Annotated in this window: 55 protein-coding genes and 1 tRNA gene (1 of these 56 cut by a window edge); 39 read left to right on the top strand and 17 right to left on the bottom strand. The window is 64.5% G+C overall.

Translation table 11 applies throughout. The annotated features are described in order from the left end of the window. Positions 1-1,034 carry the 3' portion of a propionate catabolism operon regulatory protein PrpR gene (gene prpR, locus VOM14_RS30070; protein WP_327632368.1) on the top strand. The gene continues 961 nt to the left of window position 1, outside the view, so the window shows 1,034 of its 1,995 coding nt (coding positions 962-1,995); the start codon falls outside the window, past its left edge; its stop codon occupies positions 1,032-1,034. Here prpR and VOM14_RS30065 read toward each other — a convergent pair. The 11 genes from VOM14_RS30065 to VOM14_RS30015 all read right to left on the bottom strand — a co-directional run bounded on the left by VOM14_RS30065 (position 979) and on the right by VOM14_RS30015 (position 13,492). Then, positions 979-1,383: a helix-turn-helix domain-containing protein gene (locus tag VOM14_RS30065; RefSeq protein ID WP_327632367.1), complete on the bottom strand. Its 405-nt coding sequence runs from the start codon at positions 1,381-1,383 to the stop codon at positions 979-981. The genes prpR and VOM14_RS30065 overlap by 56 nt on opposite strands. Further along, positions 1,380-2,549, bottom strand: coding sequence for an NAD(P)/FAD-dependent oxidoreductase (locus tag VOM14_RS30060; protein WP_327632366.1), 1,170 nt, complete (start codon positions 2,547-2,549; stop codon positions 1,380-1,382). Before VOM14_RS30060 ends, VOM14_RS30065 begins: the two co-directional genes overlap by 4 nt. Continuing rightward, the gene (locus VOM14_RS30055; RefSeq protein ID WP_327632365.1) at positions 2,546-3,925 is read right to left on the bottom strand and encodes an FAD/NAD(P)-dependent oxidoreductase; all 1,380 of its coding nucleotides are present in this window, start codon (positions 3,923-3,925) and stop codon (positions 2,546-2,548) included. The genes VOM14_RS30060 and VOM14_RS30055 overlap by 4 nt, the downstream gene beginning before the upstream one ends. Further along, the gene (locus VOM14_RS30050) at positions 3,910-4,224 is read right to left on the bottom strand and encodes a (2Fe-2S)-binding protein (protein WP_327632364.1); all 315 of its coding nucleotides are present in this window, start codon (positions 4,222-4,224) and stop codon (positions 3,910-3,912) included. The genes VOM14_RS30055 and VOM14_RS30050 overlap by 16 nt, the downstream gene beginning before the upstream one ends. After that, positions 4,221-6,059 (bottom strand): ABC transporter ATP-binding protein, encoded by a 1,839-nt coding sequence (locus VOM14_RS30045; protein WP_327632371.1) that lies wholly within the window; start codon positions 6,057-6,059, stop codon positions 4,221-4,223. Before VOM14_RS30045 ends, VOM14_RS30050 begins: the two co-directional genes overlap by 4 nt. After that, positions 6,059-7,006 (bottom strand): ABC transporter permease, encoded by a 948-nt coding sequence (locus tag VOM14_RS30040; RefSeq protein WP_327632363.1) that lies wholly within the window; start codon positions 7,004-7,006, stop codon positions 6,059-6,061. The genes VOM14_RS30045 and VOM14_RS30040 overlap by 1 nt, the downstream gene beginning before the upstream one ends. Beyond that, positions 7,003-7,956 carry an ABC transporter permease gene (locus VOM14_RS30035; protein WP_327632362.1) on the bottom strand — a complete coding sequence of 318 codons (954 nt, stop codon included), beginning with the start codon at positions 7,954-7,956 and terminating at the stop codon, positions 7,003-7,005. The genes VOM14_RS30040 and VOM14_RS30035 overlap by 4 nt, the downstream gene beginning before the upstream one ends. 94 nt (positions 7,957-8,050) lie before the next feature. After that, the gene (locus VOM14_RS30030; protein WP_327632361.1) at positions 8,051-9,667 is read right to left on the bottom strand and encodes an ABC transporter substrate-binding protein; all 1,617 of its coding nucleotides are present in this window, start codon (positions 9,665-9,667) and stop codon (positions 8,051-8,053) included. A gap of 97 nt (positions 9,668-9,764) precedes the next feature. Beyond that, complete coding sequence (locus VOM14_RS30025; RefSeq protein WP_327632360.1) at positions 9,765-11,039, bottom strand: NAD(P)/FAD-dependent oxidoreductase; 1,275 nt, start codon at positions 11,037-11,039, stop codon at positions 9,765-9,767. A gap of 27 nt (positions 11,040-11,066) precedes the next feature. Further along, positions 11,067-11,735, bottom strand: a complete 669-nt coding sequence (locus VOM14_RS30020) for a haloacid dehalogenase type II (protein WP_327632359.1) — start codon at positions 11,733-11,735, stop codon at positions 11,067-11,069. Between the two features lie 230 nt (positions 11,736-11,965). Next, positions 11,966-13,492 carry an aldehyde dehydrogenase family protein gene (locus tag VOM14_RS30015; RefSeq protein WP_327632358.1) on the bottom strand — a complete coding sequence of 509 codons (1,527 nt, stop codon included), beginning with the start codon at positions 13,490-13,492 and terminating at the stop codon, positions 11,966-11,968. A 336-nt stretch (positions 13,493-13,828) separates the two neighbouring features. Between VOM14_RS30015 and VOM14_RS30010 the strand changes: the two genes are divergently transcribed. The 4 genes from VOM14_RS30010 to VOM14_RS29995 all read left to right on the top strand — a co-directional run bounded on the left by VOM14_RS30010 (position 13,829) and on the right by VOM14_RS29995 (position 17,790). Continuing rightward, positions 13,829-14,695 (top strand): GNAT family N-acetyltransferase, encoded by an 867-nt coding sequence (locus VOM14_RS30010; protein WP_327632357.1) that lies wholly within the window; start codon positions 13,829-13,831, stop codon positions 14,693-14,695. Positions 14,696-14,701: 6 nt separating this feature from the next. Then, complete coding sequence (locus VOM14_RS30005) at positions 14,702-15,628, top strand: 2-hydroxyacid dehydrogenase (protein WP_327632356.1); 927 nt, start codon at positions 14,702-14,704, stop codon at positions 15,626-15,628. Between the two features lie 193 nt (positions 15,629-15,821). Continuing rightward, positions 15,822-17,240 carry an aspartate aminotransferase family protein gene (locus VOM14_RS30000; RefSeq protein ID WP_327632355.1) on the top strand — a complete coding sequence of 473 codons (1,419 nt, stop codon included), beginning with the start codon at positions 15,822-15,824 and terminating at the stop codon, positions 17,238-17,240. A 52-nt stretch (positions 17,241-17,292) separates the two neighbouring features. Further along, positions 17,293-17,790: an Lrp/AsnC family transcriptional regulator gene (locus tag VOM14_RS29995; RefSeq protein ID WP_327632354.1), complete on the top strand. Its 498-nt coding sequence runs from the start codon at positions 17,293-17,295 to the stop codon at positions 17,788-17,790. Here the strand turns inward: VOM14_RS29995 and VOM14_RS29990 are convergent. Next, a complete protein-coding gene (locus VOM14_RS29990; RefSeq protein ID WP_327632353.1) occupies positions 17,787-18,710 on the bottom strand; it encodes a LysR substrate-binding domain-containing protein in 924 nt (307 codons plus the stop codon). The genes VOM14_RS29995 and VOM14_RS29990 overlap by 4 nt on opposite strands. A 134-nt stretch (positions 18,711-18,844) precedes the next feature. On the opposite strand from VOM14_RS29990, the gene VOM14_RS29985 reads away from it, so the two are divergent. From VOM14_RS29985 to VOM14_RS29960, 6 genes are all read left to right on the top strand, one after another. Next, a complete protein-coding gene (locus tag VOM14_RS29985; protein WP_327632352.1) occupies positions 18,845-19,927 on the top strand; it encodes a tartrate dehydrogenase in 1,083 nt (360 codons plus the stop codon). Between the two features lie 4 nt (positions 19,928-19,931). Continuing rightward, on the top strand, positions 19,932-20,921 hold the full coding sequence (locus tag VOM14_RS29980) for a succinylglutamate desuccinylase/aspartoacylase domain-containing protein (protein ID WP_327632351.1): 990 nt from the start codon (positions 19,932-19,934) through the stop codon (positions 20,919-20,921). A 33-nt stretch (positions 20,922-20,954) separates the two neighbouring features. Further along, positions 20,955-21,299: a cupin domain-containing protein gene (locus tag VOM14_RS29975; RefSeq protein ID WP_327632350.1), complete on the top strand. Its 345-nt coding sequence runs from the start codon at positions 20,955-20,957 to the stop codon at positions 21,297-21,299. Between the two features lie 393 nt (positions 21,300-21,692). Further along, entirely contained in the window at positions 21,693-23,051 is a 1,359-nt protein-coding gene (locus VOM14_RS29970) for an MFS transporter (protein WP_327632349.1), read from the top strand. Positions 23,052-23,217: 166 nt separating this feature from the next. After that, positions 23,218-23,544 (top strand): hypothetical protein, encoded by a 327-nt coding sequence (locus VOM14_RS29965; protein WP_327632348.1) that lies wholly within the window; start codon positions 23,218-23,220, stop codon positions 23,542-23,544. Positions 23,545-23,702: 158 nt separating this feature from the next. Beyond that, positions 23,703-25,178: an NAD-dependent succinate-semialdehyde dehydrogenase gene (locus tag VOM14_RS29960; RefSeq protein ID WP_327632347.1), complete on the top strand. Its 1,476-nt coding sequence runs from the start codon at positions 23,703-23,705 to the stop codon at positions 25,176-25,178. A gap of 15 nt (positions 25,179-25,193) precedes the next feature. On the opposite strand, the gene VOM14_RS29955 is transcribed toward VOM14_RS29960, so the two are convergent. Then, positions 25,194-25,913 carry a haloacid dehalogenase type II gene (locus VOM14_RS29955; protein WP_327632346.1) on the bottom strand — a complete coding sequence of 240 codons (720 nt, stop codon included), beginning with the start codon at positions 25,911-25,913 and terminating at the stop codon, positions 25,194-25,196. A gap of 79 nt (positions 25,914-25,992) precedes the next feature. On the opposite strand from VOM14_RS29955, the gene VOM14_RS29950 reads away from it, so the two are divergent. The 24 genes from VOM14_RS29950 to VOM14_RS29835 all read left to right on the top strand — a co-directional run bounded on the left by VOM14_RS29950 (position 25,993) and on the right by VOM14_RS29835 (position 49,370). Continuing rightward, a complete protein-coding gene (locus VOM14_RS29950; RefSeq protein WP_327632345.1) occupies positions 25,993-26,892 on the top strand; it encodes a LysR family transcriptional regulator in 900 nt (299 codons plus the stop codon). Between the two features lie 125 nt (positions 26,893-27,017). Beyond that, a complete protein-coding gene (locus VOM14_RS29945; RefSeq protein WP_327632344.1) occupies positions 27,018-28,340 on the top strand; it encodes an MFS transporter in 1,323 nt (440 codons plus the stop codon). A 75-nt stretch (positions 28,341-28,415) separates the two neighbouring features. Beyond that, a complete protein-coding gene (locus VOM14_RS29940) occupies positions 28,416-29,456 on the top strand; it encodes an amidohydrolase family protein (protein ID WP_327632343.1) in 1,041 nt (346 codons plus the stop codon). Next, positions 29,453-30,127, top strand: a complete 675-nt coding sequence (locus VOM14_RS29935; protein WP_327632342.1) for an RraA family protein — start codon at positions 29,453-29,455, stop codon at positions 30,125-30,127. The genes VOM14_RS29940 and VOM14_RS29935 overlap by 4 nt, the downstream gene beginning before the upstream one ends. Positions 30,128-30,133: 6 nt before the next feature. After that, entirely contained in the window at positions 30,134-30,532 is a 399-nt protein-coding gene (locus tag VOM14_RS29930; protein ID WP_327632341.1) for a hypothetical protein, read from the top strand. 606 nt (positions 30,533-31,138) lie between these two features. Continuing rightward, a complete protein-coding gene (locus tag VOM14_RS29925; RefSeq protein WP_327632340.1) occupies positions 31,139-31,363 on the top strand; it encodes a hypothetical protein in 225 nt (74 codons plus the stop codon). 82 nt (positions 31,364-31,445) lie between these two features. Further along, complete coding sequence (locus tag VOM14_RS29920; RefSeq protein ID WP_327632339.1) at positions 31,446-31,619, top strand: Flp family type IVb pilin; 174 nt, start codon at positions 31,446-31,448, stop codon at positions 31,617-31,619. A gap of 112 nt (positions 31,620-31,731) precedes the next feature. After that, on the top strand, positions 31,732-31,905 hold the full coding sequence (locus VOM14_RS29915) for a Flp family type IVb pilin (RefSeq protein WP_327632338.1): 174 nt from the start codon (positions 31,732-31,734) through the stop codon (positions 31,903-31,905). 94 nt (positions 31,906-31,999) lie between these two features. Next, positions 32,000-32,524, top strand: a complete 525-nt coding sequence (locus VOM14_RS29910; protein WP_327632337.1) for an A24 family peptidase — start codon at positions 32,000-32,002, stop codon at positions 32,522-32,524. 103 nt (positions 32,525-32,627) lie between these two features. Continuing rightward, positions 32,628-34,037, top strand: a complete 1,410-nt coding sequence (locus VOM14_RS29905; protein ID WP_442955604.1) for an ATP-binding protein — start codon at positions 32,628-32,630, stop codon at positions 34,035-34,037. 39 nt (positions 34,038-34,076) lie between these two features. Then, positions 34,077-34,907 (top strand): Flp pilus assembly protein CpaB, encoded by an 831-nt coding sequence (gene cpaB, locus VOM14_RS29900; protein WP_327632335.1) that lies wholly within the window; start codon positions 34,077-34,079, stop codon positions 34,905-34,907. A 78-nt stretch (positions 34,908-34,985) separates the two neighbouring features. Beyond that, positions 34,986-36,857, top strand: a complete 1,872-nt coding sequence (locus tag VOM14_RS29895; protein ID WP_327632334.1) for a type II and III secretion system protein family protein — start codon at positions 34,986-34,988, stop codon at positions 36,855-36,857. Positions 36,858-36,879: 22 nt separating this feature from the next. Then, positions 36,880-37,218 (top strand): hypothetical protein, encoded by a 339-nt coding sequence (locus VOM14_RS29890; protein WP_327632333.1) that lies wholly within the window; start codon positions 36,880-36,882, stop codon positions 37,216-37,218. 70 nt (positions 37,219-37,288) lie between these two features. After that, positions 37,289-38,500, top strand: coding sequence for an AAA family ATPase (locus VOM14_RS29885; RefSeq protein WP_327632332.1), 1,212 nt, complete (start codon positions 37,289-37,291; stop codon positions 38,498-38,500). Positions 38,501-38,533: 33 nt separating this feature from the next. Next, positions 38,534-39,901 carry a CpaF family protein gene (locus VOM14_RS29880; protein ID WP_327632331.1) on the top strand — a complete coding sequence of 456 codons (1,368 nt, stop codon included), beginning with the start codon at positions 38,534-38,536 and terminating at the stop codon, positions 39,899-39,901. Positions 39,902-39,952: 51 nt separating this feature from the next. Further along, entirely contained in the window at positions 39,953-40,936 is a 984-nt protein-coding gene (locus VOM14_RS29875) for a type II secretion system F family protein (protein WP_327632330.1), read from the top strand. Positions 40,937-40,977: 41 nt separating this feature from the next. Continuing rightward, a complete protein-coding gene (locus tag VOM14_RS29870) occupies positions 40,978-41,934 on the top strand; it encodes a type II secretion system F family protein (protein ID WP_327632369.1) in 957 nt (318 codons plus the stop codon). Positions 41,935-42,029: 95 nt separating this feature from the next. After that, positions 42,030-42,581 (top strand): TadE family protein, encoded by a 552-nt coding sequence (locus tag VOM14_RS29865; RefSeq protein WP_327632329.1) that lies wholly within the window; start codon positions 42,030-42,032, stop codon positions 42,579-42,581. Positions 42,582-42,632: 51 nt separating this feature from the next. Next, positions 42,633-43,697, top strand: a complete 1,065-nt coding sequence (locus VOM14_RS29860) for a TadG family pilus assembly protein (protein WP_327632328.1) — start codon at positions 42,633-42,635, stop codon at positions 43,695-43,697. Positions 43,698-43,949: 252 nt separating this feature from the next. After that, positions 43,950-45,779 carry an ABC transporter ATP-binding protein gene (locus VOM14_RS29855; protein WP_327632327.1) on the top strand — a complete coding sequence of 610 codons (1,830 nt, stop codon included), beginning with the start codon at positions 43,950-43,952 and terminating at the stop codon, positions 45,777-45,779. A gap of 111 nt (positions 45,780-45,890) precedes the next feature. Next, on the top strand, positions 45,891-46,967 hold the full coding sequence (gene selD / locus VOM14_RS29850) for a selenide, water dikinase SelD (RefSeq protein ID WP_327632326.1): 1,077 nt from the start codon (positions 45,891-45,893) through the stop codon (positions 46,965-46,967). A 122-nt stretch (positions 46,968-47,089) separates the two neighbouring features. Beyond that, positions 47,090-48,157 (top strand): tRNA 2-selenouridine(34) synthase MnmH, encoded by a 1,068-nt coding sequence (mnmH, locus tag VOM14_RS29845; protein WP_327632325.1) that lies wholly within the window; start codon positions 47,090-47,092, stop codon positions 48,155-48,157. A 23-nt stretch (positions 48,158-48,180) separates the two neighbouring features. After that, positions 48,181-49,239, top strand: a complete 1,059-nt coding sequence (locus VOM14_RS29840; RefSeq protein WP_327632324.1) for a permease — start codon at positions 48,181-48,183, stop codon at positions 49,237-49,239. Next, on the top strand, positions 49,236-49,370 hold the full coding sequence (locus VOM14_RS29835; RefSeq protein WP_327632323.1) for a hypothetical protein: 135 nt from the start codon (positions 49,236-49,238) through the stop codon (positions 49,368-49,370). Before VOM14_RS29840 ends, VOM14_RS29835 begins: the two co-directional genes overlap by 4 nt. A gap of 43 nt (positions 49,371-49,413) precedes the next feature. On the opposite strand, the gene VOM14_RS29830 is transcribed toward VOM14_RS29835, so the two are convergent. Both VOM14_RS29830 and VOM14_RS29825 read right to left on the bottom strand, forming a co-directional pair. Continuing rightward, on the bottom strand, positions 49,414-50,724 hold the full coding sequence (locus tag VOM14_RS29830; RefSeq protein WP_327632322.1) for an MFS transporter: 1,311 nt from the start codon (positions 50,722-50,724) through the stop codon (positions 49,414-49,416). A gap of 130 nt (positions 50,725-50,854) precedes the next feature. Then, complete coding sequence (locus VOM14_RS29825; protein ID WP_327632321.1) at positions 50,855-51,598, bottom strand: GntR family transcriptional regulator; 744 nt, start codon at positions 51,596-51,598, stop codon at positions 50,855-50,857. 165 nt (positions 51,599-51,763) lie between these two features. Here VOM14_RS29825 and VOM14_RS29820 point away from each other — a divergent pair, with 165 nt between their 5' ends. Next, positions 51,764-53,068, top strand: a complete 1,305-nt coding sequence (locus VOM14_RS29820) for an MFS transporter (RefSeq protein WP_327632320.1) — start codon at positions 51,764-51,766, stop codon at positions 53,066-53,068. 2 nt (positions 53,069-53,070) lie between these two features. Next, on the top strand, positions 53,071-53,961 hold the full coding sequence (locus VOM14_RS29815; RefSeq protein WP_327632319.1) for an amidohydrolase family protein: 891 nt from the start codon (positions 53,071-53,073) through the stop codon (positions 53,959-53,961). A gap of 93 nt (positions 53,962-54,054) precedes the next feature. Here VOM14_RS29815 and VOM14_RS29810 read toward each other — a convergent pair. After that, a tRNA-Val gene (locus VOM14_RS29810) sits at positions 54,055-54,131 on the bottom strand. 78 nt (positions 54,132-54,209) lie between these two features. Then, positions 54,210-55,712, bottom strand: coding sequence for a M81 family metallopeptidase (locus VOM14_RS29805; RefSeq protein ID WP_327632318.1), 1,503 nt, complete (start codon positions 55,710-55,712; stop codon positions 54,210-54,212). Between VOM14_RS29805 and VOM14_RS29800 the strand changes: the two genes are divergently transcribed. Both VOM14_RS29800 and VOM14_RS29795 read left to right on the top strand, forming a co-directional pair. Continuing rightward, positions 55,683-56,150, top strand: a complete 468-nt coding sequence (locus VOM14_RS29800; RefSeq protein ID WP_327632317.1) for a hypothetical protein — start codon at positions 55,683-55,685, stop codon at positions 56,148-56,150. The two genes, VOM14_RS29805 and VOM14_RS29800, sit on opposite strands and share 30 nt — an antisense overlap. A gap of 226 nt (positions 56,151-56,376) precedes the next feature. Then, positions 56,377-56,841, top strand: a complete 465-nt coding sequence (locus VOM14_RS29795) for a hypothetical protein (protein ID WP_327632316.1) — start codon at positions 56,377-56,379, stop codon at positions 56,839-56,841. The last annotated feature ends 244 nt before the right edge of the window (positions 56,842-57,085 follow it).

The following is a 57,085-nucleotide window of genomic DNA, read 5'->3' as shown; positions in this document are numbered from 1 at the left end:
GGCTCGACGACATGGTCGGCGCGTCGGACGCCATGCAACGGGTGCGCGCGCTCGTGCAGCGCTACGCGCGTTCGGACGCGACCGTGCTGATTCTCGGCGAGAGCGGCACCGGCAAGGAAATGGTCGCGCAGAGCATGCATCGGTTGAGCGCGCGGCGCGACTTCGCCTTCGTCGCGATCAATTGCGGCGCCTTTCCCGAGGCGCTGCTGGAAAGCGAATTGTTCGGCTACGAGGAAGGCGCGTTCACCGGCGCGCGCAAAGGCGGCAAGGCGGGCCTGATCGAAGTGGCGCATCGCGGCACGCTGTTTCTCGACGAAATCGGCGAAATGCCGCTTTCGCTGCAAAGCCGCTTGCTGCGCGTGTTGCAGGAGCGCGAAGTCGTGCGGCTCGGTTCGACGGAGCCCACGCGCGTCGACATTCGCGTCGTGGCGGCCACGCATCGCGCGTTGACAAAGGGCATCGAAGCGGGCAGTTTTCGCGCCGATCTCTACTACCGGCTCAACATTCTGAGCATCGCGCTGCCGCCGCTGCGCGAACGTCCCGCGGACTTGCTGCCGCTCGCCGTCGAATTGCTGTTGCAAGCCGCGACGCGCGAGCCGCGGCTCGCGGCGCGCCTGCCCGACGCGGCGGCGGCCGAACGCGTTCTGGCCGCGCTCGCCGAGCCGCTGCGCCGATACGCATGGCCGGGCAATGTGCGCGAATTGCAGAACGTGATTGAACGCATTGCCGTGGAGCTTGCCGACTTGCAGGCCGACACGCAAGCCAACGCGAGCGTGAACAACATGTCAACGCCGCCGCTCGTCACGCGCGACATGTTGCGCGGCATCGCGCCGGAAATCACGGAGCCGCACCACGCGCGCTCGAAAAAAACCGCGCCCACGCTACGCGAGCGCAGCCGTCACGTGGAAGCCGACGAAATCCGCGCCGCGCTCGCCGCGCACAACGGCGACCGCAATGCCGTGTGCGAGGCGCTCGGCATCAGCAAGACGACCTTATGGCGGAAGCTGAACGCGGCGCGGCAGGCTTCGCGTTAGCGGCGCCATGTTTGCCCGCGTTGGCCGCCGCGCGTTGCTGGATGAACATGCTCGGCGTCATGCCGCAGCATCGTTTGAAATGCCGGCCAAAATGGCTTTGATCGAAGAAGCCCACCTCGGTCGCGACCACCGAACCGGGCACGCCTTCGAGCAGCAACGTCTGTGCGCGCTGAATCCGCACGCCGCACAGATAGCGATACGGCGACGATCCATACTGCTGCCGGAACACCGTCGCAAAGCGCGACACGCTCAGCGCCGACAGCTCGGCCAGTTGCGCGAGCGTCACCGGCTCGTTGAAATGAGCGTCGATAAAAGCGCGCGCGGCATTGAGACTGAAGGACTGTTTCATGACGTGACGATGGTCGAGCAAGGCGCGGACGCTTTGGCAAAACGGCGGATCGAAAACTTGTCGAGCGGAATCGGCGTGCTGCCCGTATCGACGAGTTCCGCCATCGTCTCGCCGACGCCTGGACCGATCTGAAAGCCCGCGCCGTTGAAGCCGAACGCATAGAAGAGACCGTCGGTCGTGCTGCTCGGACCGATCACCGGCTCGCCGTCCGGCAAATAGCTTTCGACGCCGCTCCACACGCGAATCACGTGTAGCGGCGCGAGCGCGGGCACGAGCCGCCGCATCTGCGCGAGCTGGCGCACGGTGTTGCGCGGCAGCACCGACGCGCGGCTCGTCACGGCATCGGCCGGACCCGCCGGGCCGCCGCCCACGATGATGTTGCCGCGCGGAATCTGCCGGAAGTAGATGCTCTCTTCCTTGATCGACGTGAATACGCCCATCGACGACTTGAACACGTACGGCACCGGCTCCGTCACGCACATTTGCGGCCCGCTCACGGTGAGCGGCGCGCCTTCGCCGAATTGGTCGGACAGACGCGTGGCCCACGCGCCCGCGCATATCACGAGTTGCGCCGCGTGATACACGTCGCCGCGCGCGCTTTCCACGCGAAAGCGGCCGCCCTCTTTTTCGACGCGCACGATCTCCGTATTCTCGATCACCTGCGCGCCGAGACGCGCCGCCGCGCGTCCAAAGGCGGGCGACGCAAGCCGCGGATTCGCATGGCCGTCGAGCGGCGAGATGGACGCCGCCAGCACTTCGCGGCCAAGAAACGGAAAGCGCCGGAACATCGCGTCGCCGTGCAGCACTTCGAGTTCGAGCCCGTGAGCGCGCGCGTCGATCGCGTATTGATCGAAATTCTCGACGTCCTTCTGGTGATAGCACACGCGCGTGTGACCGACCGGCAGAAACTCGATGTCCTCGCCCAGCAGTTCCGCCGAGCGCTGCCAGGTGCGCAGCGCTCGATTGGCCATCGCGAGTTGCGACAAGGCGCGGCCTTGCCGGCGGATGCCGCCGAAGTTCACGCCGCTCGCCTGTTGTCCCGTCAGTCCGCGTTCGAGCAGAATCACCGAGCGCTTTCTCTGACGCAGAAAAAACGCGGTGGTCGTGCCCATGATGCCGCCGCCGATCACGATCACATCGGCTTCATTGCGAGTCGCCGCGCTCATTCGGCCACCTCCTCGGTCATCGCGACGGGCAGCGGTTTGACAGGCGCCTGTCCGCGCAGCCGTCCCACCGACGACAGAGGCACACACGCCGCCGCCGCAACGATTTCGGCGCCCGCGTGCCCGCAGTAACGCCCCTGGCAACGGCCCATGCCGACCCGCGAAAACGCTTTCGCGCGATTGGCTTCCTGCGCGCCGCCCTCGCGTACGACGCGCCGCAGTTCGCCCGCCGTGATCGCTTCGCAGCGGCAAACAATGGTCTCGTCGGGCAGCGACGCGGCGAACTTCGCCGGCCACGGAAACGCCTCGCGCAAGCCCGCGGCGAAGCGCGCGAAGCGCGCGAGTTCGGCGCGCAAGCCGTCCATGCTCTTCATGGCCGCGAGCTGCATGCCGTGATCCTGCATCGCCGCGAGCGCGGCGAGGCGGCCCGAGCGTTCGGCTGCGTCGGCGCCGCGCACGCGCGCGCCGTCGCCCGCGAGATACACACCCTGGATGCTGCTGCGGCCATCGCGGTCGATTTGCGGAAGCCACTGCTGCGTGTCGTCGTCGAAGAGAAAGCGGCAGCCGGCGAGGTCCGCGAGTTGCGTCTCCGGGCGCAAGTGATAACCGAGCGCGACCGCGTCGCATGCGAACCCGATGCGCTTGCCGCCCGGCAGCGCCACTTCCACGCCGCTCACGCCGGCTTGCGGCGTGCCTTTGATTTCAAGCGGCTGCACGCCGCGATACACCGGCACGCGCGCATTCGACAACACGCGCGTCAGCGCAATGCCCTTCCTGAGCGCGGCGGGAATGGCCAGCAAGCGCGGCAACGCGGCGACGCGCTGCATGAACGTGGACGTATCGAGCACGGCGGCGACCCGCGCGCCCGCCTTCACGTATTGCGCGGACACGAGATACAGGAGCGGTCCGCTGCCCATCATCACGATGCGCGAGCCGATTGCGCAGCCTTGCGATTTCAGCGCGACCTGCGCGCCGCCCAGACTGTATGTGCCGGCCTGGTGCCAGCCTTTCACGGGCATCAGCCGGTCGGTCGCGCCGCTGCAAATGATGAGCGCGTCGAACGCGAGCGTGCCGTAGCGCGTGCCGCTCACCGTGTGCACCGCATTCGCCGAGATATTCCACACCAGCGTTTCCGGCAGGTAATCGAGCTGGCTTTTCAGCGCGTCGAAGCTGCTGTGCAGCGAAGCCGCGCGCGCGGCTTCCGTGCCATAGAGCGTCTCGTAGCTGCGCGAAAAACCTTCCGGCTGACGCCGGTAGATCTGTCCGCCGTCCCTGCGTCCTTCATCGATTACGGTTGGACGAAGCCCTGCTTCCACGAGCGCCTGCGCGGCGCGCACGCCCGCCGGTCCACCGCCGATCACGACTACGCGCGGGGCCATACGCCCTCCCCGGCCTCGGCCAGTTTCGTCACGATCGACATGCCGGGCATCGCGGGCGTGCTGCACGCGCGCACGCGCTCGCCTTGCGCGGTCCAGACCCAGCAGTCCTGGCACGCGCCCATCAGACAGAAACCGGCGCGGCGGCCATCGCCGAATTCGGAATCGCGCAAGGTGCTGCCGCTCGTGAGCAGCGCGACCATCAGCGTGTCGCCTTCGGCGGCCTCGCGCACCACGCCGTCGACGGTGATCGGAAACGTCTTGCGGCCGGTTTCCGCGAGCCGCACAAATCGCTGGTTCATGCCGGGATCGTCTCCAGAGCCTGCAGGCGGCTCAATTCGGCGGCCGAATGGTGGCAAAGAATCTCGGCGCCGGAAGGCAGCTTTCTGAGCGAAGGCGGCGTGGTGTTGCACATTCCGTCGATGCGCACCGGGCAGCGCGCGCGGAACGAACACAGCTCGGGCACGGCGGCGCTCTCGCCCATCGCGGGCAATGCGCATGCGGCGACGTGGCGGCGCGCGTCGAGCCAGCCAGGCTTTAGTTCGGGTACCGAATCAACCAGCAAACCCGTGTACGGATGGTACGGCGGCGCGGCGAGCACGTCGCGCTGTCCCGCTTCCACGCGTTGGCCGGCGTACAGCACGATGACCTCGTCGCAGATCGCGCGCACCGTCGAAATGTCGTGGCTGATGAACATATACGACACGCCCAGCTCGCGCCGCAATTCGGCGAGCAGATCGAGGATCGCGGCGCCGACCACGGTATCGAGCGCGGACGTCACTTCGTCGCAGAGAATCAGCGCGGGATCGGCGGCGAGCGCGCGCGCCAGGTTCACGCGCTGCTTCTGGCCGCCGGACAATCCGGCAGGCGCGCGCGTCGCGATCGAAGCGGGCAGCTTCACGAGATCGAGTAGCGACAGCATGCGTTTTTTCGCCGCCGAGCCGCGCAGATGGTGATAGAACGCGAGCGGCCGGCCGAGAATATCCGCAATCGAATGGCTCGGATTGAGCGCCGTGTCGGCGTTCTGGAACACGATCTGGATCTGCCGGTACTGGTCGGGCGTGCGCTGCGATAGTTGCGCGGGCAACGGCTCGCCGTTGAACAGCACTTCGCCGCGAGCACGATCGACGAGACCCGCCACCACGCGCGCGAGCGTCGTCTTGCCCGATCCCGATTCGCCGATCACGCCGAGCGCGCTGCCGCGGGCAATCGCGAGACTCACGTCGTCGAGCACGCGCACGGCGGGCACGCCGTCACGGTCGATGCGCCCATACCCCGCCGACAGTCCGCGAATTTCGAGCAGCGGGGGCACCTGCGCGCCGCCCTGCGGCATGGCCGCCGCCTCGGGCCGGCGCGTCGCGGCGAGCAGCTGGCGCGTGTACGCATCGACGGGCGCGTCGAGCACTTGCGCGACCGCGCCGTTTTCCTTCACCGCGCCGCCGTTCAGCACGACGATGCGGTCGGCCATCTGCGCGACCACGGCGAGATCGTGCGACACGTACACGGCTGTCGTGCCGAGTTCGCGCATCACCTTCTTGAAAGCCGCGAGCACTTCGATCTGCGTGGTGACGTCGAGCGCGGTGGTCGGCTCGTCGAACACGACGACAGCCGGATCGGTGATCAACGCCATGGCCGCCATCAAACGCTGCAACTGGCCGCCCGACACCTGATGCGGATAACGATCGCCGATCGTCTCCGGCGCGGGCAGCGCGAGCGCGCGAAAGAGGCCGATGGCTTTGGTGCGCGCGGCTTCCTTCGTCATCAGTTGATGCAGCAGCGCGGGCTCGGTCACCTGATCCATGATCGTGCGCGCCGGATTGAAACCGGCCGCCGCGCTCTGCGCGACATACGCGACGGTGCGCGAGCGCAGCGCGCGGCGTCCTTTCGCATCGAGCGACAAGACCTCGACGTCGCCGATCCTCACCGAGCCGCCGCTGATCGCGCAGCCGGCGCGCGCATAGCCGAGCAGCGACAATGCGATGGTCGTCTTGCCCGAGCCAGACTCGCCGATCAGCGCGAGCACCTCGCCCTTCTTCACCGAAAAATCGACGCCCTTGACGATCTCCGTCAGCGGCCCATGCGCCGGTCCGGCGACGACCCGCAGCCCCTTCACTTCAATCATGTCCCGCTCGGCCATCATGCGTCTCCGTGGCTACGGCTGCGACGCCGCAAGTTGTCGATCAGCAGGTTCATGCCGATGGTCAGCGTGGCAATCGCGACCGCCGGCATCAGCACGGCGGGCGCGCCCTCCGACAGGCCGCCGATGTTCTCGCGCACGAGCGAACCCCAGTCGGCGTTCGGCGGCTGCACGCCGAGGCCGAGGAAACTGAGGCCGCTCAGCAGCAGCACGATGAACACGAAGCGCAGGCCGAAATCGGCGAGCATCGGATGAATCATGTTCGGCAAGACCTCGACGCGCGCGATGTAAAGCAGCCCTTCGCCGCGCGCGCGCGCCACCTGCACGTATTCGAGGCCCATCAGGTTCAGCGCGAGCGAGCGCGAAATGCGGAACGCGCCAGGAATGTAGGCGAGCGCGGCGACCGTGGTAAGCATCGGAATCGACGAGCCGAATGCGGCGATCACGACGAGCGCGAGCACCTTGCTCGGAATCGAAATGAACGCGTCGAACAGGCGGCTCAACACTTCGTCGATCCATTTCGCCGAGACCGCGGCGAGCAGGCCGAAGAAGGTGCCGATCACGCTCGCGAGCGTGGCCGCCGCGAGCGCGAGGCCGACGGTATAGCGCGCGCCGTAGAGAATGCGGCTCAGCATGTCGCGGCCCAGATAGTCGGTGCCGAGCGGATACGCCGCGCTGTAGCGGCCAAAAATTTCCGTGGACGTCAACGCGCCGCCCTTGTACGGCGCGACGAGCGGCCCGACGAAGGCGACCAGCAGCCAGAACAGCACGATCAGCAAGCCGATCAGGCCGAGCACCGAAAAGCGGTGCACGAGACGTTGCAGCGCGTTGTGTTTGACGGGCGCCGCTTCGACGGCCGGCGTCTCGGCGACGGCTTCGTCGCGGCTGACGTCGTACAGTTCGGTGCCGGCGTGAGGAACGTGGGGATTGGTGGTTCGGCTCATCATCGACGCAGCCTCGGGTTGGATACGATTTGACACAGGTCGGCGATCAGCACGAGCGCGAGATATGCCGCGCAGAACACCATCACACAGCCTTGCACGAGCGGCATGTCGCGGTTCGTCACGGCGTCCACCATCAGGCTCGCGAGGCCCGGATAGTTGAAGATGGACTCCACGATCACCACGCCGCCGAACAGATACGAGAGGCTCAGCGCGACCGCATTCGCAATCGGCCCGATGGTGTTCGGCAGCACGTGCCGCAACACCACGCGCACGGGCGAAGCACCCTTGAGCAGCGCCATTTCCACATACGACGAGTTGAGCTGGTCGAGCACGGCGGCGCGCGTCATGCGCGCCATCTGCGCGACGATCACGCAGCACAGCGTCATGACCGGCATCGCGTAGATGCGCAGCAGCGCGCCGAACGAATTCACCTCGGACAGATACGACAGCGCGGGCAGCCAGCGCAGCTTCACGGCGAAGATCAGCACCGCGATGGTCGCGACGAGGAACTCGGGCACCGCCACCGCCGAGAGCGTCAGCACGTTCAGCACGCGGTCGAGCAGCGAGCCGCGGAACATGGCCGACGTGATGCCGATCAGCAGCGCGAGCGGCACCGAGACCACCGCCGTCAAGCCGGCGAGCACGAGCGAATTCGGCAGGCGCGTCGCGATCAGTTCGCTCACGGGCATATTGTTCGACAACGACGTGCCGAAGTTGCCGCTGACGATATGCAGCAGCCACTCGCCGTAGCGTTGCAGCGCGGGCTGGTCGAGCCCGAACTGATGCCGCAATGCGGCGACGGCCTCGGGTGTGGCCGCCTGGCCGAGCGCCTGCTGCGCGGCATCGCCGGGAAGCAGCCCCGTAATGCCGAACACGATCGCCGAGACGAGCAGCAGGGTGAGCAGCGCGAGGCCGAGGCGCGCGGCGATGAGTCGTTGCGCGTGTGCTTTCATCGAAAGTCGCCTCCTTGTGTGAAGCTTGCACGCCGCGCGAACGCGGTGTGCGTGTACATATAGTGCGCGTATTGCAGGGCTGACGGTGCCTTGTTTACGCCTCTAGCCAGACGTTTTCCGCGAAATCGAAACCCATCAGACCGGCCAGCGGAATCGAGCCGAGTCCCTTGAGCTTGTTCGTGAAGGCGTCGAGCGAACTCTGGAACAGCGGAATGCCGATGCCGCCGTTGTCATGGATCAGCACCTGAATATCGCCGTAAATCTGCTTGCGTTTGGCGTCGTCCGGTTCGCCGCGCGCCGCGACCAGCAACTGGTCGAACTTCGGGTTCTTCCAGTTCGCTTCGTTCCACGGCGCGTCCGACTTGAAGAACTGCGTGAGCAGCACGTCGGCGCTCGGACGCGCGTTCACCGCGCCATAGCCGAGCGGATGCTTCATCCAGTGGTTCGACCAGTAGCCGTCCGCCGGCACGCGTGTCACCTGCAGATTCAAGCCTGCCTGCGGCGCGACCTGCTGAAGCAGCATGGCCATCTCCACCGAACCCTCGGCGGCCGGCGACGCGTAAATCTGCATCGGCGCGCTGCCCACCTTGGCCTTCTGGAAGTGGTACTTCGCCTTGTCGAGATCGAACTTGCGCTGCGGCAAACCGGCCAGGTAATACTTGTTGGTCGGATCGATCGGCTGATCGTTGCCGATTGCGCCGTAGCCCTGGAAGATCGCGCGGTGAATCTGCTCGCGGTCCTGCAAGTACATCATGCCTCGCCGAAAATCGTCGGAGCCGGAAATGCCGCCTTCGTCGCGAACCACCAGGTCCGTGTACTGGCCGGTTTTCGTCTCCAGCACCGAGAAGCCGCCCGCGCTCTTGATGCGCGCCGTCGAGCGCGGCGTCACCGCGTTGATCAGCTGCACGTCGCCTGACAGCAGCGCATTCACGCGCGCGGATTCGTCGCCGATGCCGATCAGCTCGATCTCGTCGAGATACGGCATGCCCGGCTTCCAGTACTTTTCGTTCTTCACGCCGATCGTGCGAACGCCGGGCGAGAATTCCTTCACCTTGTACGGGCCGGTGCCGACGGCCGTTTTGAAATCCTTCGTGCCGTCTTTAATGATGAGAAAGTGCGACGTGGCGAGAATCACGGGCAGGTCGGCATTCGCGCCTTCGAGCGTGATCGTCACTTCGTCCGGGCCGGTGGCCTTCGCTTCCTTGATCTGATCGGCGAGCGTCTTCGCCTTCGATGCCGTGGCCGGGTCCTTGTGACGCATGATCGAATAGACCACGTCGGCGGGCGTGAGCGATTTGCCGTCGTGGAACTGCACGCCGCTGCGCAGCTTGACGACCCACACGGTCGCGTCCTTCGTGTCGAGCGAGGTGGCGAGCGCCATCTTCGCGCCGAGATGCGAGTCGAGTTCGGTCAGCCCGTTGTAGAACATGTTGCAACGAACGTAGTCCGTGGCGAACGCGCCCTTCGCGGGGTCGACCGTGTCGGCGGCGGAAGCGGACTGCGTCGCCACGCGAATCTTGCCGCCCGGCTTCGGCTTGCCTTGGGCGAGGGCCGCGCCGCTTGCGGCGAGCAGCCCGGCGCCCGTCATCGACATCATGCCGGCGGCGGCCATCGCGCGCAGCACGTCGCGTCGCGAGGCGCCTTTCGCCGTCAATTGCTCCAGCTCGTGACCGGGGTCGAACGCGCCGTGTTGTGGGTTTTCCTTATTCATCGAATGTCTCCGCGAGAGTGGCAGTGGTGTGTATGCGTGGGCTTGACTGGCAACTTCGACAGCAGGACTTCAACGGTGAGACTTCAACACCGGGACTTCAATAGAAGAGGTCTTTGATACGGTAATACGTCCCCACGAGCGGAAGGAACCAGGGCTTGCCGGTGTGTCCTGGAATCGCGGCCCATTCGGCGCCGCTCCATGGGTTGCGCTCGTCGCGCCCGTCCATCACGTCGGCCATCACCTGACCCATGTGGGTGGACATCTGCGTGCCGTGGCCGCTGTAGCCCATCGAAAAATAGATGCCGTCGTGCTGCCCCGCGTGCGGCAGGCGGTCGGCGCTCATGTCGACGAGACCGCCCCAGCAATAGTCGATGCGCGCGCCCGCGAGCATCGGAAACATCGCGGCAAGACCCTGTTGCAGGATGCGCCCGCTCTTCGCATCGGACGGACGCTCGGAAGCCGTGAAGCGCGCGCGGCCGCCGAACAGCAAACGCGAGTCGGGCGTGACGCGAAAGTAGTTGTGCATGAGGCGCGTGGTCGTGTACGCGCGCCGGTTCGGCAACACCTGCGCCACGACATCCGGCGACAGCGGCTCCGTCACGACGATGAACGAGCCGACCGGCGCGAGCCGTCGCCGGTACCAGCCGAACGGCCCATGCCGCGACGGCCCGGTTGCGATCAGCACCTGCTTCGCGCGCACTTCGCCGCGCGCCGTGACGACGCGATGCGCACCGCCGTCTTTCACGATCGACGCCACCGCCGCGTTTTCATAAAGCCTCGCGCCGCGCCGAACCGCCGCTTCGGCGAGCCCGAGCGCGAACCGGCCCATATGCATCTGGCCGCCGTGACGCTGCAACAGCCCGCCATGAAAACTGTCCGACTGCACTTCGCCGCGAATACCTTCACCGTCGATGAGTTCGATGTCGGTATCCACCGTGCGGCGAATCAGATCCGCCGTTTTCTCCAGATGCGCGAGATGATGCGGCTTCGACGCCAGCTTCAGCTTGCCGGTCGCCGTGTAATTGCAGTCGATCCGCTCTTCGCGGATCAGACGCTCGACCGTATCGACCGCGTCCGAATACGCGCGATAACACGCGCTCGCGCGCTCGATGCCAAGCTGCGCGGCGAGCGCCGCGAAGTCTTGCGCGACGCCCGTATTCACCTGGCCGCCGTTGCGGCCCGACGCGCCGCCGCCCACGCGGCCGGCATCCACCACCGTCACCGACGCGCCGCGCTTGCACAGCGCCTGAGCCGCCGACAAGCCGGTGAAACCCGCGCCGATCACCACCACATCGGCGTGGCCGTCGACCGGACCTTCGCACGCCGGGACGCACGGCGGCGCGGTGTCGAGCCAGTAGGAATCGAGCTTCATCCGGTGTGTCCTCGGCGTGGCCGGCGCTTACAGGCCGAGTTCGGCGGCCAGTTGCGGAATGCCGTTGACCTCGACGTACTCGTAATACGGCGTGGACGGTTCATGGCCGCGATTGATGAACGCCTTGTGCTTGACGCCCATGTCGTGCACGGTCATCAGGTCGTAGCGCAGGCTCGACGACACGTGCAGAACGTCTTCCGGATTGCAGTTGAGCTTGTCGAACATGTACTCGAAGCCTTGCATGCGCGGCTTGTACGATTGCGCCTGCTGTGCCGTGAACACCGCATGGAACGGCGCGCCGAGCTTGTCGACGTTGCTTTGAATCTGATCGTCCGATGCGTTCGACAGAATCACCAGCTTGTACTTCTTCGCGAGGCGGGAAAGACCTTCCGGCACGTCCGGATGCGGACCCCACGTCGGCACGGCTTCGTAGATCGCATTGGCGCCGGCTTCGTTGAACTCGACGTTCATGCGCTTGCACGCGCGGCGCAGCGCATTCACCACGACTTCGCGATACGGCTTCCATGCGCCCAGCACTTCGTCGCGGCGATAGCCCGCGTAGAACGCGACCAGCTTTTCGAGGTCGTCGCCCTTCAGCAGGTGGCCGTAAAGCTCGCGCGTCATCTCGGCCATGCGGAATCGGGTGAGCGTACCGTAGCAGTCGAAAGTGATGTATTTCGGTTCGAAGTCGATCATGGTGCAGTCCTATCGTGGTGGCGAACTCGCATCGAGCTCATTGGCGAAAACAGCAAAACCTGATTCCTGTGAAAGATTTAATCAGCGCAAAAACATAGATGTTCCTGATTCGCGCGCTGCTCGTGACACAAACCATGCGTTTTTGGGCCGCCGCGCAGCACACTGTGCCGTGACCGGCCGTGAGCGCGGGCGGCCAGACCGGCGCCTCAGAGACCCAGGGACTCAGGAACTCAGGGCCGCATGTCGATCAGCACGCTCTTGAAGCGCAGATTGGCTTCGTACGCCTGGCGCCCAAGGTCTTTGCCGATGCCCGAGCGCTTGTAGCCGCCCGTCGGAATCATGAAGTCGGACGTGCGGCCATAGCGGTTGACCCACACGGTTCCGGCTTCGAGACCGCGCACGAAGCGCAGCGCGCGGCCGAGGTCGGCGGTATGCACGCCGGCGGCGAGCCCATATTCCGGATGCTGCGCGAGCGCGAGCGCTTCCTCTTCGGTGTCGAAGGTTTGCAGCGTCAGCACCGGGCCGAACACTTCTTCGCGCACGGCTTCGGACCTGGCGGTGACGTCGGTGAGCAAGGTCGGCGTATAGAACGCCCCCGAGAACGCCCCCGAGAACGCGCCCGAAGCCTGGCCCGCGTCGGCGCGCACGCCGCCGTAGCGCAGGGTCGCGCCCGCGTCGAGCGTGCGCCCCACAATGCCGTCGATGCGCGCCGCCTGCGGCTCGGAAATGATCGGCGAGAGCGTCGTGTCGGCCGCCCAGGTCGCGCCCGGTTTCAGTTCCGCGAAGATCCTGCCGATGCGCTCGGCGAGCGGCTCCGCCAGGCTTCGCTCGACGAGCAGGCGCGAGCCCGCCACGCACACTTGTCCCGCGTTGCCGGTGATCGCCCCGGCGATACGGCGCGCTACGTCGTCGAGGCGCGGCGCGTCGGCGAATACGATCTGCGGGCTCTTGCCGCCCAGTTCGAGCGTGACCGGCTTGGTGCCGGCGCTCGCGCACGCCGCCATGATCGCGGCGCCGGTGCGCGTCGATCCGGTGAACGTGACCTTGCTGATCTTCGGATGACGCACCAGCGCGTCGCCGGTAGTGTGGCCGTCGCCCTGAATCACATTGAAGATGCCCGCGGGCACGCCCGCCTGCACGGCGAGTTCGGCGAGGCGCAGCACGGAGAACGGCGTCATCTCCGAAGGCTTCAACACCACCGCGTTGCCGGCGGCGAGCGCCGGCGCGATCTTCCACGAGGCCATGACGAGCGGGAAATTCCACGGCGCGATGGCGCCGATCACGCCATACGGCTCGGCGATCGTCATGCCGAGATGATCGTGGTCGGTAGCCGCGACGTCGCCGCCCAGCTTGTCGGCGAATTCGGCATAGAAGCGGATGCCTTCGGCGGTGAAGGGCACGTCCCACGACACGGCTTGCGCCACCGGGCGCGTCGAGCCGAGCGCTTCGAGACGGCCGAGCGCGGGCGCGTCGGCGTCCACCAGATCGGCGAAACGGCGCATGATTTTCGCGCGCTCGCGCGGCGCCATGCGCGCCCAGCCGCTCGTGCGAAAGGCGTGCCAGGCGTTTTCGACCGCGCGATCCACCATGTCCGCGTCGGCGACCGGCACGCTCGCGTAGAGCACGCCGTCCGACGGGCGCGCCACCTCGATGCGGCGCGCGCCGGGCCGGCCGTCCTGCTCGCGGCCTTCCACGTACTCGCCGCCGATGAAGTGGCCGCTGCGAATCGCGACATCGTCCGGATTGAAGCTGTGCATGAGAAAGTGTCCTGAGTAAGTGACCGGCCGACCGGCTGGCCGGCTAGCCGGCTGATGGAAACCGCCCGCGCCGCTGCAATGCCGCGCCACGACGCAGCGCAGCGCAGCGCCGCCATGACAAAATCGTAGAGCCGCGCGCCTGGCATATGTCGCCGACAAAAATCGCCACGCAGCAGAACCCGCTTGTAATGCGGGCCCAGACCGGGCGTTTTGCATCGAATTTCGATGCGGCCCTCTGAAGCGCGCCGGATAAAAAGATCGTCCTAGTCACACCGCGCCCCGGATGACACAGTGACGCGTAAGCCTCCAGTCATCTAGTCATTCAGGGAGTACGGCGTGCCCGATCCGATTACCTACCGACGCTTTACCCTCGACGACGTCGCCGCCGCCCATGCGTTGACGGTCGAACTCAAATGGCCGCATCGCGCGGACGACTGGAAATTCGTCGCGCAGCTAGGCATGGGTTTCGTCGCCGAAGACGCGAGCGGCGTGATCGGCACCGCGCTGTGCTGGAAGTTCGGCGCGGATCGCGCGTCGCTCGGCATGGTGATCGTGTCGCCCGCGCAGCAAGGACGCGGTATCGGCAAAAAGCTGATGGAACTGCTGCTCGAAGAACTCGGCGGCCGCATCACGTTCCTGCACGCGACCGCCGCCGGTCAGCCGCTTTACGAAAAGCTCGGCTTTCGCGCGACCGGCACGCTCGACCAGCATCAGGGCGCGGCGTTCCAGCCGCCGCTCGTGTCGTTGCCGCCCGGCGAGCGTTTGCGGCCGCTGGGTTCGAGCGACACGGCGCGGCTCGTCGAGCTGGCTTCGCACGCAAGCGGCCTCGACCGTGGCGAAGTGCTGCCCGCGCTGCTCGAAAACGCCGACGGCATCGCGCTCGACCGCGACGGCGAACTGGTCGGCTTCGCGCTCTTTCGCCGCTTCGGACGGGGCTTTGCGATTGGTCCGGTGGTCGCGCCCGCGTCCGGGGATTCGAGCCGCGCGAAGGCGCTCATCAGCCACTGGCTCGCGCTCAACGAAGGCGTGTTCGTGCGCGTCGATACGCCGGGCGACAGCGGCCTGACCGACTGGCTCGAACAATTGGGCCTGCCGCGCGTGGACACCGTCGTCAGGATGGTGCGCAACGCCGCGCCGGAAAGCCTGAACGCGCAGGCCACGCCGTACGCGCAATACGGCATCATCAATCAGGCGATTTTTTGACCGCTCATGGCTCTCCTCTATAAAGCCGACCCGGCGCGCGGCGCGCAATGGGCGCAACGCTTCGCCGAGAAGGCGCCCGACGTGCCGTTTCATGTCTGGCCTTATCACGGCGATCCGGCCGCGATCCGCTATCTGGTCGCGTGGCAGCCGCCCGAGAACCCGGCGCGCACGTTTCCAAATCTCGAAGTGGTGTTTTCCGTGGGCGCGGGCGTCGATCAATTCGATCTGTCGGGCGTGCCCGCGCATGTGCCGATCGTGCGGATGATCGAACCGGGCCTCGTCGAGGGCATGGTCGAATACGTGACGCAAGCCGCGCTGACGATTCACCGCGATCTCTTTGACTACGCGCTTGCGCAACAGCAGCAGGTGTGGCGCGAGTTGCCGCTCAAGCTCGCCGCGCAACGGCGCATCGGCGTGCTCGGTCTCGGCGTGCTGGGCACCGCCGTGCTGCAGCGGCTACGCCTGTTCGGCTTTGCCTGCGCGGGCTGGAGCCGTTCGCCGCGCGAGATCGAGGGCGTCGAATGTTTTGCGGGCGAAGATTCGCTCGACGCGTTTCTGGGCCGCACCGACATGCTGGTTTGCCTGTTGCCGCTGACGCCCGCCACGCGCGGCCTGCTCGACGCCAGCCTGTTCGCGAAGCTGCCGCGCGGCGCGTCGCTGATCCAGACGGGGCGCGGCGCGCATCTGAATCAGCCCGATCTGCTCGCGGCGCTCGAAAGCGGCCAGCTCCAGAGCGCCATTCTGGACGTGACCGATCCCGAGCCGCTGCCGGCCGGACATCCGTTGTGGACGCATCCGCGCGTGCGCATCACCCCGCATATCGCCAGCGCGACGCGGCCCGATACCGCAGTCGATGTCGTGCTCGACAACCTGCGCCGCCATCGCGCAGGTCTGCCGATGCTCGGTCAGATCGACCGCTCACGCGGCTATTGAGCGCCCGCATCCCACTTAATAGACGTAACCGGCTCGCGCCGCCGCTTTTCAACGTCCGCAGCAGAAAATGCTAAGGGCGTGCACCAAAACGCGTCGCGCGCGCTTTTCCGGCAATTGTTTAGGTAAGCAGGCGATCGCCGCAGATCAGTAGTATGGAACGGTCAACAGCCCCTTTCCGCGACGAGAACCCATCATGCCGATCCAATCGCTCATCGAAGCCGACCGCCAGCATCTGATTCATCCTGTCATCAACTACCGGGCGCACGAGGCGCGCGGCGTCACCGTGCTCGAATCCGCGAGCGGCGCGTTTTTGCGCGACGCGGCGGGCAACGAGTTGCTCGACGCGTTTTCCGGCCTGTGGTGCGTGAACGTGGGCTACGGCCAGGACAGCATTGTCGAAGCCGCCACCGCCCAGATGAAGAAGCTGCCCTACGCGACGGGCTATTTCCACTTCGGCTCGGAACCCGCCATCGAACTCGCGCAAAAACTCGCGCAGGTCGCGCCCGCTTCGCTGCAACACGTGTACTTCACGCTCGGCGGCTCGGACGCGATCGACTCGGCCATCCGCTTCATCACGCATTACTTCAACTCGACGGGCCGGCCGGCGAAGAAGCACATCATCGCGCTGCAACGCGGCTATCACGGTTCGTCGACTATGGGCGCGGGGCTCACCGCGTTGCCCGCGTTCCATCGCAACTTCGATCTGCCGCTGCCGAACCAGCATCACCTGCCGTCGCCGTATGCGTATCGCAGCCATTACGCCGACGACGCCGCGCTGATCGCGGCCTCGGTCGCGTCGCTCGAAGCGCAGGTCGCGGAACTCGGCGCGGACAACGTCGCCGCGTTCTTCTGCGAGCCGATCCAGGGCTCGGGCGGCGTGATTGTGCCGCCGGTCGGCTGGCTGAAGGCGATGCGCGAAGCGTGCCGCAAGCTCGGCATTCTGTTCGTCGCCGACGAAGTGATTACCGGTTTTGGCCGCACGGGTCCGCTCTTCGCGTGCCAGGGCGAAAACGTCGAACCGGATCTGATGACGGTCGCCAAGGGCTTGACCGCGGGTTATGCGCCGATGGGCGCGGTGTTGATGTCCGATGAAATTTACCGCGGCATTGCCGACGGCGATACCGAAGCCGTGGTCGGCCACGGTCACACGTATTCGGCGCATCCGGTGAGCGCGGCGATCGGTCTCGAAGTGCTGCGGCTGTATCACGAAGGCGGCCTGCTCGCGAACGGCGTGGCGCGCGCGCCGCGTTTCGCCGGCGGCCTCGACGCGCTGCTCGCGCATCCGCTCGTGGGCGACTCGCGCCATCGCGGCCTGCTCGGCGCGCTTGAACTCGTCGCGGACAAAGACACCAAGGCGCAGTTCGACCCGGCGCTGAAACTGTCGGATCGCATCGCCGCCGCGGCATACGAAAACCGCCTGGTTTTCCGGGCCTTCGGCGATAACATTCTCGGCTTTGCGCCGGCGCTTTCGTACACCGAATCCAACTTCGATCTGATGTTCGAACGGCTCGAAAAAACCCTCGACGATGTTCTCGCGCAAGCCGACGTGCGAGCCGCGCTGAAGGGTCACGCGGTGGAGAACCGGCTCAAAACTAGCGCCGCTGCATGCTAGAGTAGAGGGCGCCCTCAGCCCCTTACCTCAACCGCCGGAATCACACGTTACGATGAGCAGCGATTGCAAGCTAGACCGTATTGACCTGCGCATACTTTCGCAGTTGCAAAAGAAAGGCCGCATAACCAACGTCGAGCTTGCCGATGCGGTCGGCCTTTCGCCCAGCCCTTGCCTGATTCGCGTCAAGCGCCTGGAGAAAGCCGGCTACATCGTCGGCTATGGCGCCCAGATCCAGCTCGAAAAGCTCGGCGACGTGCAGATCGTTTTCACCGAAGTCACGCTCGCCGATCATCGGCGGGAAGACTTCATCAAGTTCGTGAATGCCATTCGCGACGTCGATGAAATCGTGGAGTGCCATCTCGCGAGCGGCGGCTACGATTACCTGCTGAAGTTCGTCACGCGTAGCGTGAGCCATTACCAGAGCATTATCGAAGGCTTACTGGAACGCGACATCGGCATTGAAAAGTATTTCAGCTACGTGATCATCAAGTCGCCGTTCGTGAAGAGCCACTATCCGCTCGAAACCCTGTTCTCGCAGAATCACAATTAGGCGCTCTGTTCCGGCGGGCTCCATTGCGCGAATTCCTCGCTGAGGAAGTCCACGCACACGCGCACTTTCGCCGACTGCGCGAGCCGCGCCGGATACACCGCCCACAAGTTCGCCGGTTGCGTCACGTCGGGCAAGATCTGCTGCAACTGGCCGCTTTCCAGAAGCGGCCGCACGTCCCACATCGAACGCAGCACGATGCCGCGCCCGGCCAATGCCCATTGCACCGCCACTTCGCCGTGATTGGTCGACAACGGTCCCGTGACCTTGATCGACGCCGCTTCGCCGCGCACGGTCAGCCGCCACAAACCGAACGGATGATCGCGCTCCTTGATCGCGAGACACGCATGCGACGACAGGTCCGCAAGCTGACGCGGCGCGCCATGCCGCGCGAGATAGTCGGGCGACGCGCACAACACGCGATGATTCGGCGCGAGCCGCCGCGCGATCAGATGCGGCGCGATTTCGTCGCCGATGCGAATGTCGAGATCGAAGCCTTCGCCGGCCACATCGACCAGCCGGTCGAACAGATCGAGCCGCACGCTCAATTGCGGATAACGCTCGGAGAAGCGCGCGAGCGCGGGCGCGACAAAGCGCCGGCCAAAACCGAAGCTGCTCGAAATGCGCAGCTTGCCGCCCGGAATGCGCCGCGTGGTGGAGACGTCTTCCACGAGTTGGTCGACGTCGTCGAGAATTTTTTCGGCCCACGTATAGACGCGTTCGCCGGCCTCCGTGATCGCCACGCGGCGCGTGGACCGGTGCAACAAACGCGTACCGAGCGTAGTCTCCAGCACATTGATCCGCTTGCTCACATAAGCCGCGGACACCGAAAGCGCCTCCGCCGCCGCGCTGAAACTGGACTTGCGCGCGACTTCGCAAAACACGCGCAAATCGCCGAGATCGGGTGACGGGACGGCGTTCATAGGTGGCTCGAAGGCGGTGAGTTTGTACACGAATCGTGCACAGTGGCTTAACTAAAGCGATTATTTTAGAGCCAAACAGCAGGAATAAAATAACTGTCATCGAATCGGGACTAGCCCTAATGGAGGAGCACAACATGTCGAAGAAATATCGGATCGCAGTCATTCCCGGCGACGGCATCGGCGTCGAAGTCATGCCCGAAGCGTTGCGCGTGCTCGACACGGTCAAGACGCGTTTCGGCATCGAGCTGGAGTATCAGCACATCGAATGGGCGAGCTGCGAGTACTACGCGAAGCACGGCAAGATGATGCCGGACGACTGGAAAGCACAACTGCAATCGGCCGACGCGATTCTGTTCGGCGCGGTCGGCTGGCCCGACACGGTGCCCGACCACATCTCGCTGTGGGGCTCGCTGCTCAAGTTCCGCCGCGAATTCGACCAGTACATCAACCTGCGTCCGGCGCGGCTTTTTGCCGGCGTGCCCTCGCCGCTCGCGGGCCGCAAGGCGGGCGACATCGACTTCTGGATCGTGCGCGAAAACACCGAGGGCGAATATTCGTCGGTGGGCGGCGTGATGTTCGAAGGCACGGAGCGCGAGTTCGTGTTGCAGGAATCGGTGTTCACGCGGCACGGCAGCGAGCGCGTGCTGAAGTTCGCATTCGATCTCGCGCAGCGCCGCGCGCGCAAGAAGATCACCGTGGCGACGAAGAGCAACGGCATCGCGATCAGCATGCCGTGGTGGGACAAATGCGCGGCGGGCATCGCCGGACAGTACCCGGACGTCACGTGGGACAAGCAGCACATCGACATTCTCTGCGCGCGCTTCGTGCTGAATCCGGATCGCTTCGACGTGGTCGTGGCCACCAATCTGTTCGGCGACATCCTGTCCGATCTCGGCCCGGCGTGCACCGGCACGATCGGTCTCGCGCCGTCGGGCAACCTGAATCCCGACCGCAAGTTTCCGTCGCTGTTCGAGCCGGTGCATGGCTCGGCGCCGGACATCGCGGGCAAGAACATCGCCAATCCGATCGCGATGATCTGGTCGGCGGCCATGATGCTCGACTTCCTCGGCAATCACGAGGGCAAGGAGCGCGAGGCGCACGACGCGATTCTCGCCGCCATCGAAGCGACGCTGGTGGAAGGCCCGCATACCGGCGACCTGGGCGGCAAGGCGAACACGACGGAAGTCGGCCAGGCCATCGCGGCGAAGCTCGGTTGACGTCATGAACACGGAAAGCTATCCCATCGAAGTCGAGTTCCCCGACATCTCGGTTCACGAACAGTCGGACTCGGGCATTGCCTACGTGCATACGTTCGACTCCGGCGTGCCGGGCCCGCACGTCATGATCAACGCGCTCACGCACGGCAATGAAGTGTGCGGCGCGATCGTCGTGGACGAACTGCTGCGCCGCGCATTGCGGCCGCGGCGCGGGCGCCTCACGCTCGCGTTCGCGAACGTCGCGGCGTACCGGAGCTTCGATCCGTCGAAGCCGGACGCTGCGCGTTTCGTCGATCAGGACTTCAACCGCGTGTGGACTGCCGCCGTGCTCGACGACCTGGCGCGCGACTCGAGCGAACTGGCGCGCGCCCGCGCGATGCGGCCGGTGGTGGACAGCGTCGACGCACTGCTCGACCTGCACTCCATGCACGAGAAGTGCAAGCCGTTGATCGTCGCGGGGCCGCTGCAAAAAGGCATCGACCTCGCGGTGCGGCTCGGCACGCCCGCCACCGTGATCTGCGACGAAGGGCACCCGGAAGGCCGCCGCATGCGCGACTACGAAGGCTTCGGCGACGCCGCCGCCGCGCAGAACGCCTTGCTGATCGAATGCGGGCAGCACTGGGAAAAGCGCGCCGTCGCGGTGGCGCGCGACACGACCGCGCGTTTTCTGCTGCTCGCGGGCGTGGTCGAGGAAAGCGATCTGCCGTCCGGCTGGCTCGCGCCCTTGCCGCCGGCGCAGCACATCGTGCGAGTCACGGAACCGGTCGTCGCAACGAGTATGGATTTCCGTTTCGCCGGGCCTTACACGGGCCTCGAAATCTTCCCCGACGCGGGCGCCGTGATCGGCTGGTCCAACGGCGAGGCAGTCACCACGCCCTACGACAACTGCATGCTCGTGATGCCTTCGTTGCGGCAACTGCGGCCGGGCGTGACGGTCGTGCGCCTCGGCAAGATCGAGCAGACCATCGCCAGCACTTCAACCCGCCGCCTGTGAGCGGGCGCGCATATTTATAAAGGCGTCGACAACATGAAGGTTCAGCAGATCAAAGACAGCGTGAAGCTGCAACATCTCGAAGACTGGGGCACGGCCGGTTTGCCCGGCGCCATGCCGATCCGCGTCTCGGGCGTGCAACGCGTGATCAAGGGCACGGAGTCGATCGACACCGGCATCTTCGAATGCGGCGTCGGCACGTATCGCCGCTCGGTCAAGCAGGCGGAGGTGATGCACATCCTCGCGGGACACGGACGCTTTACGCCCGATAACGAGGAAACCGTCCACTTCAAGAGCGGCGACACGCTGTTTTTCGAAGCGAACACCGAAGGTCTCTGGGAAGTCGACGAGACCATGCGCAAGATCTATGTGATTCTCTGATTCGACAGGTTTCGTCTTTCCCGGCGCGCGAACGAGGCGCGCCGCGGCATCCGCTTTTCTCTTCACGTGCGGCCTTCACGTTTGGCCTTCACGTTTTGCTTTCCCCTTTCGCGCCCTGCCTCATTGGCATGCCCTTCGCCGCGCTGTCGGGTAATCCCGCGTTGACCCGCCCTTATCAATTTACTTACAGTGGCGCGTGTTCGCTCAAAGAATCCACGTTCTATATGCGAACAAATCGAAATGAATGGCGACGACCTGCCTGCCCGAATACTATGCATGAGCGAGGCCGACAGAGTCGCAGAGACAGACATCGCGCGCCGCCACTCACGGCGCCGGTCGTAAAGAAAGACGAGGCTCGCTCCGACGAGCCTTTTTGCAGTCAGGAGACCCACCATGAATCGCGGCAACGCTGTGAATATTCAGACTTTCCTCAACGAACATCCGTTTTCGCCGTTCCAGTGGCTGATCTTCTTCATGTGTTTCGTCATCGTCCTGCTGGACGGTTTCGACACTGCCGCGATCGGCTTCATTGCACCGTCGCTGCTCGCCGAATGGGGCATTCCGAAACCGGCGCTCGCGCCCGTGCTGAGCGCGGCGCTGTTCGGCCTCGCGTGTGGCGCGCTCGCTTCGGGGCCGCTCTCTGACCGGCTCGGACGCCGCTCGATGCTGTTGGGCTCGGTGCTGCTGTTCGGCGTCGCGTGCCTCGGCTCGGCGTTCTCTTCGAGCATCGAACATCTGACGGTGTTGCGCTTCATCACCGGCGTCGGTCTCGGCGCGGCCATGCCGAACGCCGTCACGATGATGGGCGAGTATTGCCCGGACAGCCGCCGCGCCACGGTGATCAACCTGATGTTCTGCGGCTTTCCGCTCGGCGCGGCGTTCGGCGGCTTCCTCGCGGCGTGGATGATTCCGCATTTCGGCTGGCGCAGCGTGCTGCTGCTCGGCGGTATCGCGCCGCTCCTGCTGTTTGTCCTGCTGGTCATCAAAATGCCGGAGTCGGTGCGCTACATGGTCGCAACCAACCGGCCGGCCGAGCGGATTCGCGCGTCGCTCTCGCGCGTTTCGAGCGACGCCCGCGAGGCGGCCGCATTCACGATGACCGAAACCGCGCCGCAAACCGGCGGCAAAGGCGCGGCGGTCGTGCTGTCGCGCGCGTACATCGTCGGCTCGGTGATGCTGTGGGTCACCTACTTCATGGGCCTCGTGATCTTCTACGCGTCGATCAACTGGATGCCGATCCTGCTGAAGGACGCCGGCCTCACGCCGCAACGCGCGACGCTGATTTCCGCGCTGTTCCCGCTCGGCGGCGTGGGCGCGGTGCTGTGCGGCGTGCTGATGGACCGCTTCAACGCGAACCGGATCATCGCGGCTTGCTATGCGCTGACCGCCGTGAGCGTGTATTTCATCGGCCAGGCGGTGGGCAATGTCGGCGCGCTGGTGTTCATCGTGTTCGTCGCGGGCGTGCTGATGAACACCGCGCAATCGTCGATGCCCGCGCTCGCCGCCGCGTTCTATCCGACGCAAGGCCGCGGCACGGGCGTCGCGTGGATGCTGGGCATCGGGCGCTTCGGCGGCATTGCGGGCTCGTTCCTCGTGGCCGAACTGACACGCCGCCACTTCACGTTCGGCGGCATCTTCGCGACGATCGCCGTCGCCGGTGTGATCGCGTGCATCGCGTTGCTGATCAAGCAGGCCGCGCGGCCGCATGTGGCGAATGCGTCGGTGTCGAAAGCGGAGTCGTTCGGACATTGAGCACGCAGCGCCGGATCGTTTCCGGTGTTTGAAGCCGCCTTTCGAGGCGGCTTTTTTTTCGGTGTGTGCTTGCCGTGCGTGCTTGCGCGCGCGACGAATCGACGCGGCGCGCGACGCTTCGCGGCCGCGATACACTGCGGCCTTTGCGCCCAAACAGGATTTCGTCATGAAACGCATCGTCGTATCGGCATGGCTTGCGGCATGTTTCGCGCAAGCGACCGTAGAGGCCGCAGCGCAAACCGTCAGCGATCAATGCTTTGCTGTGGGCGACATCGCCGCTCAGGTGGCGTCATGGCGCGCGCACAAAAAGACCCGGGAACAAGCGCTGAATCAAGCCGCAAAATACTATCGCGACGATGCCGATCGCCGCACATTTGCCGCGATCATCGAGACGATCTACGCGCCGAACGCGCCGCGCATGACGCCCGATCAGGCCAGCATGACCTTCACGTCCGATTGTGTGAAGGCGCGCAACGAGCAGCGGACTCGTTAATACTTGCGAGGCGCATCCAGCGCATTCAGCACAAAATGCTGTGGCGGCCTGAAAAAAAGAACAGGCGTACCGTGGGCCGCTTTTTGAGGCGAGTCATTTAATCCGCGACACGGGTAGCATCGGGTCACTAAATGGCTGCATCCACAAGGAGCAACGCAATGTCTCTCGCATTGACGCGCAATGAACTGATCCGCCCGCTCAATCTCATCGACGGACAATGGATCGCCGCCTCGAACGGCGCGCGCTTCGCCGTCACCAATCCCGCGACGGGAGAAACCATTGTCGAAGTCGCGAACAGCAGCGCAGCCGACGCGCGCGCCGCCACCGACGCCGCAGCCCGCGCGCTGCCGGCCTGGCGCGCCAGGCTGCCGCGCGAGCGTGCCGGGATTTTGCACCGCTGGCACGCGCTGATCGTCGCGAATACAGAAGACCTCGCGAAGCTGATGTCGACGGAACAAGGCAAGCCGCTCGCGGAAAGCCGCGGCGAAGTCGCGTATGGCGCGTCGTACGTCGCGTGGTTCGCGGACGAAGCGACGCGCATCTACGGCGACATCATTCCGCAGCAGCAGCCCGGCAAACGCATGAGCGCGGTGAAGGAGCCGATCGGCGTGGTGGCCGCGATCACACCGTGGAATTTCCCGCTCGCGATGATCGCGCGCAAAATCGCGCCCGCGCTCGCCGCCGGTTGCACCGTGGTCGCCAAGCCCGCCGAAGATACGCCGCTCACCGCGCTCGCACTCGCCGCTCTTGCGCAGGAAGCGGGCGTGCCCGACGGCGTGTTGAACATGCTGTCGGCGTCGCGCGAACAAGGCATTGAAGCGGTGGCCGACTGGCTCGCCGATGCCCGCGTGCGCAAGATCACGTTCACCGGTTCCACGCCGGTCGGCAAGCATCTCGCGCGTGAATCCGCGGGCACGTTGAAAAAGCTCTCGCTGGAATTGGGCGGCAACGCGCCGTTCATCGTGTTCGACGACGCCGATCTCGACGCGGCTGTCGCCGGCCTGATCGCCGCCAAGTTCCGCAACGGCGGCCAAACCTGCGTGTGCCCGAACCGCGTGTATGTGCAAGCCGGCGTCTATGCGCGCTTTTCCGATCTGCTCGCGAAACGCGTGGCCGAATTGAAGGTTGCGCCCGCAACCGACCCGAGCGCGCAAATCGGTCCGATGATCAACGAGCGCGCCATCGACAAAATCGCGCGGCACGTGGAAAACGCCGTAAAACAAGGGGCAAAAGTGCTAACGGGCGGCAAGCGTCTCACGGAACTCGGCCCGAACTACTACGCGCCGACCGTGCTGACCGACGCGCAGGACGGCATGCTCGTGTGTTGCGAAGAAACCTTCGGACCCGTCGCGCCGCTGTTCCGCTTTACCGACGAAGCCGAAGCGATCCGTCTTGCAAACGACACGCCGTTTGGCCTCGCCGCCTACTTCTTTACCCAGGACGTGCGGCGTATCGACCGCGTGGCGCGCCAGCTCGAAGCAGGCGTGATCGGCATCAACGAAGGCGCGATTTCGAGCGAAGCGGCGCCCTTTGGCGGCGTCAAGGAGTCGGGCTACGGCCGCGAAGGCTCGAAGTACGGACTGGACGATTACCTGTCGATCAAGTACCTGTGCCAGGGCGGCTTCGACGAATAAGCGCGCGCGGCCGTATCACGCTAAAGCGTTGCGATGGGCTTCCACCAGTTCGGCCATGCTGTTAAAGCGAAAGTCGATCCTGGGTTGGGAGCCCGGGTCCATCGTCGCCCCGAAACCCTGCTTCGCGTGCCGGCGATAAATCCAGCACGAAGCCAGTCCGAATTCATTCGCCGGCTTGTGATCGTGAAAGAGGCTTTCTGCCGTGTGCAGAATCCTGTCTTTGCGGATGCCGCGCTCGCCCAGCTTCTCCAGCATGTACTCGAAATTGCGCGGCGACGGCTTATATGAACCGATGTCTTCAGCCGTGAAGATGGCGTCGAATTCAACTTGCAGCTTCGCATTGCTATAGCTGAAGCTTTCGTTGTCCACGTTCGACAGGATCACCAGCTTGTAGTGCTGCTTCAAATAGTGCAAGGCCGCGGCAGAATCGTCGAACGCGGGCCAGTGCTGAACGGATTTGCCATATGCCACGCAGTCCGCGAGCGTGTACGGCACGCGCCACTCTTCCGCGAGACGCTTATAGACAATCGGCAACAACTCCTGATAACGCCGATACGGCGTGTACTTCTGTTGCGACGACTCGTGCCGCGCATGCGCTTCGAGCACCTGGTCGCGCGTGAGCGTTGGGCCAACGCGTTCGAGAAGCGGCCGCAAGCCTTCGAAGATGCCGGTCTCCCAGTCGATCAATGTGCCATAGCAATCGAATGTCAGCGTGTCGAAGTCGGTCAGTTGCATGGCACGATCTCCCCGGTTTTCGCGGATCAAAATCACAGTGTAGGTTATCCTGCGCGTATCGACGTCAACCAGAATCGCCATGAACCTTAGGGCTCTACAGTGCTTCGTGATTCTCGCCGAGGAGCTCAATTTCAGCCGCGCCGCCGAGCGGCTGCATATCGCGCAGCCCGCGCTCAGTCAGCAAATCCGTTCGCTTGAAGAGCGCCTCGGCACACAGCTTGTGAATCGTGCAAGACGTCCGCTGACCTTGACCGAGGCGGGGCACTATCTGTGTACCGAGGCGCGTCAGATACTCGGCGCGTTGGAGCAGGCAAGCCTCGCGGCGCAAGAAATCGGCGTGGGCCGGCGCGGCTGGCTCAGCATCGGCTTCACGCGCTCGGCGATGTACAGCGTTTTGCCGCCCGCGCTCAAAGCGTTTCATCACGCGTATCCGCAAGTCGAACTGAAGCTTTTCGAAATGCTCACCGAAGAACAGGCGGACGCGCTGCGCGACATGCGTATTCACGTTGGCATTGGCCGGCAGCCGTTGGCCATTGACGGGTGCACGTCGTATCCGCTTCTGCGGGAAAAGGTCATGGTGGCGATCGACCCGGGGCACCCGCTCGCCGCGCAGCAAAAAGTGAAGATGGCCGATCTCGCCGATACTCCGCTGATTCTCTATCCGAAGCATCAGAACGGGCAGTTCAAGCGCTCGGTTCTATCGTTGTACCGCGATGCCGGTCTCACGCCGCTCGTCGCGCATCAGGCGTATGAAATTCAAACCGCGATTGCGCTCGTTGCAGCGGGACTCGGCGTGACTTTCGTCGGCGAATCCGTGGCGCGACTCGGGCGCAGCGACGTGGTTTATCGTCATCTCGTGGGGCAAGGTTCGAAATATCGCTCGACACTCGCCGCCACCTTTCGCACCGACGACGCGTCGCCTCACCTGCGTGCGTTTCTCGCCTGCCTGCCGCCGCCCCTCGCGCCCGCCATACTATAAGCAAAAACCTATACAAGCATAAGCAACCGGTCTTGGACTCCATGCGCGCGCGTTCTTATCATTGGCGGCATACATGACAAGAACGCGAGGACGGCTATCGCCGTTGCCGCAAGGTAGGAGACAGGATGAATCCGATCGACGAAGCCGCAACCATGCGAAAGGTATATGGGCGCCTGATGCCTCTGCTTTTCGCCATGATGTTCTTTAATTACCTCGACCGCATCAACATTGGTTTCGCCGCGCTGGACATGAACAAGCAGTTGGGCTTCAGCCCCGCTGTGTTCGGATTCGCGGGCAGCATTTTCTTTTTCGGCTACATGCTGCTCGAAGTACCGAGCAACCTGCTGTTGCATCGCGTGGGCGCGCGCCGCTGGATCGCGCGCATTCTGTTGACGTGGGGCGCGGTCGCTGCGGTCACTGCGTTCGTGTTCAACGACACGAGCTTCTACGTGCTGCGCTTTCTGCTCGGCGTGATGGAAGCGGGCTTTCTGCCCGGCGTCGCCGTCTATCTGACCAAGTGGTTTCCGGTGCGTTACCGGGCGCGTGCGGTGGGCGGCTACATCATCGCGGGCTCGTTTTCCGCGGTACTCGGCGGCCCCATTTCCACCGCGCTGATGACCTACGCGAACGGCATTCTCGGCCTTCACGGCTGGCAGTGGATGTTCATTCTCGAAGGTGTTCCCGCGATGCTGCTCGGTCTGCTCACGCTGCGCATCATGACCGAACGCCCCGCCGACGCAAACTGGCTTTCCGCCGACGAAAAGCGCTGGCTCGAATCCACGCTCGCCGGCGAACGCGAGGCGTTGGGCGGCAACACTCATTTCCCGCTGTTGCGCGTGGCAAGCGACATTCGCGTGTGGAGTCTCGCCTGCCTGTTCGGCTGCGCGCTCGTCGGCATTTATGGCCTGTTCCTGTGGCTGCCGCAAATCGTAAAAAGCCTTGGACATCTAACGAATATCGAAGTGGGCTTTCTTTCCGCGGCGCCTCCGCTGCTCGGCGTGCTCGGCACCTTCCTGATCAGCCGCAGTTCCGATCGCACCGGCGATCGCAAGAAACACCTCGCGTTCGTGTACGGCATGAGCGCGCTCGCCATTGCCGGCAGCGCCTATGCACCGAATCCGATCGTCGCGTATCTGCTGCTGTGCGTGACCGGCCTGTTCATCTATGCAGGCAACCCGCTGTTCTGGAGTCTCGCGTCGTCGTTCAGAACCGGTGCGGCGGGCGCTGCGACCATCGCACTCATCAACACCATCGCGCAGTTCGGCGGACTGGTTGGTCCGTGGAGCATCGGTCTCGTGCGCAACGCGACGGGCAACTTCAAACTCGCGCTGCTGACGATCGCGGCCTTTCTCGTGGTCTCGACCATCATCGCACTCGTGATGCGTGTCACGGCATCGGACGAAGAAGCGGCCTCGCTCGCGCCCGGCGACGCGGCGCCGCGCGTGTGATTCACAAAAACGTACCGCGCGACAGCACAGCAGCAGCATCAACGCATGACGATAACCAACAGGTAATTGCACACCATGATCATCGATTGTCACGGGCATTACACGACCTCGCCGCCGCAGCACGAAGCGTGGCGCGCGCAGCAGATCGCCGCGCTGAAGGACGGTCATACGCCGCCGCCACGTCCCGCTATCGGCGACGATGAAATCCGCGAGAGCATCGAAGCCGGCCAGTTGCGCATTCAGCGCGAACGCGGAACCGACCTCACGATCTTCTCGCCGCGCGCCGCGAGCATGGGCCACCATCTCGCGACCGCCGAAGCGAACGCGTCGTGGTCGCGCGAATGCAACGACCTCGTGCATCGCGTGTGCTCGCTCTTTCCGCGCAACTTTGTCGGCGTATGCCAGTTACCGCAAGCGCCGGGCGTGGCGCCCGCGAATTGCATCGACGAATTGCGGCGCTGCGTGGAAGAACTCGGCTTTATCGGCTGCAATCTGAATCCCGATCCTTCGGGTGGTCACTGGGCCGGTTTGCCGCTCACCGACCGTTCGTGGTATCCGCTGTATGAAGCCATGGTCGAACTCGACGTGCCCGCGATGATTCACGTGTCGTCGTCGTGCAATCCGAATTTTCACGCCACAGGCGCGCATTACATCAACGGCGACACGTCGGCGTTCATGCAGTTGCTCACGGGCGATCTGTTCGCGGATTTCCCCACGCTGCGTTTCATCATTCCGCACGGCGGCGGCGCGGTCCCGTATCACTGGGGACGCTATCGCGGCCTCGCGCAGGACATGAAGCGTCCGCTGCTGCGCGACTATCTGCTGAAAAACGTGTTCTTCGACACATGCGTGTATCACCAGCCCGGCGCGGAACTGCTCGCCAAAGTCATTCCGGTCGAGAACATTCTGTTCGCGTCGGAGACGATCGGCGCGGTGCAGGGCATCGATCCGGAGACGGGTCATCATTACGACGATACACGCCGCTATATCGATGCGATCGAATGGCTCAGCGACGCGGACCGTCAACGCATCTATGAAGACAATGCCCGCGCTGTGTACCCGCGGCTCTCGCGTCAACTCGAACGACAAGCCGCCGCGCAAGGAGCCACCGTATGAATCCGATCGGATGGCGCGAATACGAGTCCGCGCCCCAGGCTCGCCCCGCCACGCTCGACGCCTTGCGCGAACTCGCGGTCTCGCTGCTCAGCGACAACATGGCGCGCGCGAGCGGCATGCTCGGCTTGCGGCCTTACCATCGACCGAAGCCGCTCGCCGGCACGGCTGTCACCGTGCATACGCGGCCCGGCGACAATCTTGCGATTCATCGCGCGTTCGATTTTTGCAGGCCCGGCGATGTGCTCGTGATCGACGGCGCGGGGGATCTCACGCAAGCGCTGATGGGCGAAATCATGGCGAGTTTCGCGGAAAGTCTCGGCGTTCAGGGACTTGTCATCGACGGCGCCATACGCGATGTCGGGGCGCTGCGTCAACGCGACTTTCCGGTCTATGCGCGCGGCGTCACGCATCGCGGCCCCTACAAGAACGGCCCCGGCGAGATCAACGTGCCCGTCACCGTGGGTGGCACGGTGGTGCATCCAGGCGATATCATTGTCGGCGATGAAGACGGTCTGCTCGCAATCGCGCCCGCCGATGTCGAAGCCGTGATAGAAAGCGCGCGCCGGCAGCATGCGAAGGAGGCGGCGATCCTGAAGTCGATTGCTGAAGGCAGCTTCGACCGTTCGTGGGTCGCCCCTCAACGAGACAGGATGATGAACACCCGACAGTGAGCCTTCATGGCGCAATATCTGAACGCTGCAACGCTTCTCGAACTCGCGCGCGCCGCCGAGGCGCGCGCAACCGCGCCGTGTGCATGCACGAAAACGCCGCTCGACGGCTGGCAATCACAGCCTCTTTCTCTAGACGAAACGCAATTCGACGAAATCGGCACGCTGCTGCCGGAAGACGATCCCGAGCCGACCTTCAGCGAATATCTGCCGGGCAAAACCAGCTATTGGTCCGCCGACGCGCCCATCGCCCCGCGCTACTTTCCGTACAACCGCTGCGCCGTGTGGCAATGCTCGCTCTGCGGGCGGCTTTATTTGCGCTACACCGAAGGCGGCGGCTATTTCGTGGATCGCAGGATTCGTGCTGTGAAAGCCGGATTGATCGAAGACGTGCCGTTGCCGGCCTAACGCGTACTCGATTCGCGAGTCCTGCATCGAAGGCGGTTTCGTTCGGCGCCAAGCCCCTCGACATTGAGCCGCCGCCTCCGAATCCATCGAGAAATGTGCGTTGGCGAACACCGGTTTTTTCGTCTTGCGTGCTCCAGTGCACGCGCAAAACCGCCACACGTTGGTGTGAAATGCGCGCTTAAACTACCCACGTTTCAAACTTGCAACGGTTCCATACGACATGGGCCTCGCAAACAGCCCCGATCTAGCGGGCACATTCACTTTTGATGTACCCCGTCAAATCCCTAACTCTGGCTTGCGCACCAGAACCATGGCGGCGGACAGCCGTTTCGCCCACCGGCAACAATGACTTCGCGATGATGCAGAAGTGAAGCAACTCGGTCAGATTTTCTCGCGTCGCAGTTCGGAAGAATGTAGCTGAACGGCTGCAAGCCCCATGCGTTCGTGGGGCGACTCAAGCTGGCCCACTCCTTGCCTTTATGTTTTCACACAGCCGGCGACATGACCCATGACCAGGTCGATGCCGACGGGGGCTTCTCTGATGCTCGTCCAGAAGCGTCGAGAAGAACGAACCGGCTGACAGAAGAAGACAAGGAGTACAAGAAAATGACCCTAGCCATTCCGAATGCAACGGTGTTGCCGTGCGCGATGCGCATCGCAAGCCGCGTCACGGCACCGCGCCTCGCGGCCGGTTTCAATACGTCGCTCCTGTGCCCGGCTTCTTGCCGCCCGCACACGCAGCGCGATCTCCAGCACATGAATCGTGGCGAGCCGCTCGCGGCTCCAGTTCGTCCGCTGTCTCGCACAGCGTGCGGACGCGTTTTCCTGTAGCACCCGTAGCAATGCAGCACGTTGTACCCAAACCGTAGCTATCCGATAACACCTAAGTTAGTCATCCTAAGGGAGATAAATCATGAAATCGTTCATCAACAGCGCCAAGGCATTCGTTCGCGACGAAGAAGGCGTGACCGCCATCGAGTATGGCCTGATCGCCACGCTGATCGCTCTGGCCATCATCGTGGGCGTGACGGCCGTCGGCACCAACCTCGGAGCCAAGTTCACCCTGATCTCGACCAAGCTCGCGTAATCCTTTGACGGTGCCGGCGGACGAATCGCACAAGCGCCCTCTCCGCCGCCACCGCTTTTACAACGTGTTGCCCGGCCCGCACGGCCGTCTTCAAGTTCATAAGGGAGTCGACATGCAATCGTTCATCAAGTCCATCAACACGTTCATCCGCGACGAAGAAGGCGTCACCGCCATCGAGTACGGCCTCATTGCAACGCTCATCGCGCTCGCCATCGTGGTCGGTGTGACCGCCGTCGGGACCAACCTCGAAGCAAAGTTCATCGCGATCTCCGGCTACCTGGCCTAGTTTCGCGCAAGGTGCCGATGGACGAGCCACGCTGGCGTGACCGTCCATCGCATCGCCCTCTTTCGATGTCCGATTTCACCGACGAGAGCCCGACATGTTGATCACCGCCAACGTCCCGCCACCGATCGCACCCTGCGTCATCGCGTTCGTGATTGCCGCCGCCAGCACGGACATCCAGTGCCGGCGCATTCCCAACGTGCTGGTCGGCGCAGGTCTGCTCGGTGCGCTTTTCGTGCAGTGCTGGCTGAAGGGAATGGAAGCCGGCGCCATCGCATGGATGACGGGCGCCGTTGCGGGGCTCGCACTCTTCCTGCCGTTCTATCTCGTGCGGGGCATGGCCGCGGGCGACGTGAAGCTGCTCGCGATGGTGGGCGCATGGATCGGCACATCGCTCGTGTTCTATGCCGCGCTCGCAACGTGCGTGATCGGCGGCATATGGATGCTCGCGCGGACCGCGCGGCGTCACCAGTTGCGCAGGGTCTGGGCGAACCTTCGAATCATCGCTCATCCCGCTTTACGCGGCGCAGGCGCGGCTTCCATCGAATCGGTGGGCTCGGTGCCGTACGGCGTGGCGATCGCGGCGGGCACCATCGGCGTGCTGCTGACGGCGACGGTTTAACCGAAGCGCACACGAAAGCCGGACCACGATCCGGCCAAAAAGACAGACAACACGAAGATCACCGCCACGCGCCACAGCGGCGCGCGGCATCGGGGAGTACGACATGAACGAGCACAGCACGGCAACCGATCACGCAACGAGCGCGAAACACGCGGACTCGATGCCGGCAAAAGACGCTGTCCAGGCACGCACGAACACCGCCGCATTGCGCGCGCCGCGCAACATCGCGGACACGGGATTGCCGGCGCTTTTCATCGCGCACCTGATCCTGAAGTCGATCTTGCAGAACGGCAAGTCGTCGCTCGGCGATCTGATCGTGCGGCACTGCCTGACGGCCGCCGTGCTCGAAGAAACGATCGGCTTTCTGGTGCGCGAGCATCTCGTCGAGATCGCGCATCGCGGCGCGGCCGATATCGATGTTCATCTGCGACTCACCGATGCCGGGCGCGAACTCGCCGCTCACGAAGCGAGCCGCTCCACGTATTGCGGCCCCGCGCCGGTCTCGCTCGAAGCCTATGTGAGCGTGGTGAACGAGTATTCGGTGAAGCACGTTCACATTGCGCAGCCGGAAGTGCGCGCGGCATTTGCGAGCTTCGTCGCCGATATGTCGTTGCTCGATTCCGCCGTGGCCGCGTTGAATGCGGGCCGCCCCGTCATGTTCTACGGCCCGGCCGGCAGCGGCAAGACTTATCTCGCCGAACAGCTCGGCACGCTGCTGCAAGGCGCGGTACCCATTCCCTATGCCATTTACGTCGCCGGCGACGTGATCCAGTTGCACGACCCGCTGATTCATCGCGACGCCGGCGCCGGCCATGCGCAGGATCTGCCGGACATCACCGACCGCCGCTGGCGCGTATGCGAGCGGCCCATGGTGATGTCGGGCGGCGAGCTGACCTTGTCGATGCTCGATCTCCAGTTCAACGCCAACAGCGGCTTCTATCAGGCGCCGCCGCATATGAAGGCGAACATGGGCATGTATGTCGTCGACGACCTCGGCCGTCAACGCGTCGAGCCCGCCGAGCTGCTCAATCGCTGGATCACGCCGCTCGATCGCGGCGTCGATCAGTTCGCGCTGCAATCGGGCGCGCGTTTCGTGAGCCCTTTCGATGTGTGGGCCGTGTTCTCGACCAACCTCACGCCCGTCGAACTGAACGACAACGCGTTCCTGCGCCGGCTCGGCTCGAAGCTGCATGTCGGCGCGCTGTCCGTCGAAGACTATCGGCGCCTGTTCGACGCTCGATGCGCGGCGCTGAACCTCGAAGTCGAACCCGGCGCCTTCGAGTATCTGCTGCATCAATTGCATCTGCGCAGCCGCACTCCGTTTCTCGCGTGCTATCCCGCCGATCTGCTCGCTGTCCTGCATTCGTTCGCGCTTTATCACGGCGAGGTGCCGGTCGTCAGCGAATACCGCCTGACTCATGCATGGCACAGCTACTTCGGCAGCGCGCCGGGGCATGACGAGGCGCCTCCCTCCACCACCGCCTTATCCGGCAGACGGTACGCCGGCACTTGATCGGCACGTGCCTTAGCAACTCATGAAAGGAGTATCACCATGAAAACCAGTCGCGCAATCGTGATGTTAGGAATGGCTCTGCTTGCAGGTCTCGCCGCCGTCGGCTTCGCGTCGCGATGGCTGTTGCAGACGTCGTCGTCGGCAGTGACGCCGGTTGCGGTCGCCACCGCCGAAGTGAGTCTCGGCCAGCCGCTCAATCCCAGCATGATCCGCACGGTGAACTGGCCCACGGCAAGCGTGCCGCCCGGCGCGTTCAAGGACCCGAAGGCGCTCGACGGCCGCGTGGTGCGCACGAGCCTCGAACCGGGCGAGCCGGTCATCGAGTCCAAGCTCGCGCCGCAAGGGACGAAGGGCGGACTGTCGGCGGTGATCGGCGAAGGCAAGCGAGCCATCACGGTGCGCGTGAACGATGTGGTCGGCGTCGCGGGCTTCGCGCTGCCGGGCAATTACGTCGACGTGATCGTCAATACTCAGGAGCCCGATGCAAAGAACGACCCGCAGCAGAGCATTTCGAAGATCGTCCTCGAAAAGATTCTGGTGCTCGCCGTCGCCCAGCAAGTAAGCCGCGACGACACGCAGCCGAAGGTCGTCAACGCGGTCACGCTCGAAGTCACGCCCGACCAGGCCGAGAAGCTCGACCTCGCGCGCAGCGTCGGCAGCCTGTCACTCGTGTTGCGCAATCAGATCGACGACCGAGCGTTGCCGACCGGCGGCGCAACCAAGATCACGCTGCTCGGCAAGCCGGTGGTCGCCTCCGCGCCTGTCGTCGCGGCCGCGCCGGCGCGCGTCAAATACGTGGCCCGTCCCGCGCCGAAACGCGACTGCGTCGGCGTGCTATCGGGCGTGCAAGGTAGCCAGGAGTGCTTTTAATCACACACGCGATCGTGCGATGCCACGGCATCTCACACACGACAGTTCGCTCGCAGCGGGCTACGGGGAGATAACGAAATGAAATCGAGTCAACGGAAGCTCACGAACGGCAACGCGATGCGCGCTGCGTTGCTGACCACAACGGTATGCGCTTCGCTGATCGCCGCACATGGCGTGCAGGCCCAGGAGGCCGTGGAGAACAGCATGGCCGGCAAGGCGATGCCCATGTCGCATGGGCCGGTGCAGATGACCATCAGCATGAATCCCGCACCGGCTCAGCCGCCGAGCCCGATGCAAAGCGCCCCCGTTCGCGGCCCGGCCTGCACGCGCACGCCGAGCGAACAGAGCACCCTCGTCGTGCCGGTCGGCAAATCCACGTTGATGCAAACCGCCGAACCGGTGCGCAACCGCACGCTCGGCAATCCGCTCGTCGCGCAGGCCACCATGGTGTCGCCGCAAACGCTCTACGTGGTCGGCATGGCCGTGGGCACCACGAACATGATCGTGCAGGGCAAGAGCGGCGCATGCGAAGTGATCAACGTCGTGGTCAATGCAGACTCCGGCGGCCTGCAAGCTTCGCTGTCCCAACTAATGCCCGATGAACCGAACATTCGCGTCTCCACGGTCGCGGGGGACCTGGTGCTCGCCGGCCGCGTGTCCAGCGCCCAGGCCGCGAGTCAGGCGCAGGAAATCGCCAAGGCCTATGCGCGCAGCACGCTGCCGGGCGCGAACGGCGGGATGACCGGCAACGCCGGCGGCAAAACGGCCACCGTCCTGAACATGATGACCGTCGATTCGCCGCAACAGGTGATGCTCGAAGTCAAGGTTGCCGAAGTGTCGAAGACGGTGCTCAACCAGCTAGGCGCGGCCATGAACATCCAGGGCGGCTTCGGCTCGTGGACCGGCGCACTGGTGAGCAGCCTGCTCGCGGGCGTGTCGAGCATCATCGACGTGAACAAGGCGAACAACAAGCCGTTCAACGTCGCGCTCGACGGCCAGCACGGCGACAACCTCGTGAAGATTCTGGCCGAACCGAATCTCGTCACGTTGAGCGGCCAGGAAGCGACGTTCCTCGCGGGCGGCAAGGTCTTCATTCCGATTCCGCAGAGCAGCCTCAACGGCGTCTCGACCATCATTCTTCAGGAAGAGGAATTCGGCGTCGGCCTGAAGTTCACGCCGACCGTGCTCGCGGGCGGCCGCATCAACCTGAAGGTCGCGCCCGAGGTCTCGGAACTGTCGTCCACCGGCGTCACGGTCGGCGCGACGAACACGAACAACCTCACGGTTCTGCCGCTGATCACCACCCGCCGCGCGTCCACCACCGTGCAGATGAACGACGGCGAGACCTTCGCGATCGGCGGGCTGATCAAGAACAACGCGACGGGCACGCTCAAGGCGATTCCTGGCGTCGGCGAAGTGCCGGTGCTCGGCGCGCTCTTCAGAAGCACGTCGTATCAGCAGGACCGGACCGAACTCGTGTTCATCATCACGCCGCACCTCGTGAAGCCGCTGCAAACGGCGGCGAATCTGCCGCTGCCCACGGACCGCCTGAAGACGCCGAACGAAGCCGACGTCTATCTGATGGGCAACATGGAAGGCCGCGATTCCGCCGGTAAAGGCAAGCCCGTTCCGCCCGTGCCGGCCCCGGCGCCGTCGCCCGCTTTGGCTCCCGCGCCGTCGCAGCCGCAGGCGCCGGCTGCGCCGAACGCAGCGGAGCCGCCTGTGTCCGCGATGGTGCCGACGCCCGCCGCACTCGCCACGCCGCTGCCCGAACCGCACGCCGCCGCGCCCGCTCAAGGCACGCCCACTCAACGCACGCCCGCGCTCACTTCCGCCGACGACTCCGCCGCGCGCGCCGCAAGGGTCGAGGCGAAAGCAGCACTGATCGCCGCCCGCGAAGCGCCGTCGAACGACAAGCCGCGCGCGTCGTCCGCGCAAGCTCACAACTAATGCCAAGCCTCGGAGAAACATCATGACCAATCGCACTCTTTCCTTCTCGCGCTGGGCTGCGTTACTCGTGCCGGCGTGCATCGCGCTCAGCGCCTGCATGTCGACCACGCCCGACCTCGACCGGCACTTCGGCGAATCGGTGAAGAGCTTCACGCAAGCGCAGATCATCGATCCGGACGCCGCGTCGAAGCATCCGTCCACGCCGGGCATCGACGGCAAGGCCGCCGTCGGCGCGATCTCGAACTACACCGCGTCGTTCAGGGCGCCGCCGACGAGCGGCAACGCGTTCGTGATCGGCGTGGGCGGCAGCGGCGCCGCTGGTTCGGGAGCGGCCACGCCGCCGCCCGCAAACGGCGACTAGGCAACGTGACAGGGACCGCGGCGCGCGGCGCCGCAATCCATCAGTCAACGATTCCGCGGATGACACCATCATGATCAATATCCTCATCAACTCCGAGCACACCGGCCGCATGTCGGAACTCGTTCGCCTCGCCGCGAACTGCGGCAATTGCACGACGACTCGCATGCATGGCGCGCCGTCCACGTTGCAGGAGCGCGGCGACAGTCTCGATGCGTTCGACGTGCTGATCATCGACGCGGCGTCGCCCGAGCGCGCCGAACTCGAGTCGGTCAACGTGCTGATGCACCGCTATCCGCGCCTCACGTGCCTTCTGCTTTTGCCGCAGACATCGCCCGACACGCTGATCGCCGCGATGCGCGCCGGCATCCGCGACGTGCTGAACTGGCCGCTCGACGCGCGCACGCTCGACGACGCCGTGCAACGCGCCATCGCCCCGCATGCAGCGGACGCTCGCCACGACACGCACATGGTGTCGTTCATTTCGTGCAAAGGCGGCGCGGGCACGAGCCTGATCGCGGCGAACGTCGGTCACGCGATCGCCACGTTGCACAGCAAGCGCGTGCTGCTCGTCGATCTGAATCCGATGTTCGCCGACGCCGCGTTTCTCGTGAGCGATCAGGAACCGCCGTCGACGTTGCCGCAAGTGTGCGCGCAGATCGACCGCATGGACGCCGCGTTTCTCGACGCGTCGCTCGCGCACGTGACACCCGGCTTTCACGTGCTGGCGGGCGCGGGCGATCCGCTGAAGGCGCTCGAACTCCGCGAAGAGCAGATCGAATGGATTCTGGGCGTGGCGGCGCCGCGTTACGACGTCGTGCTGTTCGACCTCGGCCAGAGCATCAATGCGCTTTCCATCGTCGCGCTGGATCGCAGCGCCGAAATTCATATGGTGCTTCAGGCCAGCATGCCGTATGTGCGGGCGGCTCGCCGTCTACAGGACATTCTCGTGTCGCTCGCGTATTCGCCGGAGCGGCTGCGTCTGCTCGTGAACCGGCATCGCCGCCACGACGAACGCGCCGCGCGCGCGCTCGAACAGGTGCTCGGCAAGCGCCCTTCGCATCTGATCGCCGACGACCCGCAAGCGGCCAGCGACGCCGTCAATCTCGGCGAGCCCGTCTTGAAGACCGCGCGCAACAGCGCGCTGTCGCGCGGCGTGCAGGCGCTGGCGCAAAGCATCGTCAACCAGTCGGCGGGCACCGTCCCGCAGAAGAAACGCGATGAACCGCTGCTCGGCCGGCTGTTTGGCCGCACCGCCACGCAGCGGCAATCGACGGCGTCATAACAACGGCGTCACAACATCAGCGAGGAGAATCTCATGTCACTACGCGAACAGATGTCGTCACAGATGGTCCATGCGCTGCCCGAGCGCCAGGCCGCCACGCGCGCGCCGCTCGGTCTGGCGCGCGCCGCCTATCAGGCGCTCAAGCGGAAAGTTCACGAAAGCGTGCTCGATCGCGTCGAACTCGAACGTCTCGCGCGGCTACCGCCCGAACAGGTTCGTCACGAAATCGGCGGACTGATCGCGCGCATCCTCGAAGAAGACAAAGCGCCCGTCAACGATCTCGAACGCAAGCAGCTGATGATCGACATTCACGACGAAATGTTCGGCTTCGGTCCGCTCGAAGCGCTGCTGCGCGACCCGACCGTGTCGGACATTCTCGTCAACACGCATCGCACGACTTACGTCGAGCGCCGCGGCCGCCTCGAACTGACCGACGTCACGTTCTATGACGACGCGCATCTGATGAAAGTGATCGAGAAAATCGTGTCGCGCGTCGGGCGGCGCATCGACGAATCGAGCCCGATGGTCGACGCGCGCCTGCCGGACGGCTCGCGCGTGAACGCCATCATTCCGCCTTCCGCCGTGGATGGACCGCTCATGTCGATCCGGCGTTTCGCGGTGAATCCGCTGCAAATGGCGGACCTCATCGCGTCGCACAGCCTCACGGCGCCGATGGCCGAGCTGCTCGACGCGCTCACGCGCGCGAAGGTCAACGTGCTGGTGTCGGGCGGCACGGGCAGCGGCAAGACCACGCTGCTCAACATTCTCTCGGGCTTCATTCCCGATGGCGAGCGCGTGGTGACCATCGAGGACGCGGCCGAATTGCAACTGCGTCAGCATCACGTGCTGCGCCTCGAAACGCGGCCGCCGAATGTCGAAGGACGGGGTGAGGTCACGCAACGCACGCTCGTGCGCAACGCGCTGCGGATGCGGCCCGATCGCATCATCCTCGGTGAAGTGCGCGGCGCGGAAGCGCTCGACATGCTCAACGCGATGAACACCGGCCACGAAGGATCGCTCGCGACGATTCACGCGAACACGCCGCGCGATGCGCTGACGCGCCTCGAAAACATGATCAGTCTCGCCGGTCTCGCGTTGCCGCCGAAGAATTTGCGCCAGCAGATTTCGTCGGCGATTTCGGTGGTGGTGCAGGTCGCGCGTTTGACCGACGGCCGGCGCAAGGTCGTCAGCATTCAGGAATTGACGGGCATGGAAGGCGAGATCGTCAACATGCAGGAGATCTTCACGTTCAGACGAACGGGCGTCGATCAGAACGGCGCCGTGCGCGGCCACTACTGCGCGACCGGCGTGAGACCGAAGTTCGCCGAGCGGCTGCAGGCGTTCGGCATTGCGCTGTCCGATCAGATCTACGATCCGAGCCGGCGCTTCGAGACCGCATGACGTTCGCGCCGGCGGCACGCGGCGCACACGGCTCATCTTTGTGAGGCTTCCATGAATCCGATCTTCTACGCCTTCGCTGTCCTGCTGTTCATCGCCGTGGTCCTCGGCGTCGAGGGGCTGTATCAGTGGTGGAACAATCATCACGGTCCCGCCGCGCGCCGTCTCGATCAACGTATCCGCGCGCTGTCGGCAGGCGCGAATGTGCAGGCCGAGCGCCTGACCATTCTGAAGGAGCGCATGCTGAGCGGCTCCGCGCCGGTCCATGCGCTGATGATGCGCGTGCCGCGCATCCAGGCGATCGACCGGATCATTCTTCAATCCGGCTTGAGCCTCACCGTGGGACGGCTCGTCACGCACAGCGTGGTGGCGCTCGCGCTCGTGCTGCTCGCGGCGAGCCTGGCGCCGATCCATGTGCTGCCGGTCGTGACGCCGCTGGCCTGCATCGCGGCCTTCGCGTTTCCGACACTGCGCGTGTTGCGCGCTCGCAAAAAGCGTCTGAGCCTTCTCGAGCGGCAGTTGCCCGAAGCCGCCGACATGATCAGCCGCGCGCTGCGAGCGGGCCATTCGTTTTCGAGCGCGATCGGCATGCTTGGCAACGAGTTCGCGGAGCCGACGGGCGGCGAATTCCGCATCGTCTTCGATGAAATCAATTACGGCGTCACGCTGAACGAAGCGCTGTTGAATCTCGCGACGCGCGTGCCGGTTCGCGATCTGCGCTACTTCGTGATCGCCGTGCTGATCCAGCGCGAAACCGGCGGCAATCTCGCAGAGATTCTCGACAGCATCGCATCACTGGTTCGCGAACGGCTGCGGCTGTTCGACAAGGTGCGCGTGTTGTCCGCCGAAGGACGCCTGTCCGCATGGATTATCGGCGTGTTGCCGTTCGCCGCGGCAGCCGGAATGTATGTGCTGAATCCGGGGTTTCTCAAAGTGCTGTGGGAAGACTCCGCCGGGCTCAAGGTCATCGAATCGGTGCTGGTTTCGATGGTGTTCGGCGTGCTGTGGATGCGGCGGATCGTGCGGATTCGCGTGTAACGCCACGCGCGCATCGACAGAATCCAAACGGGAGAACCATGATGGAAGCACTCGATTCTAGAAACATGCTGCTGCTCGCCGGCGTGTTCATGGCCGCATTCGGCGCGGTGGTCGCGCTCATGTGGTGGATGGCGCCGAAAGACATGCAGCGCCGCATTCAACAGGCAGGCGGCGTGTCGCTGTCGGCCGATGCACTGTCCGCTCAAGGCTCGGGATGGGCCGAGAAAATCGCGGACATCTCGCGTCCCATCTCGCAGCTTTCCATTCCGAAGGAAGGCTGGGAAGACTCGCCGCTGCGCTTGCGCCTGATGAACGCGGGCTGGCGTTCATCGACGGCGGCCGCGCTTTACTTCGCCGCCAAAACCGCGCTCGCGTTGTTGCTGCCCTTGCTCGGTCTCGTCGCATTGATGCGCACGCCGCTCTTTAACGGGCAGTTCGCCGTGAGCGCGACGATTCTCGCGATGCTCGCCGCAATCGGCTACTACACGCCGAACGTGGTGTTGACGCGTTGTCGCGCACAGCGTCAGCGCGCGATTGTCGAAGGCTTTCCGGACGCGCTCGACCTGCTGACGGTGTGCGTCGAAGCGGGCCTCGGCATGGACGCCGCGCTGATGCGCGTGGCCGACGAAATGGCGCTGGCGAGCCCGGAGGTCGCGAACGAATTGCAGCTGATGCTGCTGGAATTGCGCTCGGGCTTCACGAAGGAAAAGGCGCTGCGCAACTTCGCGTTGCGCACGGGTGTCGAGGACATCGACACGTTTGCGTCGATGCTGGTGCAGGCGGAACGCTTCGGCACGAGCATCGGCGCTTCACTGCGCGTCATGTCGGACACGCTGCGCACGCGCCGCAGAATGCGCGCCGAGGAACGCGCCGCGAAGATCGCGCTGAAGCTGCTGTTTCCGCTCATCTTCTGCATTTTCCCGGCGCTGATGACGGTGCTGATGGGACCGGCGTTCATCCATATCTATCGCACGCTGTTGCCGACGCTGGGCACGTGAGCGCGGCGATCGGACAAAACCGCGGGAAGAACCGGCAGAACGAAGAGCATTAAGCGATGCGATGAAAAACGGCAGCGCGCACAGGGGGATGAAAAATGAACCATAGAACAAGGCATTGGGTGGCATTCGCGGGCGCGCACTCGATTGCGCCGCACGAAGCGCCGCGTCGTGAACCGGCCCGCGCGGCGCACCACGAAGGCCGCAGGCTACAGCGTCTGGCCGCGTCGCGCCGGCGTCGGCCGCGTCGGGAAGCGGGCGTGGCGGTGGTCGAGTTCGGACTCATTTTGCCGCTTCTGCTGCTGCTCGTATTCGGCATGGTCGAGTTCAGCATCGCGCTCTACGACAAGGCGGTCATCACCAATGCGAGCCGCGAAGCCGCGCGCGCGGGCGTGATGTACAAGGTGCCGCCACTCACGCCCGCGCAGATCACCACCGTCGCGCAGAACTATGCATCGACGTATCTGATCACGTTCGGCACGGCGGCGCCCGTGAGCGTCGCCGTCGATCAGTCGTCGGGCACGACGACCGGACAGCCGCTCAAGGTCACGCTCACTTACACGTATAGCGGCGTGGGACTCGGCACGATCGTCACGCAACTGGTGGGCGCGATACCCATTTCCGCCGTGACGACCATGAACTACGAATAGGCGATCGGGCAATCCCTGCCTTGCGCAATCCACACGCGATGGAGGTCCACCATGAAATCCCGAACCAACCATAGGCCGTCGCTCGCGCGGCAACGCGGCGCGGTCGCCGTGATGACCGCGCTCTGCATGACGGTGCTGATCGGCACCACGGCACTCGCCGTCGATCTGGGCCGCGCGTGGGTCGTGCGCAACGAACTGCAGAACGCAGCCGATGCCGCGGCGCTCGCGGGCGCGGGCTCGCTCGGGCCGAACTATGCGAGCCCGAACTGGACGCAGGCCGAAGCGAAAGCGCAGTCCGCGATTACGTTGAACAAAACCGAAGGCACCGCGCTCTTGACCGCGCAGGTTCAAAGCGGCTACTGGAACGTGACCGGCACGCCCGCCGGCATGCAGGCGCTGCCGGTCCCTTCGCCCGGCACCTACGACAAACCCGCCGTGAAGGTCACCGTGAGCCGCGCGGCCGGCCAGAATGGCGGCCCGCTCTCGCTCGTGCTGGCGCCGATCATCGGCGTCAGCACGATGCCGATCAGCGCGACGGCCGTGGCGGTGATTTCGGCGCCGGGTTACTCCGCGCAAGGGACACTGTTTCCGACGGTTATTTCCCAGTGTCTGTACTCGGCGTACTGGAACGCGACGACGGGACAGCCGGTCAACGATCCCGCCACCGGCAAGCCGCAGGAGTTCAAGATCGGCTCGACGTATCAGTACACGGGTTGCGCTGCAGGCATGGGATCGGGACAGTGGACGTCGTTTCAGCTCAACACGCAAGACGTCCCCTCGATCCGCAATCTGATTGCCAACGGCAACCCGACGCCCCTCGGAATCGGCGATTCGACGTGGATTCAATCCGGCGAGAAGAATACGCTGTACAACTCCGTGCCGGCTCCCGCCGATGTGCTGCTGCCTGTCGTCGCCACTTTAGGTTCGGGCAGCAAGACGGGCAGCGCGGGGCCGATCGTCGCGTTCGCGCCGTTTCACATCGAAGGCGCATCCAACGGCTCCAATCCGTATATTTACGGGCACTTCATCGCCGGCTATAAAGCGCCGGGCGCAACCGGCGGCTCCGGCGCCGCGACCTATTACGGCGCCGTCACCGCGCCGAGCCTCGCCAACTGAAACGCGGCGCCAATGCTCGCGACGGCGCAACCATTAGCAACCGTTCGCAAGCCCTCGCAAGCCCCTGGCAAGCATTGGCGCCCTCCATTTTTTCAATGCGTTCACGTAACGCTTTCATCAAAACCCTTCTATAACACCACCATGCGGCGCACGGCATGTGACTTGCGTCGTCTTTCGCCGGAGACCCGAAGCGCTTTTCTTCTCCGAAAGCGAACCTGTCGCGCGCCGGCGCGCTAGTTTGGGAAGGGCATCATGGAACGCGTCGAGCGAAGCGAAGGGAGCCGCGCGAGCCGCGTCCGCGGGCGGCGGCGCTCGCGCGTTCTATCGCGCTATGCGGGCCGGCCCATCCGACTCATCTGGCGATACGTCGAGCGCCGCAAAACGGCTCACGCGATGGTGCTGGCCAGCGTGACCGGCGCGGTCGGCTTCGCGCTCGCGTCGCAATACGGCATTCGCAATCTGATCGACGCGCTGCCTCACGGACGCGCGCATCCCGAGACGGTCGTCGCCGCGTTTGCCATGCTCGTCGGCCTGATTTTCGCTGACAACCTGTTGTGGCGCGTCGCCGGCTGGATCTCGGCGCGCGCGTTCGTGCGCGTGACGGGCGACATCCGCCAGGACATGTTCGACTATCTGATGGGACACGCGCCGTCATTCTTTGCCGACAAACAGCCGGGCGTGTTGTCGAGCCGCGTGTCGGCGACCGCGAACGCGGTGTATGTGATCGAGAACACGCTGGCATGGACCGCGTTGCCGCCGACGCTGACCGTGATCGGCGCGATCGTCATGGTCGCCACCGTCAGTCTTCAGATGAGTGTCGCGCTCGTCGCCGTTTCCGCGCTGCTCACCGCGTGTCTGTTCTGGCTCGCGCGCAAAGGCACGGCGCGGCACGAGGCGTTCGCGAGCCAGGCGGCTTCGGTGGACGGCGAACTCGTCGACGTGATCGGCAATATGAACCTCGTGCGCGCGTTCAGTGCCGTAAGCGCGGAGGTGCTGCGCTTCGACGGCCATCTCGACACGGAAGCCGAGGCGCGCAGACACAGCCTGCTCTACCTGGAAAGGCTGCGCCTGCTGCACGCGTTCGTGACGACGCTGCTGTCGGCGGGCGTGCTCGGCTGGACAGTCTGGTTGTGGACACAAGGCAGAGCGACGACAGGCGACGTGGTTCTGGTCGGCTCATTGGGCTTTGCGATTCTGCATGGTTCGCGCGACGTCGCCGTGGCGTTCGTCGATCTCACGCAGCACGTGGCGCGTCTCGCAGAGGCGTCGCAAACCTTGCTGACGCCTTATTCGATGCCGGAAGCACCAAAGGCCGCGCCGCTCACGGTGCACCGGGCGACCGTCGATTTCGACAAGGTTTCGTTCGCGTATCCAGAACGCCGAGCCGTATTGCACGACCTGACGCTGCACATCGCAGCGGGCGAACGCGTCGGCCTGGTCGGGCCGTCAGGCGCGGGCAAATCGACCGTGCTCGCGCTGCTTCAGCACTTCTATGAACCGCGCGCGGGACGCGTGCTCGTGTCCGGTCAGGAGATTTCGCACGTGACGCTGGAGAGCCTGCAAGCGGCGATCTCGGTGGTGCCGCAAGACGTGGCGCTGTTTCATCGCTCGCTGCTCGACAACATTCGCTACGGCTGTCCCGATGCCAGCGAAGCCGACGTGCGGCGCGCATGCGAAGACGCGAGTTGCATGGACTTCATTGCCGCCCTGCCGGAAGGCTTGAATGCGATTGCAGGCGACCGCGGCACGAAGTTGTCGGGCGGCCAGCGTCAGCGCATCGCGATTGCTCGCGCGATTCTGAAAGACTCGCCGATCCTGCTGCTCGACGAGGCGACTTCCGCGCTCGACACCGCGTCCGAAATCGCCATTCAGGCCGCGCTCGAACGTCTCATGAAAAATCGCACGGTGATTGCGATTGCGCATCGGCTGTCGACGTTGCAATCGTTCGATCGCATCGTCGTCATGCATCGCGGGCGGGTGGTTCAGGAAGGCACGCCCGTGCAACTGGCTCGCGTGCCCGGCATTTATCGCGACACGCTGGCGCGGCACGGAAGGCCCGCAACCGCGCCCACGCTCAATTGACACGGTTGACACTGCCATGCGCGAGCCGGGCACGGCAGCCGTTGCGTTTCCTGCGCGCCACACCGACAACCCTCATAATGCGATCATTCAAAGCCAGACATTCGCGCCACCATGATCGATTCTCCCGCAAACGCCAATGCCGACGCCAACTCGTCGCCCCGTCTGACCAGTCTGTCGCATGGCGGCGGCTGCGGCTGCAAGATCGCGCCCGGCCTGCTCGCCGATCTGCTCAAGCGCAGCGCGCCGCTGCCGTTCTTCCCCGACCTGCTGGTCGGCAACGATACCGCCGACGACGCCGCCGTCTACAAGCTCAACGACGAGCAAGCCATTGTCGCGACCACGGACTTCTTCATGCCGATCGTCGACGACCCGTTCGACTTCGGCCGGATCGCCGCCACCAACGCGCTTTCCGACGTCTACGCCATGGGCGGCAAACCGCTGATGGCGCTCGCCATCGTCGGCATGCCGATCAACGTGTTGCCGCACGACGTGATCGCGGCGGTGCTCAAAGGCGGCGAATCGGTTTGCGCCGACGCCGGCATTCCGCTCGCGGGCGGCCATTCGATCGACTCGGTCGAACCCATTTACGGTCTGGTCGCGATCGGCGTGGTCGATCCGCGGCGCGTCAAACGCAATGCGGGCGCGCAGGCCGGCGACGTGCTGATTCTCGGCAAGCCGCTCGGCGTCGGCGTGCTCTCGGCGGCGCTCAAGAAAGACCGGCTCGACGCGAACGGCTATGCCGCGATGATCGGCGCAACGACCCAACTCAACCGGCCGGGCGCCGGACTGGCCGCGCTCGACGGCGTGCATGCGCTCACCGACATCACCGGCTTCGGGCTGCTCGGCCACACGCTCGAACTGGCGCGCGGCTCGAAGCTGACCGCGCGCGTGCGCTACGCCGACCTGCCGTGGCTGCCGGGCGTCGTCGAATTCGCCGAAGCCGGCATTTTCACGGGCGCATCCGGGCGCAACTGGGCGGCGTATGGCCAGGACGTCGCGTTGCCGGCCTCGCTTGCCGCGACCGCGCGCACCTTGCTCACGGACCCGCAAACCTCGGGCGGACTGCTGGTGTCGTGTGCGCCCGACGCCGTGAATGACGTGCTCGCCCTCTTTCACGCCGACGGTTTTGCCGACGCTCGCGTGATCGGCGAAATGGTCGCGGGCGCTGCGCGCGTCGAAGTGATCTGAAGGAAGCAGCGGACCGCCGGAAGAACGGCGTGAAAGCAGCCTGAAAGCAGTCCGCTGTCGGGAAGCGCGCCCCATGCGATAATTTCGCTCTTTCCGGCGCGCTTTTTTGTCTGCATACCCCCTTGAAGAACCTACTCGCCAGCCTCGATCAAGCAGGTGATTTCGATGAAATCATCGACGTCCGCACGCCTCTTGAATTCGCCGAAGACCACATTCCAGGCGCGATGAACGCGCCGGTGCTGAGCAACGAGGAGCGTGTGCTGGTCGGCACCATGTACAAGCAGGTGTCGCCCTTCGAGGCCACCAAGGTGGGCGCGGCGCTGGTGGCGCGCAATATCGCGCGGCATCTGGAAACCACCTTCGCGGACCGGCCGCGCAACTGGCGGCCGCTGGTCTATTGCTGGCGCGGCGGCAAACGCTCGGGTTCCGTCACGTCGCTCTTCAACATGATCGGCTGGCCCGCGCGTCAGCTCGACGGCGGCTATAAGACTTATCGGCGCGCAACGGTCGAAGCGCTCGCCACCTTGCCGACGCAGTTCCACTACGTCGCGCTCGTCGGCCCGACCGGCAGCGGCAAGACGCGCCTGCTCGCCGCGCTCGACGAAGCCGGCGCGCAGACGCTCGATCTCGAAGCGCTCGCCGCGCATCGCGGCTCGCTGCTCGGTGCGTGGGCCGGCGTCGCGCAGCCGTCGCAAAAGGGCTTCGACACGTCGCTCGTCAGCGCGCTGCGCGGCTTCGATCCCGCGCGGCCGGTGTTCGTCGAAGCGGAAAGCCGCCGCATCGGCGCCATCACGCTGCCGCTCGCGCTGCTCGAAACGTTTCATCGCGGCGCGTGCATCGAAGTGTCCACCACGCGCGAAGACCGCTCGGCGTTTCTGCTGCACGACTACGCGCATCTGTTCGACGAGCCCGAGTCGCTGAAGGCGCAGCTACAACGTCTGATCGGCTTGCATAGTCGCGAGCGCGTCGCCGGCTGGCAACAACTCGTCGACGAAAACCGGCGCGCCGAACTCGCGGACGCGCTGATCGAGTTGCACTACGACCCCGCGTACGCACGCAGCAGCCATCAGCATTTCGTGCAACTGCAAGAGGCGCTGAAAATCCAGTTCCGGCCGAACGACGCCGATGTCGTCGATCAGGCCAAAGCACTGCTCGCCCAACTCGACGCGTGCTCAGTCGCTCCCGTTTGACCCCACATGATGTGAAGACCAACATGCAATCAACCCTTCGGCAGCCCCGCGTCGCACTTGGCTGGATCGTGTTCCTCGCGATCGCCGTCGTCGGACTCTTCTATGTAAAGTGGTTTCCGTACTACCACCGCGCGTTCGTGGCCGCGAGCCAGCACTCGATCGGCAAGTCGATTCTGATGGGCACTTCGGCGAGCGCGCCGGCGGCGTCGTGGCAGTCGGCAATCGACTACGCGCTCGCGTACGGCAAGGCGATCTGGCAGGCCATGGTGCTCGGTCTTCTGCTCGGCTCCGCGGTGCAGGCGCTGATTCCGCCGCAATGGATCGCGCGCGCGCTCGGCCGCAGCGACTTCAGCAGCGTCGTGAAAGGTGGCCTCATGTCGCTGCCCGGCATGATGTGCACCTGCTGCGCGGCGCCGGTCGTCGCGGGACTGCGCGCGCGTCAGGCGGCTTCGGGCGCGGCCATCGCGTTCTGGCTCGGCAATACGGCGCTGAATCCGGCCACGCTGATTTTCATGGGCTTCGTGCTCGGCTGGCAGTGGATGGGCCTGCGCCTTGCGCTCGGCCTCGTGATGGTGTTCGGCCTCGGCTATCTGGTGAACCGCATGGTCACGCCGAAGGAAGCGGAGGCGTCGCGCGAAGCCATCGCCACACTCGTCACCGAAGACGAGGCGAACAACGCGTTCACGCGCTGGGTCAAAATTCTCGGCACGATGACACTGCGCCTCGTGCCCGAATACATCGGGCTCGTGCTGATTCTCGGGGCGGCGCGCGCGTGGCTCTTTCCCCACATCGGGCCGGATATCGACAACAGCGTGCTGTGGATCATCGCGCTGTCGATTGCGGGCACGCTGTTCGTGATTCCGACGGCAGGCGAAGTGCCGATCATTCAGGCCATGCTCTCTTTCGGCATGGCCGCCGGGCCGGCCGGCGCGCTGCTCATGACATTGCCGCTGATCAGCGTGCCGTCGATGGCGATGCTCGGGCGCTCCTTTCCGAAGCGTGTTCTGGCACTGGTGGCATTGGCCGTGGTGATCTGCGGTGTGGCGAGCGGCCTGCTCGCCGTGGGCTTGGGGTTCCGATGAGAAGAGTTGCCGTATTTACGCTCGCGTCGTGGTCGGCTGCGGCGTTGCTCTATTTTGGCCAGCATTCGGTCGCGCTGATCGCCGTGACCGGTGTGATCGTGCTCGCGAGTTTCGATCTGCTGCGTCCATAAGTTTGATTCAAGCGGCCGCGCGGCCGCTTCCTCAGAGCACTGTTCAGCTCGAACGCACGGTTGCCGCGTCGAGCATCATGCGACGGCGCGCTCCGATCAACGCGGCGATGCCCGTGCCGATCGCCAATGTCAGCAGGCACGCGGTGGGCACCATCATCGGCGCGATCTTGCTGTGTGCCACCTTGCCGACGTAAGGCATCAGATTCTGTCCGGCAAAGCCGCCGAGATTGCCGATCGCATTGATCGCGGCGACGCTCGCCGCGGCGCGCGCGCCCGAGAAAAAGCGCGGCGGCAGCGACCAGAAGCATGGATACAGCAACGGAATGCACGCTCCGCCGAAGCACAATGCCGCAAAGCGCAGCGACGCGGTGGGCAGCACGAGACTCGACGCGAAGCACAGCACGCCGAGGCCGGCCACCACGCTCATCGCCTTCAACACCACGCGCTCGCGCTTGAGCTTGCCGGGAAGCCACAACAGAAGCAGCGTCGCGAGTCCCCACGGAATCATGTTGAGCACGCCGTTGAGCGAGGACGACACACCATCGCCTTTCAGGAGCGTCGGCATCCAGTACGTCACGCCATACAACGAGGTCGACATCAGCATGTAGGTCAGCGCGAACATCAACACCCTGGGATCGAGCAGCGCGGCCCACGGATGCGTCGCCTTCGCGTCTTCCGATGCCTCGCGCTTGAGCGCGGCGACCACCACATCCTTCTCCTGTTGCGAGAGGAAGCGCGCGTCGCTGACGGAATTCGGCAGATATTTGAGCGCGACGAAGGCCACCACGATGGCCGGCAAACCCGTCGCCATGAAAACCCACTGCCAGCCGGCAAATCCCCACGTGCCGCCAAGCGTGAGCAGCAAGCCGCCGACGAGCGAGCCGAGCATGTTCGCGAGGGAGCTGCCGAGCGTGAAGAAGCCGAGCACCTTCGTGCGATAGCTTTGCGGAAACCACTGCGTGAGGTAATAGATCACGCCCGGATAGAAACCGGCTTCCGCGACGCCCAACGCGAAACGGAACGAATAGAACACCGGCAGCGTGCGGGCAAACGCCATCAGCACCGTCACGACGCCCCACGTCATCATGATGCGCGCAAGCCACGCGCGCGCGCCGAAGCGATGCAGCGCGAGCGTGCTCGGCACCTCGAACAGCAGATAGCCGATGAAAAACAGCGACGCGCCCAATCCATACGACGCCTCGGTCATGCCGAGGTCGTGCACCATCTCCAGCTTGGCGAAGCCGACGTTTTGCCGGTCAATGAATGAAATCAGGAACATGACGATGAGGAGTGGCATTAACCGCCACGCCATCTTTTTCATGACCTGCTGCTCGAATTCCAGGTTTGTGGGCATGATTTCTCCGCTGTTGCTTCCGCTGCCTGCCACGGCGAACCGGTAAGCAAATTGATACATTCATATATATGTTTGTATGAATTTCACGCGGACGCCATGAGGTGATACCCGCATAGCGCGGGCCGTGTAGCTAGCGGATATCGACCTGATACTGGAACGTATCGGCCGCGCCGCGCGTGCTGCGCCATTCGAACGGCGTGCCCGCGAAGTCGGATGCGACGCGGTGCACCAGAATCACCGGGCTGCCGCTTTTGATGCCCAGCAGCGAAGCCGTTTCGGCGGTAGCCTGTTCGACACGGAGCATTTCCGTCGCCGACGCCACCATCTGCTTGCACAGCCTTTCGTAGAGCGGATACAGCAGGTCTTCGAATTGATCGAGCGGCAGCGTGGCGAGCGCTTCGAAGCGCGAGCGCGGCAGCCAGATTTCCTCTGTCAAAACGGTGCGCCCTTCGATCAGCCGCACGCGCGACAGATGAATCGCCTTCTCCGAGGCCTTCATCTGCAGCGCGTTGCGGATCTCTTCATTCGGCTTGAGCACCTGGCGCTTGAGCACGCGTGCGGTGGGGAGCACGGGCTGGCCGTCGCGCGACACGAAGCGAAAAAAGCGGAACAGCGACGAATCGAAACGCGGCCGCCGCACGAACGTTCCCTTGCCTTGCGTGCGCGTGAGCACGCCGTCGCTCACCAGCAGATCGATCGCCTTGCGCACGGTGCCGGTGGAGACGTTGTAGAACTGGCCCAGTTCGGCCTCGGTGGCGATGGCTTTTTCGGGCGCCCATTCGCCGGCGGCAATGCGGCTGACGAGATCGTCGCGCAATTGCTGGTAACGGGGCAACCGGTCGTCGGGCCTGGACGCGAAAGACGCCGTATTCATGGATTCATGCAGTTATACAGAGGAGTAACTACTGTACCGCATCCGGTCCATCGCGAGCGAGCGAGGGTTATTACGCAAAGACCGGAAAGCGGATCGGGTGCAAAATTCATGCAGTCATATATATGAATACATGAATCACGAGCAGTAAGAACGACGGAGATGGCAATGTTCAAGTGGTACAAGGACAGCACGGCGGTCGAGCGCAATACTTTCTGGGGATGTTTCGCCGGATGGGGACTCGACGCGCTCGACGTGCAGATGTTCACGCTCGCGATTCCCGCGATCATCGCGGCGTACGGCATCGACCACACGCAGGCGGGCGCGATCAGCAGCGTCACGCTGATCTCGTCGGCGCTCGGCGGCTGGATTGCCGGCGCGCTGTCGGACCGCTTCGGCCGCGTGCGCACCCTTCAGATGACGATTCTCTGGTTCGCGGGTTTCACGTTCCTGTGCGCGTTCGCGCAGACGTTCCCGCAACTGTTGCTGCTCAAGGCGCTACAGGGCTTCGGGTTCGGCGGCGAATGGGCCGCGGGCGCCGTGCTGATGGCGGAGACGATCCGCAGCGAACATCGCGGCAAGGCGATGGGCGCGGTGCAAAGCGCGTGGGCTGTCGGCTGGGGCGCCTCGGTGCTGGTCTACGCCGCCGTGTTTTCGTGGCTGCCCGCCGACACCGCCTGGCGCACGATGTTCGCGGTCGGACTGCTGCCCGCCGGACTCGTGCTGTTCGTGCGGCGCAATCTGCAGGAACCCGGGCGCGTCGCGCCGGTCGACGCCGGCGCCAAGGTGTCCGCGCTCGGCCAGATCGTGCAGGTGTTTCAGCCGCGCGTGCTCAGAACCACGATCATCGGCGCGGTGCTCGGCACCGGCGCTCACGGCGGCTACTACGCCATCATGACGTGGCTGCCCACCTTCCTTGCGAAGGAGCGGCACCTGTCGGTGCTGCATACGGGCGGCTATCTCGCGGTCGTGATCGTGGCGTTCTGGTGCGGCTGCATGCTGAGCGCGTATCTGCTCGATCGGATCGGCCGGCGCCGCAACATCGCGCTGTTCGCATTCTGTTGCATCGTCACGGTGCTCGCGTACGTGATGCTGCCTTTGACGAACACTCAGATGCTCGTGCTCGGCTTCCCGCTCGGCCTGTTCGCCGCGGGCATTCCGGCGAGCCTCGGCCCGCTTTTCAACGAACTATATCCCGCCGACATGCGCGGCACCGGCGTCGGCTTTTGCTACAACTTCGGGCGCATTGCATCGGCGGGTTTTCCGGTGCTGGTCGGCTACATGAGCCATTCGATGTCGCTCGGCGCGGCGATCGGCATCGACGCCGCCATTGCCTACGGACTCGCCATGATCGCCGTGCTGGCGCTTCCTGAAACTCGCGGCAGGCGTCTGCGTGGCGCGGCGCCGGAGCAATCCGCCGATGCCAACGCGGGCGCCGACGCCCGCCTCACCTTGAATCATCCGCGCAGCTGAATATGAACGCATCCGCATCTTCTCTTCCGTTTGCACGACACGGCGTGGACACGCACGCGCACATTTTCGAGCGAGGCTTGCCCTTGAGCGGCGCGCGCCGCTATGCGCCCAACTACGATGCAACGCTCGACCACTATCTGCCGCTGCTGGACGCGCATGGAATGAAGCACGCAGTGCTCGTGCAGCCGAGCTTCCTCGGCACGGACAACCACTATCTGTTGCAGGCGGTGTCCGCGAACCGCGCGCGCTTGCGCGGCGTCGCCGTGGTGGCATCGGATATTGCCGAAGATGAACTCGCGGACATGAATCGCCGCGGCGTGACGGGCATTCGCTTGAACCTGATGGAACAGGCGTTGCCGGATCTCGGCGCGAAGCCGTGGAGCCCGCTACTCGACAAAGTTTCGCGGCTCGGCTGGCATGTCGAGTTGCACAGAAACGCAGCCGATCTCGCGTCGCTGATCGACCCGCTTCTGGACAGCGGCGCGCGGATTGTCGTCGATCATTTCGGCCGGCCCGATCCGGCTCCCGGCACGCTGGACCCTGGTTTCAAAGCGCTGCTCGCTTATGGCAAAACGGGACGCGTGTGGGTGAAGGTGTCGGGCGCGTATCGCTGCGCGGCGCCGGGCGCGACATTCGTTCGCGATGCAACGGCGCAATTGATCGAGCACTTCGGCGCGCAACGTCTGATGTGGGGCAGCGACTGGCCGCATACGCAATACGAAGCGGTAACGCGCTATGGCGAGTCTCTCGCGACGCTACTCGACGCCGGCCTCGACGCCGCTGCGCTCGACGCGATTGTGCGCACCACGGCGCTGTCGTTCTATGGATTCGATGTGAAATCTGCCGCGCAGGCTACGCCGGCAACGACGGCTGCATTGCAACGCGCGATGTGAGCTGAATGTGAACCGAATGGGGAACTGAAGCGACTTGCTTGGGCAGGACAGTAGACGAAAGCGAAGCCGCTTTCGTCTACGTCACAGATGCGTTGGTAGGCTCGATTGGATTCGAACCAACGACCCCCACCATGTCAAGGTGGTGCTCTAACCAACTGAGCTACGAGCCTGTAGAGGCGCGAATTATAGAGAGTCTGTGCGAACTGCACAAGTGCAAAACGGCCTGCATCTCATCACGTTCGCTTCGTTCAACGCGTCGCGCTCCAGTCGGCGTGTGCATCGAGTGGAAAGACCGGACGCCTCACGTTCCGGAAAGCGAATAAGCCGTAGTCCGAACTCGTCACGCCGCGGCTGTCGCACTCCACGAGCGCGGCGGAAATCGGCACGAAAACCGGGCGGCAATACATGCGCGATTTGAGCAGCAGAAAGCGCGCGCGACGCGGGTCGATACCGACGCTTTCGAATACGCCCAAATCCCAAGGTTCATGCGTGTGCTCGGTCACGACGAGCTTGACCGTGCCTGCGTCGAGCACCGCCGCTCGTCCCATGTAAGCGCGCTGTCCGGTGTATGTCGGGCCGCTGATCACATACTCGCCGTCGGTCAAGGCGCGCACGACACCGGTCATTGCAACCGGCCGACGCGGCGTGAGCCCAGCGCTGGCCAGCTTGTTGCCAATCGTGACGGTCACCGGACTGCCCACGCCCGCGACCATCAGCGCGGCCACCGCCTGGGGATCGCACAACGGCCCGGCGACGATGCCTTCGAGATTCTGCCGGAGCGCCTCTTCGAGCAGATCCATTGTGTCGCACGTGCCGCCCGACATGCAGTTGTCGCCGTGATCGAGCAACAATACCGGCTTGTCGACGTCTTTCGCGAGCGCCGCGGCTTGCGCAACCGAATCCGCCAGCGGCGCGCCGCGAAAAACGAAGTCCTCGCGCTCACTCCAGATTTGCCGCGCGATGCGTTCGGCCACCGCGTCCGCTTGCAGACGGTTGCCATTGCCGATAACCACGACGCTGATGCACGGCGCCTCGATATCGGCGAGCGAAAAGCCGGCCAGCACAGAAACCGCGAGCATGCCGTCGGCCTCGGCGGCGCGCGCGGCATCGACGGCACGCTTCATGGCGCCCTCGGCGGTCGCACTGCGCAGCGTGTGCGTGAGAAGCGGCGGCTGGCGCCAGGCGATCACCGGCCTTGCTTCGCCATGCATAAGCGCGAACAGCAGTCGCGCGGCGTGCGCGCCAGTTTCATACATATCGACGTGCGGATAAGTCTTGAAGCTGACGATCACATCCGCGTTGTCGATCATTTTCTGCGTGACGTTGCCGTGCAAATCCAGCGCGACGGCAATCGGCGCGTCGGGCAACGCCGCGCGCACGCGTTCGAGCAGATCGCCTTCGCCGTCGTCCGAATTTTCTGCGACCATCGCGCCGTGCAAATCGAGCATCACGGCATCGCAGCCGGGCGCAGCCGCGAGAATCGCGTCGCAGATGGCGTCGTACGCCGCGGCTTCGACAGGTCCGCTCGGATTCGCCGCCGCCGAGACAGGCGTCACGATCTGCGCGCCCTCGCGCTCGGCTGCGTCGATAAACGCGGCCATCGCCGTTTGCATGCCTTTGTTGTCGTTGTACGCGTCCTTGTCGAAACTCGGACCCTGACTCGTGCTGTTCTGGCCGAATGCCGACAACGGCGTAGCCACTGGGGAAAACGTGTTCGTCTCGTGATTCATCCGCGCGATGAGGATTTTCATTCGGTCGAGCCCTCCGGTGCTTGTATTGTCCGCACAGTTTGCGCCAGTTTCGATATGGCGTGCGGCGGGCGTGCGGCGGCGTGTTGCGGCGTGTTGCGGCTCGCCTTGAGGTGGTTCGGGCGTGAACTCGCGGCAGCGCTTCGTCATGGCGAAGTGGCCGCGGGCTCAGACGACGTTGAAGCATGGATAGCGGCTTTTGATCGAGCGCATGTGGATGCGTTGCAGGCGGAGCTTGAGCGGTTTGATCTGGCTAACGTCAAGAGTCATGCGGCAAGCGAGAAAGCGGCGCGCGAGCCTGGCGTCGAAAGCGTATGCCAATTAATGACGATCCACATGACGGACGCCGCCGCTAAGGGAAGCGGATTAAAGACACGTTGCTGGAGGTCGACTCTTGATTTGAAGATCTGCCGCAGGGCTCGGACGCAGTGTCGCGCCTGAAGAAGTGGCGCGCAATGGAGTGGGGACAATCTCAGCCGCGAAACGATGCTGTTTGCAGGGAGTGGCGGGCGGCCGCCGTCGGAGCATAGCCGCTTCAGACTGCAGCGGAATGTCGGCTCGCGCCCGATCTACCGAGACGGATATGCTGCCGGGCTTCGACAGGAGGGGCTCAACCTTTTACCGCGCGCGCCGTTATTGCATTTGCACAGCAGATCATTGGACCTTCATGGCACAACCTATTCCCTTTTCCCGTAATACTGGCGCGACGCGTGCACGGTATAGCAAGGCGATGCTGCTGCCTATCGCCCGTCAGATCGCCGACGACCTCGCGCTTCGCGTTCATCTGGCGCTCGACGCATTGCGTCGTGGCGATGGTGGAATGGGCGATGCCCAAACGCTTACGCAAGTCATGCTGTTGACCGGGTTTCTGGCCGAAGCGGGCTTCGGCGCCGCAAGCGGCGAGCAACTGGGTGCAGCGGAACGTGAAATAGCCAAGGTGTTCGATACCGGAAGAAATACCGGACGATGGGCACTGGATGACGTTGGTTTCGCGCTATTCGCCCAAATCTCGACCAATTACGATCAGCAATTGCACCGCGCGCCGCTGTGGGCGGTGACAGAGGCCAGCAAGCGACTGGACCGTTTTACGACTGGATTGCCACATCAATTGCCAGCTCGGAAGAGAGCTTAAGCGGTACTTTGATTGCTTCTCGGTGAAGCGACTGCGGTTGGGCTAGGCCGTTTAACCGCCGGAGAACGGAGAAGGATTAGAAGGCCGCAGCGAATGCTGTGCCGGAATATAGGAATATAGGGTAAGGGTCCGGTGAAGTCACGTTGAAGCTGTGGTCTGCGCATAGGAGCATCGTGTCCATCAAAAACGTGATGGAGACGTGTACACGATGGCGGACAACGATCGGGTTGATGATGAAGTGGTG

The sequence above is a fragment of the Paraburkholderia sp. MPAMCS5 genome, assembly GCF_036016995.1.
GTDB lineage: Bacteria > Pseudomonadota > Gammaproteobacteria > Burkholderiales > Burkholderiaceae > Paraburkholderia.
This window is presented reverse-complemented; position numbering and strand designations above follow the sequence as displayed.

Coding starts and splice junctions, on each gene's coding strand:
- VOM14_RS30025 (WP_327632360.1), bottom strand. CDS start 11,039: ATGAAGCTCGATTCCTACTGGCTCGACACCGCGCCGCCGTGCGTCCCG.
- VOM14_RS29950 (WP_327632345.1), top strand. CDS start 25,993: ATGAACCTTAGGGCTCTACAGTGCTTCGTGATTCTCGCCGAGGAGCTC.
- VOM14_RS30005 (WP_327632356.1), top strand. CDS start 14,702: ATGGCTCTCCTCTATAAAGCCGACCCGGCGCGCGGCGCGCAATGGGCG.
- VOM14_RS29915 (WP_327632338.1), top strand. CDS start 31,732: ATGCAATCGTTCATCAAGTCCATCAACACGTTCATCCGCGACGAAGAA.
- VOM14_RS29885 (WP_327632332.1), top strand. CDS start 37,289: ATGATCAATATCCTCATCAACTCCGAGCACACCGGCCGCATGTCGGAA.
- VOM14_RS30040 (WP_327632363.1), bottom strand. CDS start 7,006: ATGATGAGCCGAACCACCAATCCCCACGTTCCTCACGCCGGCACCGAA.
- VOM14_RS29970 (WP_327632349.1), top strand. CDS start 21,693: ATGAATCGCGGCAACGCTGTGAATATTCAGACTTTCCTCAACGAACAT.
- VOM14_RS29815 (WP_327632319.1), top strand. CDS start 53,071: ATGAACGCATCCGCATCTTCTCTTCCGTTTGCACGACACGGCGTGGAC.
- VOM14_RS29855 (WP_327632327.1), top strand. CDS start 43,950: ATGGAACGCGTCGAGCGAAGCGAAGGGAGCCGCGCGAGCCGCGTCCGC.
- VOM14_RS29835 (WP_327632323.1), top strand. CDS start 49,236: ATGAGAAGAGTTGCCGTATTTACGCTCGCGTCGTGGTCGGCTGCGGCG.
- VOM14_RS29925 (WP_327632340.1), top strand. CDS start 31,139: ATGACCCTAGCCATTCCGAATGCAACGGTGTTGCCGTGCGCGATGCGC.
- VOM14_RS29965 (WP_327632348.1), top strand. CDS start 23,218: ATGAAACGCATCGTCGTATCGGCATGGCTTGCGGCATGTTTCGCGCAA.
- VOM14_RS30060 (WP_327632366.1), bottom strand. CDS start 2,549: ATGAGCGCGGCGACTCGCAATGAAGCCGATGTGATCGTGATCGGCGGC.
- VOM14_RS29960 (WP_327632347.1), top strand. CDS start 23,703: ATGTCTCTCGCATTGACGCGCAATGAACTGATCCGCCCGCTCAATCTC.
- VOM14_RS30030 (WP_327632361.1), bottom strand. CDS start 9,667: ATGAATAAGGAAAACCCACAACACGGCGCGTTCGACCCCGGTCACGAG.
- VOM14_RS29945 (WP_327632344.1), top strand. CDS start 27,018: ATGAATCCGATCGACGAAGCCGCAACCATGCGAAAGGTATATGGGCGC.
- VOM14_RS29825 (WP_327632321.1), bottom strand. CDS start 51,598: ATGAATACGGCGTCTTTCGCGTCCAGGCCCGACGACCGGTTGCCCCGT.
- VOM14_RS29880 (WP_327632331.1), top strand. CDS start 38,534: ATGTCACTACGCGAACAGATGTCGTCACAGATGGTCCATGCGCTGCCC.
- VOM14_RS30015 (WP_327632358.1), bottom strand. CDS start 13,492: ATGCACAGCTTCAATCCGGACGATGTCGCGATTCGCAGCGGCCACTTC.
- VOM14_RS30035 (WP_327632362.1), bottom strand. CDS start 7,956: ATGAAAGCACACGCGCAACGACTCATCGCCGCGCGCCTCGGCCTCGCG.
- VOM14_RS30020 (WP_327632359.1), bottom strand. CDS start 11,735: ATGATCGACTTCGAACCGAAATACATCACTTTCGACTGCTACGGTACG.
- VOM14_RS29955 (WP_327632346.1), bottom strand. CDS start 25,913: ATGCAACTGACCGACTTCGACACGCTGACATTCGATTGCTATGGCACA.
- VOM14_RS29975 (WP_327632350.1), top strand. CDS start 20,955: ATGAAGGTTCAGCAGATCAAAGACAGCGTGAAGCTGCAACATCTCGAA.
- VOM14_RS29935 (WP_327632342.1), top strand. CDS start 29,453: ATGAATCCGATCGGATGGCGCGAATACGAGTCCGCGCCCCAGGCTCGC.
- VOM14_RS29995 (WP_327632354.1), top strand. CDS start 17,293: ATGAGCAGCGATTGCAAGCTAGACCGTATTGACCTGCGCATACTTTCG.
- VOM14_RS30000 (WP_327632355.1), top strand. CDS start 15,822: ATGCCGATCCAATCGCTCATCGAAGCCGACCGCCAGCATCTGATTCAT.
- VOM14_RS29930 (WP_327632341.1), top strand. CDS start 30,134: ATGGCGCAATATCTGAACGCTGCAACGCTTCTCGAACTCGCGCGCGCC.
- VOM14_RS29795 (WP_327632316.1), top strand. CDS start 56,377: ATGGCACAACCTATTCCCTTTTCCCGTAATACTGGCGCGACGCGTGCA.
- VOM14_RS29905 (WP_442955604.1), top strand. CDS start 32,628: ATGAACGAGCACAGCACGGCAACCGATCACGCAACGAGCGCGAAACAC.
- VOM14_RS30065 (WP_327632367.1), bottom strand. CDS start 1,383: ATGAAACAGTCCTTCAGTCTCAATGCCGCGCGCGCTTTTATCGACGCT.
- VOM14_RS29805 (WP_327632318.1), bottom strand. CDS start 55,712: ATGAAAATCCTCATCGCGCGGATGAATCACGAGACGAACACGTTTTCC.
- VOM14_RS29830 (WP_327632322.1), bottom strand. CDS start 50,724: ATGCCCACAAACCTGGAATTCGAGCAGCAGGTCATGAAAAAGATGGCG.
- VOM14_RS29980 (WP_327632351.1), top strand. CDS start 19,932: ATGAACACGGAAAGCTATCCCATCGAAGTCGAGTTCCCCGACATCTCG.
- VOM14_RS29985 (WP_327632352.1), top strand. CDS start 18,845: ATGTCGAAGAAATATCGGATCGCAGTCATTCCCGGCGACGGCATCGGC.
- VOM14_RS30055 (WP_327632365.1), bottom strand. CDS start 3,925: ATGGCCCCGCGCGTAGTCGTGATCGGCGGTGGACCGGCGGGCGTGCGC.
- VOM14_RS29890 (WP_327632333.1), top strand. CDS start 36,880: ATGACCAATCGCACTCTTTCCTTCTCGCGCTGGGCTGCGTTACTCGTG.
- VOM14_RS29895 (WP_327632334.1), top strand. CDS start 34,986: ATGAAATCGAGTCAACGGAAGCTCACGAACGGCAACGCGATGCGCGCT.
- VOM14_RS29840 (WP_327632324.1), top strand. CDS start 48,181: ATGCAATCAACCCTTCGGCAGCCCCGCGTCGCACTTGGCTGGATCGTG.
- VOM14_RS29870 (WP_327632369.1), top strand. CDS start 40,978: ATGGAAGCACTCGATTCTAGAAACATGCTGCTGCTCGCCGGCGTGTTC.
- VOM14_RS29820 (WP_327632320.1), top strand. CDS start 51,764: ATGTTCAAGTGGTACAAGGACAGCACGGCGGTCGAGCGCAATACTTTC.
- VOM14_RS29920 (WP_327632339.1), top strand. CDS start 31,446: ATGAAATCGTTCATCAACAGCGCCAAGGCATTCGTTCGCGACGAAGAA.
- VOM14_RS29990 (WP_327632353.1), bottom strand. CDS start 18,710: ATGAACGCCGTCCCGTCACCCGATCTCGGCGATTTGCGCGTGTTTTGC.
- VOM14_RS29865 (WP_327632329.1), top strand. CDS start 42,030: ATGAACCATAGAACAAGGCATTGGGTGGCATTCGCGGGCGCGCACTCG.
- VOM14_RS30045 (WP_327632371.1), bottom strand. CDS start 6,059: ATGGCCGAGCGGGACATGATTGAAGTGAAGGGGCTGCGGGTCGTCGCC.
- VOM14_RS29940 (WP_327632343.1), top strand. CDS start 28,416: ATGATCATCGATTGTCACGGGCATTACACGACCTCGCCGCCGCAGCAC.
- VOM14_RS29910 (WP_327632337.1), top strand. CDS start 32,000: ATGTTGATCACCGCCAACGTCCCGCCACCGATCGCACCCTGCGTCATC.
- cpaB (WP_327632335.1), top strand. CDS start 34,077: ATGAAAACCAGTCGCGCAATCGTGATGTTAGGAATGGCTCTGCTTGCA.
- VOM14_RS29875 (WP_327632330.1), top strand. CDS start 39,953: ATGAATCCGATCTTCTACGCCTTCGCTGTCCTGCTGTTCATCGCCGTG.
- selD (WP_327632326.1), top strand. CDS start 45,891: ATGATCGATTCTCCCGCAAACGCCAATGCCGACGCCAACTCGTCGCCC.
- VOM14_RS29860 (WP_327632328.1), top strand. CDS start 42,633: ATGAAATCCCGAACCAACCATAGGCCGTCGCTCGCGCGGCAACGCGGC.
- VOM14_RS30050 (WP_327632364.1), bottom strand. CDS start 4,224: ATGAACCAGCGATTTGTGCGGCTCGCGGAAACCGGCCGCAAGACGTTT.